Origin of the sequence: Levilactobacillus cerevisiae (assembly GCF_003946245.1) — a bacterium.
In the GTDB taxonomy this organism is placed as follows: Bacteria; Bacillota; Bacilli; order Lactobacillales; family Lactobacillaceae; genus Levilactobacillus; species Levilactobacillus cerevisiae.
This window is the reverse complement of the sequence record NZ_RHNN01000001.1, coordinates 1-57,671: the sequence shown is the minus strand read 5'-3', so window position 1 is coordinate 57,671 and position 57,671 is coordinate 1. Positions and strand designations below refer to the sequence as shown.

The following is a 57,671-nucleotide window of genomic DNA, read 5'->3' as shown; positions in this document are numbered from 1 at the left end:
TCTGTCTCCATCCCCGCTGGTACCAACAGTCGTTTAACCCGCAAATCTTTCAAAAAAGCGGGCAAATCGCCAATATGATCCGCATCGTGGTGGGTTAAATACAAATCATCCACGTGATCCAGGCCCCGACTCTTCAAATAATTAATGTTGGTCCGCTCGGCACTGTACGTTTGTGGCGTCTTGGGGACCCACGCGGGCTGTGGAAACCCCAACCGACCACCGGTATCAATCAACGACACCCGGCGATTGAAGGGTTCTCGAATCAGAATGCTGTCTCCCTGGCCCACGTCAAAGTAAGCGACTTCTCCCGTCAACGGCAAGTGAATAGCGCCGTACACGAGCGCATAACTCGCCAGCAATCCCACCACCCATTTTCGCCGTTGGGCTGGCGGCCTTGTAAACAACCACCACGTCCCGGCAAGCCAGATCCAGGCAATCCACCAGGCCGGCTTGCCAAACGGGACGTTCCCTGGCAACTTTGCCAGCCACGCCAGGCCGTCGTCCAAAACTTTCAGTAGCCACGCGCACCATTGACTCGCCCAGGGAAACCAGGGAAAAACAACGGTCCCCACCAATGTCACGGGCAAAATAGTCAGCGGAAATAATGGCGCTACCAGCCAATTTGCGACCAGCGTCAGGCTGTGCCATTGAAAAAGGCCGCTCAACAAGCTGGGTAATCCGAGTAAAGTAAGTCCCGCCTGGCGCCAAGCCTTAGATTCATCCGTTAATAAAATTAAGCCGAGTGACAATCCATAACTCAGCTGACTCCCTAATTCAAACAATAACCCGGGGTTAACCACTAGGCCGATGAGGAATGCCAAGGACCAAGCATCTAAGGTGCTCACAGCCCAATTAAGCCGTTTTCCCGTCAACTGGACGCCCCGCATCCAGCAGGCCCGCAGAACGCCACTACCACTGCCTGCGAGGATGAAATAAGCTGGCAGTCCCAGCAACATCCCCGTTTCCCAATGTTCCCGCTGAATTCGCAGGTGGACACACAGCCATTCAACGGCCGTCAGGAGCAGCGCCACGTGCAGACCAGAAATGGCAAATAGATGGAGCAAGCCTAACCGTTGCATCCCCTGCAATTCACCCAGTGCCTCGGCAGCCTTGGTACCTGGCAATAAGCCCAAAGCGTAAACTCGCAATGCGCCTGGCAACTGATCACAGTAATGGATTAGCATGGCCCGCCATCCGTGCCACCAGTCGCCAAACCAGGTGAACACCGAACGACTAGCCCGAGCACGGGCCGTTACCGCTGTAATTTTGACGGTCTTCACAATCCCACGGTGTCGCCAATAGGCCGCCCCATCAAATTGGTTAAAGTTCGTGGCCGGTAGAATTCCCTGTTGTTGGCCGGTAACCTGCCATTGCGTGACGTGCGTCAAGCGTTGTAGTTGCCGTAGTTCAGCCGCTGATTTGGCATAGCCTCGCACCGTTAAGCGTTCGCCGGTTTGGCTATTCTGACCCACAAAGTAATAGGCGGCGCCACGAATCACCACGGCATCTGGCTGAACACGTAGCGTGAGTTGGGTATTTTGACTCGTTGCAAATGGTAATTGTCGCCGCTGCAGGTCAGCGTGGCGCACCCAGAGATAGCCACCAAAGAGGCCCATTGCCAGGAGCGTCAACACCCAAGTCTGTTGTGACCGCAACGCCCGCACACGGGTCAGAGCGACCACTAATAACAGTGCTCCGGCCCACGGGTGACCACCAGCAAGCACGCTGATTGCGGCCACTGGTAAACTAATGAAAAACCAGTGGTTAACCGCCACTACTCTTGCTTAGGTTGTTCAATCGGCAGTGTCGCCAGCAGTGCCGGATCTACGGTAACTTGATTTAATTCGACGTGCTTCAGCGCAATTAGCTTCTGCGCATACGGATCGTTGTGGTAACTCCGCATGTACGTGATTTTACGAATACCCGCCTGTAGCAACATCTTGGTGCATTGCAGGCACGGAAAATCAGTGACGTAAATTTCAGCACCATCCGTTGCCTCGCCAAACTTCGCACACTGGAGGATGGCATTCATTTCCGCATGAATTGTCCGCACGCAGTGACCATCCACGATGTAACAGCCGGCATCTAGGCAATGATCATCCCCGGAAACGGAACCGTTATACCCCGCCGCAATGATCCGCTTGTCGCGCACGACAGTTGCTCCGACGGACAAGCGGTTGCAGGTGCTCCGCGTGGAAATAACTAATGCCTGTAGCATGAAGTATTGGTCCCAAGGAATTCGTTCTCGTTTCATATGATTACTTCCTTTTCGAATTTTTTGTTTTCCAGTATACCACCCACAGCTAGGTCGTGAGTTGGTCTTGCAGATTGGCCACCGTTTTTTCACCAAATCCTGGCACCTGAGCCAAATCAGCGACGGCCTGAAAACTGCCATGTTCATCCCGATAATCCACAATCTTCTGCGCTTTCTTTTCCCCAATCCCGGTTAGCTGTTGCAGGTCAGCCACCGTGGCCGTATTCAAATTGACGACGGTCGTTGGTTTCTCACCGGCGGAACTAGTCGCCGTTGCCCCGCTACCTGACGTCAAGCCAGCCGCACCGGCTGTTGTCCGACCACCACTGGGCGGCTTTTCGCCCTTTAACGGGATATACAACTGTTGCTGATCCGTCAGCCGAGTTGCCAGATTCATCTGCTGGCGATCGGCTTGCTTCACTAGACCGCCGGCAGCCTTGAGCGCATCGGCAACCCGCATCTCACTGGAAAATTGATACAGTCCGGGACGATTAACTGCTCCTTGAACGTCCACAAATACCCGGGTGTCATGGCTACTGGCCTGACTAGCCCCGCTCACTTGACTAGCGGGTCGACCACTGCCAATCGCCTTAGGTGTGCTCATCTGACCACTGCCCGTTGCCGCTGGGATGGTTGCCGGCAAGGCTGCCGGTGCTGGTCGCTGTAAAAATAACCACCCGGCAATCACGGTCACCACGACCACAGTGGCAAGCCCCAGTAACTGCTGCCGTCTTTCTAACGTAAACCACCATTCTTGAACTCTACGCATATCGCGCCCCCTTTACTTACTAACTCCGTAAAAAAGACGCGATTGTTTTTTATTTTCTAAAATAAATTTCGATGAGCGGGAAATCGAGACGATTGCCGCCTGAGAAATCACAAAAAGCCCGGGCACTTGTCCCAGGCATCTCACTGTTACTTATTTATGAGTCTCCAAGTAATGAACCGCATCACTAAAGGTCTTCACTGGCACAACCTTCATGTTAGGCGCATACTTTTTGGCCGTCGCTTTGGCCAGTTGATAATTGGTCTTATGCTGCTCCTCATATTTCAAAAGGAGTTTCGTTGGCTTGACGTAGGGCGCGAAGAAGACCGTAGCGCCCGCACGTTTGGCCGCGATAATCTTCTTGTCGATCCCCCCAATTTCACCAACGTTACCATTACCGTCAACGGTCCCCGTCCCGGCAATCTTTTGGCCGTGGCGCAGATTCTTACCCGTGACCTGCGTGTAGACCTGAAGGCTAAACATCAGCCCGCCAGAGGGGCCACCAATTTGGCCGGCGTTGATGGAAACCTTGGGCTTAGCTGTCACCTTAACGTTATCGGTCAGTGTAATCCCAATGCCTGCCTTCTTAGTTGGTAGCCGCATCAATTTCTTCGTCACCTGTTTGGTCTTACCATTGTGTTGATACGTAATCGTTGCCTTCTGACCAACCTTTTGTTGTTGAATGTAGTGTTGGTAGCCGACCATCGAATTGTAATGATGGCCATTGACTTTCGTCACCGTATCACCAACTTTGAGCGAACCGGCAAACGGCGACTTCGCATCCACGCTTAAGACGTAGATTCCCAAATAGTGCCGGGTAACCGACTTGTGGGCCGCTCGGTAGGCAGTATAAATCGATTCGTTAATCGCACTCTGCATATAAAAATCCTGGACCTTGTCATAGGTGGCATTGCTTTCGCCACCCGTCACGGCGTCCACACTCTCGATACTATAGTACGAGTTCAACTTCGCGTACAGATACGTTGCCGGCCGTGCTTGCGACAGGGCGACCGAGGTAATCATGTACTTGCCTTTGTATTTATCGGGATGGCCCGGCATGCTAACGAAGGATTTTAAATTATCCGCTTCGCCTGGGCCCTCAATGTACTTCGGCAACGGCAGGAAAAAGAACGCCAAAACTGCCGCTGTCAGAACCATTGTCACGATGATTTGCCGCCACTCACGCCGTGTTAATTTCCGCATCTACTGCTCACCTTCTAATCGGGTAACCAGCGCATCGGCCACGATAGGCGGTACCAAGTTCGTTAGATTGCCCCCAAAACGGGCCACTTCCTTGAGCAGACTGGAAGAAACGAATTGGTACTGCGGATTCGCCATCAGACACACGGTATCCACGTTCGGATCCAAGGTCCGATTCATCCCCGCAATCCCCTGTTCGTACTCGAAGTCCACACTATTACGAATCCCCCGTACTAAGACGGTTGCGTGAATGTCCTGCATAAAGCTCACGGTCAGTCCGGTTTCGACCCGGACAGAGACGTTTGCCAGGTGTTGCGTGGTCTTTTCAATAAAAGCCACCCGTTCATCCGTGGTAAAGACGCCCCGCTTAGACGTGTTCTGCCCCACGGCAACGATCAGCTGGTCGAAAATTTTACTGGCCCGGGTGATGAGATCCAGATGGCCATTGGTCAACGGGTCAAAACTCCCGGGAAAAACGGCAATCGTCATTCGGACTCACTTCCCATCCCGTAAATCGTCAGTTCAGTAATCCCGTAGTCTCGGCGCTCAATAAAATGAAAGCCATCGACATCATCCGGTAGCTGGGCCTTTTGATCGGTTTCACACACAATTCGTGCGGTTGGCGTCAATAGGCTCAGTTCAGCCAATTGCATCATTTGGGCAACGATTTTTTGCTGCGCGTATGGTGGGTCAAAAAAGACCAAATCAAACTGGTCGCCCCGGTCCGCCAGTTCTTGAACGGCCCGGCTGGCGTCCCGTTTTAAAATTTCAAACTGGTCGGGCGCTTTTGTCACGGCGACGTTATCTTTAATCGTTTGAATAGCCGCGTACTGCCGATCAATCAAGACAGCCTGATCAATCCCCCGCGAAACGGCTTCAATGCTTAAGCCACCAGAACCCGCAAACAGATCCAGGCTCCGACCACCATCAAAGTACGGGCCAATAATGTTAAATAGGGCTTCCTTGACCTTATCTGTCGTGGGGCGGGTTGCCATCCCCGGCACGGCTTTCAATCGCCGGCCGCCAAAATCACCTGCGACAATTCTCATTCGTCATCATCCTCTGCTTCAGGGTCAGGATTGCTGGTCATTTCTTCGGCAACCCCATTAAAGGTTTCACTAATATCAGGCCGTGCTGACGCCACGACACGTTTCACAAAACGCAGCTTACCCAGTTGGTCCGTTAAACTAGCAACGTCCTCCTGGTTCACGTAGAGCACCACGTAGCGCATCTTCTTTGAGACGTACATCACGGTACCATAGCGCTTGAGTTGCCGCGTTTGTTTCAAACTATACGTATACACGACCAGACTCTGTCGTGCTTGCATGTCAAATGCCATGAGTTAACCTCCTATTTATTGTTCTTTTTTTATTTAATGGGTCATTCGGTAACGCTTTTGCCGGGCACTAATGTTCATGACAACTCCCATGACCAGCGCCAGCGTCCAGGTACTGGAACCCCCGTAACTGATAAATGGGAACGTCACCCCGGTAATTGGTAAGAAACCCAGCACGCCCCCTAAGTTAAAGGAGGTCTGTACGGCCAGGTAAGTCGCTGCCCCGTAACAGATCAATGTCTGATAGGTCGAACTACTTCGAACCCCCACCAGCACCGTCCGTAAAATAATCACAAAGAGCAACGCCACGACAGCCAATGCCGTAATCAGGCCAAGTTCCTCGGTCAAAATCGCCATGATAAAGTCGGTGTTGGGTTCTGGCAGATAACCTGTCTTCTGAATACTATTCCCCCAACCGACACCAAAGATTCCCCCATTGCTAATCGCGTAATAGGAATTGACCAGTTGTTGGCCGACTCCCTGTGCGTGTTTAAAGGGGTTCATGAACGCCACGATCCGTTGCAATTGGTATGAACCCTTGCCCGCAGAAGAAGTCGCTAACCAGGCCAAGAACGGCATTAACACAAAGATTCCTCCAGCAACAATCCCCGTAAATATCGTCTTTGACAAACGAGGTTTAATGCCACTGCTCAGGAATAAAACGAACATGATGGCGCCATTAATGGCCGCGCCCCCTAAGTCGGGTTGTTTGATGATGAGTGCCAAAATAATTGCGCACACCAACAACGGCTTTTGCATGGTGGACCACCAACTGTATTCCTCAAGCTCATCCTGCCGTTTGGCAATCACGTTTGAGAGCCAAATAATCACATAAAATTTAACAAACTCGGCCGGTTGGAGACTAAATGCGCCCAAATGGATCCATCCAGCAGCCCCATTAATGGTCTGGCCCTTGACCAATAGGAAAAACAGAGCACCATAGGCGACATACCCAGCAATTTGGATCAACCGTTTTTCCCGTAATTTATTAATATTCATCATAATCATGAAGCCTAAGATCAGAAAGCCTAAGAACACGTACAGTGCCTGCTTAATTAAGTAGCTACCAGGACTCCCCCCATTTTGAGACCCAATGTCGGCACTGGCAGAGTACACCATCACAATCCCGAAAACGCTCAATATTAAATAAGGCACCAGTAACCAATAATCTAAATATTTTAACTTTCGCATACGATTAATTCGCTCCAAGTCTACCGCCGTCTAGCGGTAATCGAATGTTTACATTATAGCATAGCTCGCTGGTGATTTTGCCATAAAAAAAACGGTAAGACCCGTGAGTTACCTCACTTCGTCTTACCGTTAAAATTTATTTAAGTTTTAAATTACTTCCGCGCAGCGGTCTTCCGCTTCTTGGCAGCCTTTTCCCGTTCGCTGGTGTTCAAGATTTGCTTCCGCAGACGAACATGGTCTGGGGTGATTTCACAGTATTCATCTTCGTTAATGAATTCCAGTGATTCTTCCAGAGACATCTTCAATGGTGTCTTAACTTTGGCAATATCTTCAGAACCGGCGGCCCGGACGTTAGTTTGGTTCCGGCCACGGGTAATGTTAACGGAGATGTCGTTATCACGGCTGTTTTGGCCAATGATCATCCCTTCGTACACTTCAGTCCCGGCATCAGTAAACACGATCCCACGGTCTTGAACGGCCATGATAGCGTAAGTGGTTACCTTACCAGAGTTGATTGAAACCAGAGTCCCGTTATGACGACCAGGGTTCCAGTTCTTGATAACTGGCATGTACTTAGAGAAGGTATGGTTCATGATCCCGTATCCACGCGTTAAGGATAAGAATTCGGTTGAGTAACCGATCAATCCACGTGATGGGGCCAAGAAGGTCAAACGAGTTTGACCGTTACCAACGGCTTCCATGTTCTTCATTTCACCCTTACGTTGAGAAAGCGTGTCAATGATTGAACCGGTATATTCGTCAGGCGTATCGATCTGAACAGATTCGAAAGGTTCTGAACGAACGTTATCGATTGTTCTGTAGATAACTTCTGGACGGGAAGCTTGTAATTCGAAGCCTTCACGACGCATGGTTTCAATCAAGATGGACAAGTGAAGTTCACCACGACCAGAAACGACCCAAGCACCAGGGTTGTCAGTGTCGTCAACTCGTAAGGAAACGTCAGTATGCAATTCGCGCTTCAAACGTTCTTCGATTTGACGAGACGTCACAAACTTACCTTCACGACCAGCAAATGGTGAGTCGTTGGTCCGGAAAGTCATTTGCAGCGTTGGTTCGTCAATCCGCAGAACTGGAAGTGGTTCCAACGTGTCAGGAGCCACAACGGTTTCCCCAACGTTGATTTCATCCATCCCAGAAACGGCAATCAAGTCACCGGCTTGGGCTTCTTTGATTTCCAAACGCTTCAAACCGAAGAAACCAAATAACTTGGTAACCCGGAAGTTTTGCTTAGAACCATCAAGCTTCATAACGGTAACACTATCGCCGACCTTAACCTTCCCACGGAAGATCCGGCCAATCCCAATCCGACCAACGAAATCGTTGTAATCGAGCATGGCAACTTGGAACTGTAAGGGTTCCTCACTGTTGTCAATTGGGGCTGGGATGTGCTTAACGATGGTTTCAAACACAGGCTTCATGGTGTGTTCTTGTGAGGAGATTTCTGGCTCGTAGCTAGAAGTCCCGTTCATAGCTGAGGCGTAAACGACTGGGAAGTCCAATTGGTCTTCGTCAGCACCTAATTCGATGAAGAGGTCTAAGACTTCGTCAACGACTTCGGAAGGACGAGCACCTTCACGGTCAACCTTGTTGATAACCACGATTGGGGTTAAGTGTTGATCGAGGGCCTTCTTCAGAACGAAACGGGTTTGTGGCATCGTACCTTCATAGGCATCGACAACCAACAAAACGCCGTCAACCATGCGCATGATCCGTTCCACTTCACCACCAAAGTCGGCGTGTCCTGGGGTATCCAAGATGTTGATTTGCTTGTCACCGTAACGAACAGCGGTGTTCTTGGACAGGATCGTAATGCCCCGTTCCTTTTCAATCGCGTTAGTGTCGAGGGCACGGTCTTCAATAGAAGCGTGTTCGTCTAACGTATCGGATTGTTTCAGCATTTCGTTAACCAGGGTCGTCTTCCCGTGGTCAACGTGGGCAATGATGGCAATGTTGCGGATATCATCTCTGATTTTCAAGTGTATTTCTTCCTTTCGTGCTTGTTAAATTAGATGGATCACGGCATGCTTACGTCTGTAAGTACGCTCATTGTAGCGTCAATAGCTGGTAAAGTCCATCCGTAATCGGCCAGCCGCATAAAAAAACTGTGACAGGGTCACAGTGAGACGTCATCTTCCTCGATTCGAAGAATATCACGTTGCGCTTTTTTCGTCGCTACTAGTACAAGATTAGATGATAACATATCGAGTGGTTTTCCGTCAATAGTAGAGACCTGAACACCGAGCTGATTTAACAGCACTTGACCGGCCGCAATGTCCCAAGGCTTCAAGTGTGAAATGTACCCCAGTGACTTACCATTCATGATATTGACCATTTCAATACCGGCACTGCCGAGCACGCGCATGCCGGAACTCACGTGAATAATCTCCTGCATGTGCGCGATATCGTGAATAACTAACGGACCACTGGCACCAATCAGGCCGTCTGCCAAGGCAATGTCGGCCGGCGCAGATAACTGCCGTTCATTCGCCCAAACACCGTCTAATTGGGGTCCGCCGTGGTACATTACATCATTCATCACGTCAAAAATGTACCCCAGCTGACCTACACCATCCTGGTAGATGCCAATCATAATGGCGAAGTTGTCCTGCTGCTTCACAAAGTTCATCGTGCCATCAATGGGATCCACAATCCAGACGCGACCGTCGAGACTGGTGAGCTCATCACCAAAACCCTCTTCACCCAAAACCTTAGCCGTGGGATCAATTCGGCGAATGCCTTCAATTAAAAATTTTTCATTTGCCTTGTCCACATTGGTGACTAAGTCTTTCCGATTAGACTTTTCAGCGACGGTCAGCGGGCTCCGCATCTTTTGCAAGACGTTTTGCCGAGCCTCCTTCATTAAGCTGATAATTGCGGTATTGAGTTGCTGCCAATCTTGGCTCATGCTACGCCTGTCCTTTCATCTTGATCTGGCCATTTTCCTGCCGAGCACGCTTCATCGTCCGATAAATGCTGTACCCCGCCGCCTCTTCAAAGGCTTTATCGAGTTGCTTCTCTTCAAACTTTTTGGGAACAACTTCCTGAAATGCCCGGTAAGCCGTCAGTAAATCCGCACTGGCCACGCCCTGTGACAATTCATAAGCGTCTTCTACCCGTTGATACAGGGTCGTTACCGCCACAATATCGGCAGTAGACCAATCTTCCTGCAACGGATATGCATAATTATTCGGTTCCATTAAGCGCGTCCCTCCGTCTGTTGACCAGCAATGGTCGCAATATTTTCTCGTAACCGTTGGCCCTGTTCCGCAAATTCTTGTTGCTCATCTTCCGACAGAGCCAGGTTTGTCAGCCGTTTGACACCGCTGGCGTTCACCAAAACCGGTGTTGCCGCGGCATAAGCCGGCTCCTCGTCGTGAATGTTGGTCACTGAAGCAATCAGTGGTTGATTGGTCAGGTCGGCCTCTAACAGCCGAATAAGGGCCATAGAACGCAACATTTGTTGGTCTTCACCGGCCTCGCGTTCCAGCCAACTCGCCATCTTCCCCAGATCCTCGGCGTTAAACTTAGCATCCTCGTTTGCCAAATACATCAAAATGGGTGCTGGTCCAACATAGGTCCGACTCCACGCCACAATAGGCTTCGCCGCCGTACCAACGACAGCCGCTTGAACAGCCGTGACCCCGACTCCCAACCGTTCAGCCAGACGAAACGTCAACAAGCGTGCTAACGGGAACGTTCCCAGGCCCCAGATTTGACTCCGATTCAGCCCAGAAAACTTCCAAGCAAAGTATGTTAGGAGTTCATCGTGATCACCACAGAAGACGAGTTGTCCCTTGAACCCATTTTCCACAATACGGTTCATGAAGAGCCGCAACTCAGCGACTTCAGCTGCCGGCGTGGTCTCTTGCGCAGCCCGGTCCAGGACAATGAGCCAGTCTGCTTTACCGTAATCCACGGCGGTCCCAACCCGTAAAGTCATCTGTGGCGCTAATGCACTGGCCACCATCAACGCCTGATATCGCGGCGCATCATCGGTAACGTTCGACATCACGACGCATTCCAGTGGCAAATCTGCCACCAGCAATTGTCGGATCAACTGACTAGCCTGATCAAAATTGCCTTGAATAATCAACGTTGGTTTCATGGGTGACCCTCCTTTTTTCACAATTATCTTTTCTGCAGATGCAAGTCATAGCTCCATTATAAGTGAACCGTCCGGGATAGCAAGCTGTAACAATCAACTTTGGTTGAAAGCTGCCCGAGATTCTGGCGGCTGTGGGGACTGTCTGCGGTCTGAGCAGCAGTCCTCCGACCTAGGTACGGACATCTCTCCTCATCCGGTTACGACCGTTAGTCAACATGAAGTTGAGGTAGCCATCACTGGACTGGTAACGTTTAGCTAGGACTATTGGTTGAACTCTATTGAAGCGTAAGTGAATTAAATTCAGGTTCAGCCGTGAAATTTCCATGTGGTCTCTCGTAGGGAATGCCACGGCTACGCGGTTCAAAGTGCGTTGGCATACCCATAGATTGTCAGTTTCTTGCCAACAGCGTTCCAGCCTAACGTTGACGACCGGTAAGCTAGCAGATTTAGATTTAACCAATGTTGCTGATAGTCAAGCGTTAGCAATCGTCCTATGTAGTATCAGTGTTTGTGGTGTTATCAGCTACAGCTTTTTCTCGCAAGCTTACACCCGGTCACTCAACTTGGGCTTGGGCTTGGGCTTGGGCTTGGGCTTGGGCTTGGGCTTGGGCTTGGGCTTGGGCTTGGGCTTGGGCTTGGGCTTGGGCTTGGGCTTGGGCTTGGGCCAAATCAGCAGACAAATCGGTCCGCAATCGAAGAGCCGGAGGAAGCCAGGGCGGAGCCAGCTGTGTCGATGGCCTTGGCTGAGGTACCTCACTCAACCTAGTCCATGGGGCGACCTTTGAGACGCCTGAACTTTGCGGCTCAAAGTCGAGCTGGAAGCTCAGGCTGGAAGCGACCCCACAGCAGGCGGAACCCTGGAAGCCGCAGGCGGCCAATCCACCACAACCTGCGCTAACGCATTTGACCCAAAGCATTTGACCCAAGCCCAAACCCCGAGGACAGCAAAAAAGCCGCCAAAGATGGCAGCTTTTCTGTAACGCTATTTAACAATCGCGGAAACATTAGAGATGGGTTGGGAAGCCCAAAGCAATATCTGCAGCTTCTTGGATTGGTTCGTTTAACGTTGGGTGTGGGTGAATGGTCAGAGCAACGTCTTCAACGTTCAAGCCGTCGTTAACGATGATTGATAATTCACCAGCCATGGTGCTGACTTCAGGGCCAACCGCTTCGGCACCCACGATGTTCTTGTTGTCGTCATCCGTGTAGATGAACCGAACAAAACCTTCAGGAGCGTCCAATGAAACGGCACGTGCATTCCCAGCAAATGGGAACTTAGCAGTCTTGACCTTGATGCCCTTATCCTTAGCTTCGGCTTCGTTGTAACCAACCGTAGCAATTTCAGGATCGGAGAAGCAAACAGCGGGAACACTAACGTAATCGTTAGCAGTCTTCTTACCAGAGATAGCTCCGGCAGCCGTCTTACCTTCAAAGAAGGCCTTGTGAGCCAAAGCGGCACCAGGAACACAGTCCCCAACGGCCCAGATGTGTTCTGAGTCGGTCCGGCCTTGGACATCAACCTTGATTTGACCATGATCGTTCAACTTAACCTTGGTGTATTCCAAGCCCAAGTCGTCCGTGCTTGGCTTACGACCAACGGTGACCATGCAGTAGTCAGCCTTAATCGTAGATTCCTTGCCGTCGACAGCGTAGGTCACACTGACACTGTTGTCGTCTTGCTTGGAACTCTTAGCCATAGCGCTGGTAATCACGTCAACGCCCTTCTTCTTCAGGTTCTTAAGAACAACAGAAACCATGTCCTTCGTGAAGTTAGGCAGAATTGACTTCGTACCTTCAAGGATTGTTACGTGAGCGCCTAAGCTAGCGTATGCACCAGCCAATTCTGTCCCGACGTAACCACCACCGATAACGATGAATTCTTTAGGGATTTGTGGCAAAGCCAAGCCACCAGTTGAATCGATTACCCGGCCTTCAAATTTGAAGCCAGGGATTTCGATTGGGTGAGAACCGGATGCAATAATCAAGTTATTGAATTCGAAAGTAGAACCCGTGTCGGTGGACATGAATTGCTTTTCACCAGTAGGCATAACCCGTAATTGGGTATCGCTTAAGAAGACAGCGTCTCCCTTAACGATATCAACATGGTGCTTCTTCAGCAACATGTTAACACCACCGGTCATCCGGTCGACAACCTTCTTTTGCTTCCATTCTTGGGTCTTGGCGAAATCGATTTTAGCATCGTTCGTTGAAATCCCATAGGTAGCACCATCTTTAGCTTGTTCCAAACGGTGACCCGCTTGAATCAAAGCTTTAGAAGGAACACAGCCAACGTTTAAGCAAACACCACCGACTGTGTCAGCATGTTCAACTAAAGTGACCTTTTGGCCTAATTCGGAAGCCCGAATGGCAGCAACGTAGCCGCCGGGGCCAGCACCGATGATGACGGTGTCCTTTTTTTCAACATCTGCCATATTATTCCTACCCTTCCATTAACAACATTGCAGGATCATGTAACAATGCCTTCATGTCGTTCAAAATATTTTGAGCTAAAGCACCATCAATCAGACGGTGGTCGTAACTCAGAGAAAGCTTCAACATACGGCCAACAACGATGTCGCCATCTTCGTTAACGATTGGGGCTTTTTCAATCCGGCCAACACCTAAAATAGCTACTTCAGGTTGGTTGATAACTGGGGTAAACCAGCCACCACCGATTGAGCCGACGTTAGAAATTGTGACAGAACCACCGGCCATGGAAGCTGGGCTTAACTTGTTGTCATAAGCGGCTTGCGTGTTTTCAGTGATTTCCTTAGCAATTTCAAACATACCCTTGGAATCAGCAGCCTTGATGTTTGGTACGTAAAGACCATCATCAGTGTTGGTTGCGATACCAATGTTGTAGTAGTGCTTGTAGACGATTTCCTGAGTCGTGTCATCAATAGATGCATTCAATTCAGGGTACTTCTTCATAACAGCAACCAAAGCCTTAACAATGTAAGGCAAGAAGGTCAAGTGGATGTCCTTGTCGGCAGCAGCCTGCTTGTACTTCTTACGGTTAGCCATCAAAGCAGATACTTCAACTTCATCGAATGAAGTAACATGTGGCGCAATGTCCTTGGAAGTACGCATGCTCTTGGCAATAATCTTCCGCATTGGTGACATTGGTTCACGTGTTTCAAGATCTGGGTTGTCAGCGTTCCAAGGCTTGATAGCTTGACCAGCAACGGCCTTGCCACCAGCTGCGGCAACTGGAGCAGCAGCGGCTGCAGGTGCAGCAGCGCCGTTAAAGTTGTCGATGTCAGCCTTCAAGATTTGGCCATGGTTCCCGGTTGGGGCAACCTGGGTAATGTCAACGCCTTTGTCCCGTGCGTATTGACGAACGGATGGCATTGCCATAACTAACTTATTAGGATCTGAAGCGGCTGGAACACCAGTAGGTGCAGCGGCTGGGGCAGCAGGTGCTGCTGGAGCTGCGGCTGGTTCTGGTGCAGGAGCGGGTGCAGCTTCTTCAGCTGGCGCGTCGTCTGCGGAGTCGCTAGCTTTACTCAAGTCAGCGGGGGTATCTGAACCATCGTCAATAACGATCAGTGGATCGCCAATTTCAACAGTGTCCCCTTCTTGTGCAACAATTTTTGAAATAGTACCAGCAACGGGTGATGGTAATTCCGAGACAGACTTATCGTTTTGGATTTCGACTAACGTGTCGTCTTCCTTAACAGCGTCTCCTTCTTTAACAAGCCATGAAGAAATTTCGCCTTCGGCCATTCCTTCACCAAGCTCTGGGAGTTTGAACGTATAAGCCATGGGAAAACTTCCTTTCTTTCATCTAATGCAGGATGTCTCCCACATCGTTAATTTTATCGTTTCAATGTTAGATATAAATATTAGTAGTTGAAGATTTCGCGAGCCTTAGCTTCGATGTCATCGGAGTTAGGGATCCAGTCATTTTCAGCTTGGGCAAACGGGTAAACGCTATCTGGCGCAGCCACACGGCCAATTGGTGCATCCAATGACATAATCTTGTCTTCAGCAATGTCTGATGCGACAACGGCGCCGACACCGGCCATCCGTTGTGCTTCTTGAATGACAACAACCTTGTGGGTCTTGTCAATGGAAGCATAGATCGTATCAGTGTCAATTGGTGACAAGGAACGCAGGTCAATAACTTCAGCAGAGATGTTGTCTTTAGCTAAAGCATCAGCAGCGGTCAAGGCTTCGTTGACTTCAGCACTGTAGGCCACGAGAGTAATATCAGTACCTTCGCGAACAACCTTAGCGGAGTCTAACGGAACAGTGTACTTGTCATCTGGAACTTCATCCTTCATTGAACGGTAAAGTTTCAAGTTTTCCATGAACAGAACTGGATCGTCGCTTTCAACAGCGGAGATAACTAAGCCCTTAGCATCGTATGGGTTTGATGCGGTAACAACCCGCAGACCTGGGGTGCTAACGAAGTAGTTTTCCAAGTTATCAGCGTGCATTTCGGCGGTATGAGTCCCACCACCAAATGGTGTACGGATAGTAACAGGGAAGTTCTTTTGGCCACCAAACCGGTAGTGGTCACGAGCCAATTGGCCAACAATCCCATCCATTGCTTCGAACGTGAAGCCCATGAATTGGATTTCAGGAATTGGACGCCAGCCGGTTAAGGATAAACCAATAGCTAAACCAAGGATCCCGGATTCAGCAAGTGGGGTATCGAAGACACGGTCTTCACCAAACTTGTCTTGTAAGTCAACAGTAGTACGGAACACACCACCGTTTTTACCAACATCTTCACCGAAGATCAACGTCTTAGGGTCATCGCTTAAGACTTGGTCCAGACCAGAAGTGATCGCTTTAATATACGTCATTTTAGCCATGATTACTTCGACTCCTTTGCTTCGAATTCTGCAATTTGTTTCTTAACTGCTGGAGTAGGAACATTGTAAGTCCACTTCAAGAAGTCAGAAACCTTTTGTGCAGGTGCTGCTTCAGCTTCCTTCATTGCATCTTTAAATTCGTCTTTGTATTGATCAACTAACTTGTCTTCTTGATCTTGTGACCAAACGCCCTTGTCAGTTAAGACCTTCCGCATACGAATTAATGGATCAGCATCGAACCAAGGCTTAGTTTCTTCATCGGTCCGGTAACGAGAAGGATCATCACCAGCAGAGGAGTGAGCACCATAACGGTAAGTTAAGGTTTCAATAACAACAGGACCATTGCCAGCAACGGCAAAGTCACGAGCAGCCTTAGCAACTTCGTGAACGGCCACGATATCCATCCCATCAACTTGGACGGAAGGAACACCCATGGCAACGGCCTTTTGAGCTAAGGTTTCAGCAGCGGTTTGCTTCTTCCGTGGAACGGAAATTGCCCAACCGTTGTTTTGTACGAAGAATACAGCTGGTGCTTGGTAGGCACTAGTAAAGTTAATTCCTTCATACCAGTCACCCTGTGAAGTCCCACCATCACCGGTGTAGACGAATGCTACGCGATCTTTGTCGCCGTTCTTTTGGATACCCAAAGCAACACCGGCAGTTTCAGCGTATTGTGCACCAATGATAATTTGTGGGAATAACATGTTAGGGTTTTCGTATTGATTCCCTGAAACATGACCCTTTGACCATAAGAAACCTTTTGCAACGGTAGTACCGTGTTGAATCATTTGTGGTAAATCACGGTATGCAGGTAACAGGAAGTCTTGATCCTTAAATGCGGTAACACTTCCCATTTCACTGGCTTCCTCACCGGCAGTTGGAGCATAGAAACCGAGACGACCCTGACGGGAGAAGTTCATTGTTTGTTCGTGTAACGTACGCTCCCAAACCATTTTCTTCATGAAGTCAACAAGTTGGTCATCTGAATATTTTGCCAACGTGTCTGGATCAACAACCTTGCCATCTCCATTGATGACTTGAACCGGGTGCTTGTACGGATCAGCCATCGTAGCTTTGATTTTGGCAAAGTCTACAATCTGTTTGCTTCCATTAGCCATAAGTAACACTTTCCTTTCACTTGATATGAAATTGTTAACTAAAAGTGAGTTAACGTTGCGTTTCCTGACTACGTTTAAAATGTACCATTTTTTCACAACTCATGCAAGCCCTTTCATTGTGACAAATAAAGGGATTCGGCCAAACACCTACTGCGAGTTGTGATTTTACATTTTTCACTTTTTTTGAAAATAGAAACCGTTTTCTTTTCATTTCATTTCTTTTCGGTGGTATGTTACAATAGTACATAATTATATATAAATTTTGCGGAGGTAATTGCTCTTGTTTCTCATGAAAGATATTGTCCGTGATGGCGACCCCGTCTTACGCCAAGAAGCTGCGGACGTTAAGTTCCCCCTCTCTGATGAAGACCAACAACTCGCTAAGGACTTAATGGAATACTTGGTTGTTTCCCAAGACCCCGACCAATGTAAGAAATATGGTTTGCGGGCCGGCGTTGGGTTAGCCGCACCTCAAGTGGGTGTTTCTAAGAAGATGGCTTCTGTGTTGGTCCCCGCACCCGATGAAGACAGCAAGTCGCCCTTCACGGATGTGATCATCAATCCCGTCATCGTCTCTGAATCCGTCCAACCGGGCGCCCTGACCGAGGGTGAAGGTTGCCTGTCCGTTGACAAGGACGTTCCCGGATTCGTGCCCCGTCACGACCGGATCACGTTACGCTACTATGACGTTAATGGAGAAAAACATCAGATTCGTCTGAAAAATTACCCAGCCATCGTCTGCCAACACGAAATTGATCACTTGCATGGTACGTTGTTCTACGACCATATCGACAAGGACGAGCCATTCGCCCGTAATGACGATATGATTATGATTGAGTAGTTCAATTAACTTTATGCTTTACATCTAATCAGTTATGAAAGGTCCTGTCCTTGCGATGGGGCCTTTTTGATTGGCAGACGCTCGCTTGCTTAGTTGACGAGTCAGCTGAGTTGATAGTCACGTCCAAAGCTGTACAAAAAACGAATCAGGGATTCAGTCAGACCGGTCTTAAGACTGGCTTTCCGAATCCCTGATTCGTTTTTCTTTCTTCTATAGAGGAGAACCCCAACCTGATTAGCCCATTCACCAATTTTTCTAAAAGCCCAGCTTCTAAGTCGCCCATCCAGTCGCCACAGCGGGTCATCGGCAACAATGTTCAAAGGATTTGAACCAAAACAAATGTGTTTCTTCCATTATATTGTGATTGTTTTAACAATATCGACTCACACAGACACTCGGGACTGTTTCAAGCACCCTGCTGGTAAGCTGACAGGCCGTTCCCGCTTTCACGCAGATTGGTAAATGATTAACCGGACCGGCATGCACATACTTGGTTACCGACCCAGCCAAACAATCATTGACCACCCCGGTCCCATTTACAAGTCTTTCACGGCCGGATCATTAAGTTTCTTTAAATCTTTCAAGTACTCCACCGTTGACTCGTTCATCAAGTAGGCCACATCCACGTGTAGTTGGCCCTCGTATAACCAGATGTCGCTTACGACAAAGGCCGGCCCAGCAACGACTGCCTTCACTTGATGATCGGCGCTAAAACTAGCTAAGGCTTCATTAAAGGCAGTTTCCAGCTGTGGTAAACGCCGGTCCGTGTCCATCCCGGTTGGCATGGCATACTCAAAGGCCATCACACCTCTGCCCCAGACGTCAGCAACGGTCACTGCGGATGTGATGTGACATTCTTCTTCCGTCAAGACGTCGTCGTTCACTAGTCGCTGAAGTGCCGCCTTGACGGCCACATCCGTTTCATCTTGCGCATTACGCCGGACCATGCGCGTTGCCCGTTGTACGATCATGCGGTGAATCATCACGTAAATCACGAACGCAATGACGATTCCAATAATTATCTCCACTATTAGCGCCATGGCTTTTCCTCCGTTCACTTCGTACTACCTTAATCATAGCATGTTTTGCCGTCTAGGGGTAATTCTATACAATCAGCTGAAACTATGCTAAAATTGTGCTAATTGTTGTGTAAGCAACCCGCAGTTCGGCAGGACATAAATAATTCATCATTCACTCACGAGTTGACGAATTAAATCGTTTAAATTGAAGGAGTTTTGTCTGTGATTTACAAAGTATATTACCAAGAAGATAAGAAGCGGAATCCTAAGCGCGAGGAAACCCATTCACTTTACCTGGACGCCCCAACGGAAGTTGAAGCCCGGGCCCAAGTGGAAGCCCACACGGACCACAATATCGAATTCATTGAAGCTATCGAAGGAAAGACCTTAGCTTACGAACAACAGAATCCGAATTACAAATTAACGGAGTTCACTGAATGAACAAGTTAAACGTCAAGAATAACGAGACCGCTATCTTTGGCGTGGGTGGACTTGGTGAAATCGGGAAAAACACTTACGGTATTCAGTTCCAGGATGAAATCATCCTAATTGATGCCGGAATTAAATTTCCAGAGGATGAACTGTTAGGAATCGATTACGTGATTCCTGATTACCAATACCTCGTTGAAAACCAAGCCAAAATCAAGGCGCTAGTGATTACCCACGGCCATGAAGATCATATTGGCGGGATTCCTTATTTATTGAAGGCACTCAACGTTCCCGTCTACGCGGGGCCGTTAGCCTTAGCATTAATCAAGAACAAGCTTGAAGAACACGGATTACTTAAATCAACTGAACTACACACAATTGACGATGACACTGTGCTCAAATTCCGGAAAATGAGTGTCACTTTCTTCCGGACCACCCACTCCATCCCCGATACCTTAGGGGTTGCCGTGCATACCCCGGTTGGGACAATCGTGGAAACGGGAGACTATAAGTTCGACTTAACCCCCGTTACCCGCCAGCCGCCTGATTTACAAAAGATGGCTAAGCTGGGGTCTGATGGTGTTCTGTGCTTGATGTCTGATAGCACAAACGCTGAACGCCCGATCTGGACGAAGTCAGAAAAATGGGTGGGTAAATCCATCCGCAAGATTTTTGACCAAGTCGAAGGCCGGGTCATCTTCGCTACTTTTGCTTCTAACATTTCCCGGATTGAGACCGCCTGTGAAACGGCGTTGGCTCACGGCCGGAAGATTGCCGTCTTCGGCCGGTCAATGGAAGCGGCCATCGTTAACGGGCGCGAACTCGGGTACTTAAACATTCCCGACGAAGCGTTAGTTGATGCGAACGCCATTCGGTCCATGCCGGCAAATAAAGTTTTGATTTTGTGTACCGGTTCGCAAGGTGAACCTATGGCTGCCCTTTCACGGATTGCCAACGGAACCCACCGGCAAATTTCCATTCAGCCGGGCGATACGGTTGTCTTCTCCAGTAACCCAATCCCTGGGAACACCATTTCGGTCAACCGGGTCATTAACGAACTGGAAGAAGCCGGCGCCAAAGTCATTCATGGTAAGGTCAACAACATTCATACATCTGGCCATGGTGGGCAAGAAGAACAGAAGCTGATGCTCCGGCTGATGCAACCGAAATTCTTCATGCCAATTCATGGTGAATACCGGATGTTGAAAATTCATACCGAACTCGCCGAACAATGTGGTGTGCCCCTCGATCACAGCTTCATCCTGCAAAATGGGGACGTTCTCGCCCTCACCCAGGATTCAGCTCGGGTCGCTGGTCACTTCACTGCTGGAGACGTCTACATTGACGGTTCTGGTATCGGCGATATTGGCAACGTCGTCTTACGCGACCGTCAATTGCTTTCCGAAGAAGGTTTGGTCGTTGTTGTGGCAACCATTGACCTCAAGAATCAAGAGATCAAGGCTGGCCCTGACCTGCTTTCCCGCGGATTTGTCTACATGCGTGAATCCGGTGAACTTTTGAACGAAGGGCGTCGGCGGGTCTTCCAGACCATTCGGCGGGCAATGCGCAATCCGAAGGCTACCGAGGCTTCCATCCGCAATGCTGTCATTGACGATCTGCAAAACTTCTTGTTTGAGAAGACTGAGCGGCACCCAATGATTTTACCAATGTTCATTATGACCAAGTAATCTATGTAGTTGAGGTCCCAGTTTAACGACTGGGGCCTTTTTTGTCGGCATTGTTCAGGTTGAATATGAAATTCCACCTGCGGCTGCCAGAGATTCCGGCTGCTGTGGGGAGCGCCTGCGGCCTGAGGGGCGGTCCTCCGGCTCGGTTTGAAGTCTGACAAAAACCAGCAGTCTCCAAACGCGTCCACGCTGTAAGCTGGTTCCCAGCTGGCAACGTTGTCACAGCTGCCTCCCTCTCCGTCCTCCTCCGGTTATGCTAAAAATCTAACCATTTTATGACTTCCGCTAAAGTAACCGCTATCATTTAGCATCCAAACGATTAAGCTGCTCCCCAATTATTACAACTATGGAAAGACCACGATAATTACTAGGCACCTCGCATGTTTTCGTTTATAATGAAATGGACTAAAAATTGAGAGGAGCAGTATGGTGAGTGTCCAGTTCTATATCATTCTAAACGAACATGCGGGAAGCGGCCAGGCTGGGGCGCTTTGGCCTCAGATCAAAGAGCGACTCGATGCCGCTCAAGTCTCCTACCAGGTAGCTGTTTCAGAGTACCCCCACCACGCAGTTCTATTAAGTGAACAATTTGCCAAGCAACTCCCCGATACCCCCCATCAAGATTGGGTGGTTCTGGCCGTCGGGGGTGATGGCACCCTGCACGAAGCAATTAATGGTCTCACCCAACAACCCCGCGAATACCCGATTCCAGTTAGCTACATTCCCATTGGATCGGGCAATGATTTTGCCCGCGGCGCTGGGATGGCATTGAAGTGGGAAGATGCCTTTGACCAAGTGATTCAATGTACGCACGCAACGAACTATGACATCGGCACCTACGATGAAACGATTAAGCACGAGCGTGGCGTCTTCACCAATAACCTGGGAATCGGCTTTGACGCCGCTATCATTTCTCAGGCCAATCAGTCTCGCGCCAAAGTGTGGTTAAATAAGCACCACATGGGCTCGCTTTCTTACCTCGCTTCCGCCCTAAATGTGTACTACAACCAGTCAGGGTTCACGCTGACAGTCCACGTGGGCAACCAACGGGATATCTATCCCAACGCCTTCTTGGTAACCACAACTAATCATCCTTACTTTGGTGGCGGCGTTGGGATTGCCCCTGGCGCAACCGTAACGGATCATCAGCTCCATTTGGTGGTTATTGAGAAACCCAACTTCTTCAAACTGATGTGGTTAGCCCTACGGCTCGTATTTAAGCGTCATTTGACGTCTAAGGCCGTTCACTACTATCAGGTATCAAAGGTCCACCTCACCGTTCCAGCCATCGAATACGGCCAATTAGACGGTGAAGAGATGGGTGGTCGCTTCTTCGATGTCTACGCTGGCATCCAACAGTATCCATTCTGGTTTGATGTGACGATTTAAATAGAGTGGGACAAAGGGCGGTTAGCTGACGAACATTGCGGGTGATAGCCGAATAATCTCGGATTTGGATTGTTTGGCTATCAGTTTTAAGCTGAGTCAGCTACCCTTTGTCCCACGTTTCAGCAATATAGATTTGGTGATCAGAAGATAAGCCTGGACGGTTTTGTTCCAGGCTTTTTGTATACAACAAAAAGCGACAAAAAGCGACAAAAAAGGACCATGACAATCGTCATGGTCCCCGTTAATCGTTATCGTTAGTCTTCCGAAGCATCCATTGCTTCCAGAATCATGTCCAGCTGAGCGCACTTATTGGATAGGTCATTCATTTCCTGCCCATAGCGGGGTTCAATCCGCACCGTCTCTGAACCGGAACAAACATTGTCAGACTCTTTCCGTTTAAGCGTGGCTAATTGTGAATTAGCTTGCCGGTATTCTTCCAAAATCTCAATTCGATTACTCATCAATACACAACTCCTTCAACCAGGTTTATTTATGATTAGCTTTCAGTCTCTAAATGACAAAAAGAATCATAACACTTAGTTGCGGATTTGTTAACGATAATCTTAACTTTTTTCAGCGATTTGTTAAAAGTGGCTAAAACAACTGTTTCGTTTGAAAACGCTCTACTTCAGCGTTCCCGCGAATGAAGGCATAAAGTACTTGCTGATAGATTGGACTTTAACGTTTTGACCAGGTTCCGGTGCGGCAACGAATTGGTTGTTGCCTAAGTAGATGGCATCATGATAAGTTGCGCCCTTTGATCCCCAGAACAGAATGTCCCCTGGCTTAGCTGAACCTACGGAATGCGTGGTAACGTAGCCTTCTTGAGACACAGTGTTGTGTGGCAAGCTAACGCCTAACGCATGTTGGTAAACATAAGCAACTAATCCGGAACAATCCATCCCACTGAGTGAGGATCCACCCCAAACGTAAGGGATGTTGGCTGAAGCCAATTTGAGTGCCAGACCAGTGACGGATCCCGAAGTCAAACCGGCAGTGCTGGTTTTCTTGGCGGTACTACTACTGGTGGCTGCCACTGCAGAACTGGCAGAACTGGCAGAACTCGTTGACCCCTGGGCACTGGAAACTGAGGACGCTGCCTGGTTCACAGCAGAACGGGTGGTCGTCTTGAGCCGCTTCGTCTTCTTAGCGGTGGTTGTGGCTGTCGCGTTTTGACTCCCCGTCTTGGCGGTCGTAGCGCTACTACTGGTAGAACTTGCAACCGGCGTCGTGCTACTTTGTACAGTAGTGCTTTGCGTCGTTGAACTCTGTGTTGACGCGCTCTGACTAGGCGTACTGCTTTGCGTGGTGGCACTTTGACTCGTGCTTGCCGAACGTACCAGGGCTGCCCGACTTTGACGCGTCACGGGGGTACTGCTGCTTGTAGACTGACTAACTTGTGATTGCTTAGAAACTGCTTGTGTGCTTGATGACTGACTTGGTGTCGTCACTGAACTTGCCGCCGTTGAAGCAGATTGACTGGTAACTTGATCAGCTTCCTGATGCTTCATGGTTGAAGCTGACTGACTCGTTACGGCAGAAGAACTCTTCTGAGTGGCCTTAGACGATGAAGTAGTACTGCTTTGACTCTTAGTAGCTGGTGCTGGTGTCGTCGAACTCGCAACGGTCTTTGCACTGCTGGACTGGGTACTTTGACTGGCAGAAGCCGTTTGCTGCTTTTGCTTGCTAGCAGCCGCCTGTTGTGCGGCAACGATTTGTGCCTGAACGGCGTTAGCCTTCTGTGTAGATTGACTGGTAGCACTAGTTGAAGAACTGGTTGAAGAACTGGTTGAACTGGAACTAGTTGCTGTGCTGGTCTTGCTGGAACTAGCTTGTGGAATCGTTAATTGTTGGCCGACGCTTAACATGTCACCCGACAAATCATTGGCTTTTTGTAACTGTGCGACCGTTAAGTGATACGTTTGTGCCAAATCCCATAACGTGTCACCAGACTTCACCGAATATGTTTGCGTAGTCTTAGCTGACTTCACTTGTAACCGCTGACCGACAAAGATCAAGTCGGTCTTGGCGTCAATCGAATTCTGTTGTTCTAAATCATGGATAGACACACCGAGCTTTTGTGAAAGGTCCCACACGGTGTCTCCTGGCTTAACTTGAATGCTATCAGCGTTTGCGGTAATCGTAGCGCCCGCTGCAAATGCACCAATGGCACCGACGACCCCAACAACTGCTTTCGTTTTTCGTCCTGTACTCATTTTCACCAACACGTCCTTTTATGACTTTAGATTTTTCAAACAAAGGTGAACGTGGTCACACGCTCCGCAAGCGTCATCCCGTTCGTTCATAGTCAATACGAATCACAAGCTAATAGTACCACACGTTTTCCCAGTTTCTTGTGAAATATTAAGAAATTATTAACGGATTTTCAGGGTTGAACCGACGTTCCCTTTAGTTCAAATTGAAAAGATACGTGCCCATGAAAGCACTGTTATTATTGGTTTTTAAGCAAACCATATAGGAAACAAATGTTCCTTTTCATTCATCAACTGGTTATTGGGTGCTGTCACATTATTGGAAAAGCGTCACATTTTATAGATAATTGCAGGATACAAACGAATTCTGATAACGCTTTCTGTATTCTACAACTGTTTTCTTGTGAACAGACTTTGTGAAATTTAATTTTGGCCACAAAAAAACAGGAGAAAACCTCCCGTTAATTTGTTAACTCGCTATTCTTACTGGCAATAACTGCCTGCTAGCCAATCAAACTCTTGAACCAGCTCACAACTTTTTGCCAAATCTGAACCACAAAGTTCTCTGCCTTTTTCGCGTCCGCACTGTTGGCAAAGTCCTTCACGCTAGCCATTTTGTCCCCAATACTATTTGCCAGGTTATTGGCAACGTTGGTTACGTTGGTGACATAGCTCTTAGATGTTGAAACTGGCGCTTGTTGGACCTTGCTCAGAGCAATTGAGATGTTGGTGATTTGCGTCGAGGTCGTTTGATTCTGAATGCCTTGCTTAGCTAAAGCCTTTTGCAGCATGGCTTCAATGTCAGCCTTCGTAGCTAAATCATTCCCATTCTGGCGATCCTTGGCTAAGTCCGAGGAAACGGACCCGACAGCGGCCATCAATTTCCCAGGATATTTCTTATTGCTACTGTTCGAATCAATCGCTGGTTGGGTGGCGTCTAGCACACCATTGGCAGCCTGCGTGTTTTCTGAGTTTAAGGTTAACCCATCCGCAGCCAAAGCCTTGTAAACTCCGGTCAGCGCTGATTCACCGGAAACTGACTTATCAGCCGTTACTGTGATGATAACGTCCTTCACGCCGGCCATCGTGGCAACCATGGCATATTGTTGGGATGTGACCTCAGTGATATTATTACTACCATTATATTCAGCGATATTCACTTTGACACCCGTTCCAGGATCGGCCGGTGCCAGTGCAACGGAACTAATCATACTAGCATCTGTGGTCCCCGCTGAGTTTAAATATTGTGCATAGTCACTACCAGTCGCTGTTAACGAGGTGTAATTTGACTTGACCCCTAAGGCAGTCGCCACTGCATCTTTATCTTCACTAGCCAACCCAGCACCGTATACCACGTAAGCCTTGGAGAGCGCCTTCGTTTGAACGGTGCTACCGCTGGTCGCGGAACTGCTGGTACTGGTCGTATCGGTCGAATTGGTCGTGGTCCCCGTCGTGTCCGCGTGAACGGCTAACGCTTGACCGCCGATGCCGACTGCCAATGCTACAGCTGCTAAACCCAAAATAACTTTTTTAATTTTCATGTGTGTCCCTCGCTTTTCGTTTTCTGTCTTCTCCTAAAAACAAGTATAGCAGGAATCCACTTGGTTAGCGGATTCCTGCTAGTAATTTAGAAAATTCTTCAGACTTGAGTTTATTGCCAGAAACGCCGTGCGCCCGCATATTCAGGGGCTAATTCACTGGTCGTTAACGGAGCCAATTGAACGGCTTCCCCCGGCTTCGGCGCGTGGAGCATTTGACCGCTACCGGCATACATGCCAACGTGGTGGACCTGCCCCGTCCCATGTTCCCGGGCAAAGAAGACCAGGTCACCGGCTGCTAATTCTTCTGGCGCGATGGGGTAACCATTAGCAAATTGATCTTGGGCATCCCGCGGAACCGCATAGCCTAAGGCCCGGTGGAGCGCATAGATCAATCCAGAACAGTCAAACCCTTGTGGCGTGATGCCGCCCCACAGGTATGGGGTGTCCACGAACTGCTTGCCGAGGGCCAATAACCGCCGACCGTCATCAACACCGCTAAGGCCTAATTTGGCAGCATCCGCCGCAATCCAGCCTTGGCCTAAGGGCGTCAAGACCTGAATCCATTCGCTATCCTGGCCAGTCGTGGTCAAAATCGTGCCCAGTGGCAAATCAAAGACCGGTTGCTTCTCCACATCAAGTAGTGGTGTCACCGGATGAACCAAGCGCACCGTGGTGGTTGGATATTCAAGTTCTTCGTCACTGGCAGTCAGTTGATTCACTGGTAGCCAACCCGGATACCCGCGCCGTTCCTGCCGACTATTTTGGCGGGTAACGAAAACGTGGGCCCAGTTACCATCGACCCGATCCAGAATCACCCGATCGTTGAACAAGGCTTCTGTCACCACCCGATTTTTGTCGGCTAACTGTTCGCGTTCAGCTGGTTTTAAGCCCGCTAACCAAGCCGTTAAGTCGCCATCTTTCAGGTAAGGCTGATCCGTTTTCGTTACGGCAGTTGGTGTTGACCACACCAGCGCTGTCGGTACCTTGATCCGTCGAATTTCCATTAAAAACCGCCTCCAGTGTCTTTACCCCCAATATACCAATAATCACGCAAACTTACTAGATTGTTCCGCGACTTTTTGTAAAAACTCGTGAAAAACTTGGCATTTCATCTGATCACAACACAAGGGAGCCTGACCGTCTCGCAGTCACGCTCCCCTGAATAAGTCGTTACTGGCAGCCAGTCATTCCCTCCCCGGGACAACTGCACCAGCTATTTTTCACCTAGACCAGTGATAAGTACGCTTGAACGACCCGTTCCGGCGTAAAACCGGCCATTGCCATAACTTCTGCCCCTGGGCCACTCGCGCCAAATTGTTCTTGGGTGAGCATGACACCATCGAGCCCTGTGTATTGGCACCACCCTAATCCGCTGGCCATTTCTACCGCCACCCGTCGGCGCAGGTTCCCCGGTAAAATACGTTCTTGATACTCTGCCGATTGGGCATTGAATTGTTCAAAACTTGGTACTGAAACGACCCGCACGTCATGACCCAGTTCACCCAGCCGTTCCTGAGCGGCCAGGGCCAAAGCAACTTCTGACCCGGAGGCCATTAAGATGCCTTCTGCTTGATCATGGGCGTCCGCGACCACGTAAGCACCGCGCTTGGTCCCCGCCTTAACGGACGTTGGCCGTGGTAGCGTTGCCAATCCTTGCCGCGAGAGCACGATGGCCGTTGGATGGTCCGTCGACTGCATCGCAGCCAACCAAGCCGCTGCGGTTTCATTGCCGTCAGCTGGCCGGTACACGGTCAGACCCGGAATCGCCCGCAAGGCGGCCAACTGTTCAACGGGTTCATGGGTTGGCCCATCTTCACCCACGGCTAAGGAATCATGGGTGAAGATGTAGGTCACTGGCAGATGTTGTAACGCGGCCAACCGCACCGCTGGCTTCATGTAATCTGAGAATACGAAGAAGGTTGACCCGTAAATGCGGGTACCGCCGTGGAGCGCGATTCCATTCATCGCAGCGGCTTCCGCAAATTCACGCACGCCGAACCAGAGGTTTTTACCTTGGGGATTCTCAGCACTGAACCGCTCGCTGTCGGTCACGGCCGTCTTGTTGGAGCTGAAGAGATCGGCTGATCCGCCCCAAAGATTCGGCACTGCCGCACTCAGGTCTTGTAAGACTTCATGGCCACTGGCCCGAGAAGCCAACTTGTCCTTTTTGTAATAGGTTGGCAAGTTTTCAGCCAAATCAGTTGGTAAGGTCTGGCTAATGCCTTGGGCAAACTGAGTTGCTAGCGCCGATTCAACGTCCGAATAACGGGCAACTAAATTCGACCACTCCTGATGGTTGGCCCAGCCACGAGCCTTGATGGTCGTCATAAAGCGTTCATGCACGTTAGCGGGTACGGTAAAGGGATCACAGTCCCACTGGTAGTTTGCACGGGTCGTTGCCAGGTCCGCCTCACTGAGCGGTGCACCGTGAACTTTGTTGGTTCCTGCGGCGGGGCTCCCGGCCCCAATTATCGTTTTAACTTCAATCAGTGTTGGCCCACTCTGGTTATGTTTAGCGGTGGCAATCGCCTGGTCAATGGCGTCGAGATCTTCACCGTCTGCAACGCGCAGATAGTTCCAGCCATAGCTCTCAAAGCGTTGGCCCACGTCATCCTGACAAGCGTTGCTCAGCGGACCATCCAATGAAATATCATTTGAATCATACAAGACGATTAATTTATTCAGTTGTAACTGCCCCGCTAGACTCGCCGCTTCAGCCGCAACGCCTTCCATCAGATCACCGTCACCACACAGTGCGTAGGTATAGTGATCCACAACATTTAAGTTTGGGCGATTGTAGGTGGCACGTAAATGACTTTCGGCCATGGCCATCCCCACAGCCATTCCAATACCTTGGCCTAAAGGCCCTGTCGTCGCGTCAACCCCTGGCGTCACCCCAACTTCTGGATGACCTGGCGTCTTACTACCCAATTGTCGGAAATTCATCAAGTCGTTGCGGTCAACCGCAAAACCACTCAAGTGTAGCAGGCTGTACAGCATGGATGAGCCGTGACCCGCTGAAAGAACAAACCGATCGCGATTGAACCACTGTGGAAATGAGGGATCTACCCGCAAGTGGCGAGAGAATAAAACGTAGGCCATTGGTGACGCCCCCAAAGGTAACCCCGGATGACCCGAACGTGCCCGTGAAATCATGTCCATGCTTAACATCCGGACAGCCGTAACTGCTTGCGTATCTGTTTCGTCAAACGCCATTTGTTTCGTAGCAACTTCTTCATTCAACATTTTAAATAACCTCACTTAAATCGGCCGGACCAATCACGGCCATTTTTTTGGATGATGTTCCCAATTTGTTGACTCTACCGGTAAAATCGTCAATCGTTCATCGACTTTCATCACTATACCAATTTAAACTAATTAATGCAACCCCTCTCATAAAAGTTGTTGTAGTAAGGATTGTCACCGTATAAATCGTCAGATTCTAAATAGACCGATTTCAGTGTCTTGCAACCGGTTGTCCCCAAGCGCAAAAAAATAGCCAACTTTTTCCGAAAATTTCGGTAAAGTTGACTATTTTAGGTTTCATTTTCTGAAAGCTTACTTTTTGCTAGCGGCTTCGATTTGCGCAACGGTTGGAATCGAAGGCATGGCGCCTAAACCTTGAACCGTCAAGGAGCTGGCACGTTGGGCAAAGACTAAGGCCGTTGCCACATTGCTCAGATCAGGCTTTAATTGTGAGCTCAGGGCACCAATGAAGGTGTCGCCGGCAGCCGTCGTGTCCACTGCCTTAACCTTGAAGGCGGGCACAAAGCCGGATTCCTTTTCAGTCGCGTAGTAGGCACCTTTGCTGCCGACCGTGATGATCAGGTTCTTCACGCCCATTTCACGGAACTTCTTAGCGTTGGCGTCCATGGAGGCCTCATCGGTCACTTCAATGCCCGTCAATTCAGCACTTTCCGTTTCATTCGGCACAACTAAGTCACTGACTTTTAAGATTTCAGGATCAATCTTAGCAGCTGGTGCCGGGTTCAAGATTGTGGTCACACCGTGGGCCTTGGCTACTTTAAAGGCTGCTAAGGTAGCGGCCTGTGGCGTTTCAAATTGGGTAATCAAGAAGTCTGCCTTGGCAATTTCATTTTCCCGTGCTTCGACTTCAGCCGCCTTGATCTGCTGGTTTGACCCACCGTAGACCAAAATACTGTTCTGTCCTGCCTCATCCAGTAAAATAAACGCAGAACCAGTTCCGACAGTCTTATCCGTGATAATGGCACTGGTGTCAATGCCGTCGTTGTTCAGGGATTCTACCATGAACCGACCGGCATCGTCGTTCCCAACTTTACCGATAAAACTGGTTTCTGCACCAGCCCGGGCTGCGGCGACTGCCTGGTTTGCACCCTTACCACCAGCGGCGCTACTCTTGTTTTCCGTTGAGAGCGTTTCGCCTGGTTGTGGCATCCGCGCAATGCGCAGCGTTGTATCGACGTTTAGACTTCCCAGAACTGTAACTTTGTTTGACATAATTTACCTTCACTCCTTAGGCAGTGTTTAGAATTGTAAAACGTTTTACTCAATGCTGACACACTGAGGTCTTCGTTTAGATTACCCTTAGCGTATCATGTTTCGAAAAGGCTTACAAGAACTAACTGAATTTTATTTCAATGGTGCGGTACTTTCGCGTTCACGGAGATCAACTGGCAGGTCTACCAGCTGGGCCGCTTGCCGTTGATCCTGAATCCGATTGATCAACAAGCCCGTCGCCTGTTGGCCCATGGTGACTACCGGTTGGTGAATGGTGGTCAGCTTGGGCACCACGTACTCATCGAGATCAATGTCATCGTAGCCCAAGACTGAAATGTCCTGGGGCACGGAGACACCTTGCTCGTGCAGTCCACGCATCAGACCGAGGGCCGTTTCATCGTTGATGGCAAAGACGGCGGTTGGGTGTTGCGCCAGCACGGCCTTGGTTGCCTGATAACCGCCCAGCTTGGTCATCTCAGAGTGAGTGACGGCACTATCAGCTAAGTCGATGTGATGCTCTGCTAGCCGCTGTTTAAAACCAGCTAACCGAATCTGTAAGTTTTGCGTGGGCTCATCGGGCATGACCACAGCAATCTTCTGATGACCGAGTGCCACTAAATGGTCCGCAGCCAGCTGGCCACCTTGCTCGTCGTTGATTCGAACCCGGTCGACGCTGGGTCCCCCGTTTTGATCGATCAACAGGTAGGGAATCCCATTTTTCTTTAAAATATTATCGATGGCTTCAGCCGTAATGGAGGCACTGGCGATGATTAACCCGTCGACCGCCCGCTTGATCAGCTCTTCCAGGTAGTAACTTTCGAGTTGTTCGTCATGGTTGGCACCAAAAATCAGCGGAATAAAATGGCGTTCGCGACTGGTCTCTTGGACCCCACGAATGAACATGCTGAAGAAGGGGTTCCCCAGGTTCGGGACTAAGACCCCAATCGTCTGCGCGGACTTCATAATCAGATTTCGGGCGTTGAAGTCCGGCACGTAGCCCATTTCTTCTTGCAACTGATGCACGCGCCGCCGAGTATCCAGACTAAAGCGCTCGCCTTTACCATTTAAAATTTGCGAAACCGTTGTGACCGAAACACCTGCTGCTTCAGCCAGATCTCGAATCGTTACTTTACGTGTCATAGCAACCTCCACCGTCTAGATTTATCCTATGATTTATTATACCGCACGGGCCACCGAATTTTGCGACTAAATTTAAAAATTTCATCGATTGACCTTTTCCACCCGCAACGTATTTACATGGTTACACGCCGAGCCGGCCTTCTGTTGGCACCCGTTGTGGCCATTTTCTGGAAAAACTAGCGCCGAATTAAGGGACACCGTTACACACACCGTCACCTTGTTGGTAAATTTTCAACGCCGCTAGTGGGTTAACCAATTTGACCAAATGCCAATTGAAACTTTACTAAGCGCCACCAAGTTTGACCACAAAAAGGTACCTAATACTGCGCGTGCACGCCGTACCAGGTACCTTCATTTTACCTTACGCTTTTAAAATTTTGTCAATTGCAACTAACTGTTCTGGATCGAAGGCCAAGTTTTGCACGGCCTTGACGTTTTCTTTCAAATGCTCAGGCTTGGAAGCTCCGGTGATGACACTAGTGATCACTGGGTTATGCAACAACCAAGCAAGTGCCATGTGGGAGAGCTTTTGGCCCCGACTTTGGGCAATCTTATTCAGTGCCTGCAGCTTCTGCAACATCTTGTCCCGGCCGTCGTCCAGAATAAACTCGTTAGACCAGTGAATGTCCACGTCGGCGGGAATACCATCGAGGTACTTGTCCGTCAGTAACCCTTCGGACAGAGGACCATAGGCAATCGCCCCAGCGTGGTTCGCAGCCAGCATGTCGAACAAGCCGTCATCGTTGGCAGTTTGGTTCAACATGTTATAAGAAACCTGATCCACCACGAATGGCGTATGCAGCTCTTTGAAGATCTTAATCATGGCTTCCGCTTGGGGCTTCGTGTAGTTAGAAATCCCCACGTACAGCGTCTTCCCCTGACGGACCAAATCATCCAAAGCAACGGCGGTCTCTTCAGGTGCCGTTTCAGGATCAAACCGGTGACTGTAATAAACGTCAACATAGTCCAAGCCCATTGCCTTTAAGGAACGGTCCAATGAAGCAGTTAACGCCTTACGTGAACTCATTTCGCCGTAAGGCCCTGGCCACATGTGGAACCCAGCCTTACTACTGATGACCAATTCATCACGGTATGGCTTCAATTCACGCTGGAAGACCTCACCGAAGAGGCTTTCAGCTGCATAGGAGCCTGGACCGTAGTTGGCCGCCAAGTCAAAACTAAAAATGCCGGCGTCAAAGGCCTTTAGAATGACGTCGCGGGTGTCGCCATAATTAGCGTTCTCCCCGAAACTGTGCCACATCCCAAAAGAAATCGCGGGTAATTGAAACCCCGTATTTCCAGCCCGGCGAACCGGCATATTGTCATAACGGTGTTCATCTGCAAGATACATTCTGCCACTTTCCTTTCCACTTATACCTAGACTAAAGTATAGAGAATTGGTGTGGACCAGTCAAGTTTCTTGCGATGTTTTAGCGTTGTGAATCATTTAACTTAACAGCTTGCGAAACGTGGCCCCCAGTAGCGGCCAGTAATGCCTTGGCCTCCGCAATTGTCCCCTTGGTTTCAATCAGGACAATCGCCAGAGGGACGTTGTTGCCAGAACGTTCCAGCGCCCGTTCAGCGGCCAAGGTCGAGGTCTGGGTAGCCTCCGCAATAATCTTCTTGGCCCGTTCAAACGTCTTGTCATTGGTTGGGACCACGTTGATCATCAGATTCTGGTAGACCTTCCCCGTCTTAATCATAATGCCCGTCGACAACATGTTGAGCACCATCTTCTCAGCGGTCCCCGCCTTCAACAACGTCGCACCGGTAATGATTTCCGGTCCGACCACTGGTGTAATGGGAAAATCGGCCAGTTCGGCTAAGGGACTGCCTTCAATACAGGAAAACCCAATTCCCAAGGCGCCATGTTCCTGTGCAAATTGTAACGCAGCCAGGGTGTACGGCGTTTGACCAGACGCAGCACTGGCAATCACCACGTCCTTGTCAGTCAAATTCACACCAGCCATGTCAGCCTGAGCCATCTCGGCAGAATCTTCCGCCGCCGTCACGGTCTGGGTCAATGCAGAGGTCCCCCCAGCAATCAAGCCAAAGGTCTGTTCCCCGCTCAGCCCATAGGTTGGCTGTAGTTCGGTCGCGTCAATCACGCCTAAACGGCCAGAAGTCCCCGCACCCACGTAAATCAGGCGTCCGCCTTGGTCAAATAGCGGATAAGCAGCATCAACCGCCGCTGCGATTTGCGGTAATTGCTTTTGCACGGCGCGCGCTACGCGGTGATCCTCTCGGTTGATCGTCGCAACCATTTCTAACGTAGACTCCCGATCAATATGGGTTGACCGGTGATTCCGTTGTTCTGTAAGTAAATCATCAAATTGCATCGTGTCGGCCTCCAACTCCGTAAGATTCACGGTTATGTATTCGCTTTCATAGTTACTAACTTAGGTATAACATGTTTCATATTTAATTTCAATTCGGAATTGAATTTCCCGTGAATTTCTTGAAGGTTACGCGACACAAAAAAAGCGAGCAGCCGGAGCCACTCACTTTCATGAAAAATATTTTCAATGGTGAAATTCAGTTAAAATTTACTAAACATCGGTCAACAATTGGTCATGGCCTCTGTGAAAGCAGTGTCGTCTAACGATATTTAATCTTCTTGACTGCCAACTGAACCACAACCTAACCCCCAGGGGAAAGTCGAAATCATTTAACCTTGTTGCCAGCCGAAGTCAGCCAGACACGGAGCCAGCTGTGTCGACGGCGTTGGCTGAGGTCCTGTCTCAGCCTACACCGTGGGACGCGTTTGGAGACTCGCGATTCTCAGCGAGGCTTCAAACCGAGCCGGAGGACCGCTTCTCAGGCCGCAGGCGGTCCCCACAGCAGGCGGCACTACACATATACATACACAACATTGTGATACACGAAACGCAATCCTATCTATTAAGCCAGTGTCAGCCGTGAGGGCGGTCAAAATACACTCAGCCGGGGGATTTTCTAAGTGCTCTCCCTTAGAAAATGGCGTCTTTAAGACACGTTTCTCAGTGGCTTAAAGGCGAGGTTGAAGACCGCTCTTCGGCTTCAGCCGTCCTGCCCCCAGCGTTCCAGAGTATTTTGACCGCCCGGTAAGGCGCTGTCAGACCGCCGTTTAAAGGATAAGGATTACTTTTCGAGTTTCATCCATTGGTAACCGCGACTCATCCCCGCCGGATTCCAAACATATCCCGAAACCTTGGAATTCCACATCTCAACGGTAGCGGGTTGATACAAAGGCACAACCCCTTGTTGACTCATCAAGCGCTTCTCAGCCTTGACGAGGTCTTGGTACCGGGCAGTTGGCTTGTTGGCATCCTTATTTTCAGACGCCGTGACGTAGCTATCGTATTTCGCATCCGAGAAGTCACCGTTATTGTTGGTATTGCCCGTGCTCATCAATGAAAGAAAGTTAATCGGATCAGCGAAGTCGGCACCCCAACTGGAAAGCACCAGCTGGAAGTTTCCGGCATTGGACCGACTCAAGCGCGTCTTATAAGGCAACGTGTTCAAGCTGACCTTCACATTTGGCAACTTCTGCAACTCAGCTTGAATGTACTGGGCCACGGTCTTGGTCACACTGGTATCATCCGCCAACAACGTCAGCTTGAGACTTTTCTGGCCAGAAGCCTTCAGACCAGCCTTCATCAGTTGTTTAGCTGCCGTCAAATTGTAGGTTACCCCACTCTTCACGTAAGCATCCTTGGCAAAGTCAGCCTTGGTCTTCGGATTTTGCGTTAAGTTTTGCGAAACGAACCCGAGTGGTGCCTTGGAGCCGTCACGCAAAACGCTCTTGGCTAACTGTTCCTTATCAATCGCCATGGACAAGGCCTGCCGTACTTTCAAGTTACGCAGTGCCTTGACCTTTTTTTGGTTCATTTGCATGTAATAGGTGGTCCCGCCAACGAAGGTCTTCATGCTCTTATCATTCTTCATGTTGGCAACCTGCGTCCCATCCAAAGTTGTGGCGTCCAGCTCATTCTTTTGATAGAGACTCAGACCGGTAGAAGGATCCGCAACGACTTGAAAATCGATGTTATCCAACGTAATGGCCTTCTTATCCCAGAACTGCGGGTTCTTCTTCAACACCCAGGTCTGGTTGGTCCCTTGCCACTTAGTCATGGTAAATGGCCCATCGTAGGCCGTTTGACTACTGGAATGACCGTTGTTACTGCCATACTTCTCTACGACGCTCTGTTCCTGCGGGAAGAAGGTTGGAAATGCCAACAGCAGTTTAAAGTAAGCGACCGGCTTGCTCAACGTCACCTTTAACGTGTGCTTGTTAACGGCTTGCACCCCTAATTGGTTCGGTGCCAAATTACCCTTTTGGATGGCCGAGTAGTTCTTCAAACCCGCCATCAGATAGGCGTACTCCGAAGCAGTCTTGGGATTAACCGTCCGCCGCCACGAGTAAACGAAGTCGTTGGCCGTCACCGCTTTGCCGTCGTTCCAATGGTTATTGCTCCGCAGCTTGAAAACGTAGGTCTTTCCATCATTAGACTTGGTCATCTTGGTGGCCAGCGCGTTGATCAATTTTTCATTCTTACCTAACCGGTACAATCCCTCTTGCGTGTGGTACAGCATGGTCAGACTCGTGGAATCCGCCGCCTTGGACACGTCCAACGTGGTGACCTCAGACTTGGCCGACAACTTCACGGTTTGGTTCGCCGCTAACTGACCGGACTGCTTGGTGCTCGTCGTTGACTTGCCACAAGCGGCTAATCCGCCTGCAACCAGCAACGCAACCCCGAGTAAAATACTAACTTGTTTTCCCTTCAAAACGTTCGCTCCTCAATCTAAAAATGTTTGATGTAATAATTTTAACTTACCAGCGCGCTCGAATAAAGCCCCTAGCTTTAATAAAACTGCTTCCTGACCCTTACCCGCGTTAAATTGAATACCCAAAGGCAAGCCCTCATCCGTCACGGCAGTTGGCAAACTGATGGCGGGTTCCCCCGTCAGATTGGCCTGCTGGGTAAATGGTGACCGCGTCAAGGCTGGCAACCACTGGTCATAAATCAATTGTTTCTGGGCAGCCGGTTTCAAACTGGTGATGGTCGCCATCTTGGCGGCATTCTCAGCGGAGACCAAGGTGTCACCCACCTTAGGCGCTGGCCAAGCCGTTGTTGGCGTTAAGATGACCGGATACTTCGCGTGTAACTGGGCCATTTGCCAGGCAGCTTGGTCCCACTTGCCGAGGGAAAGACTGTACTCGGCGGCGGTGGTGTTGAGCCCCGTCTGATACAGCGCCCAGGTCAACAGTTCCATGTCGTCAGCCGTTAATTGCCGGCCCATTCCCGCTTGCATTTCGCCCATGAAGGCAGCCGTTTCACCCGCATTCATGGTGTAGTAGCTTTCCATTAAGGCCACACCATCAATCGGGTTGTGAACTTCTTCGACGTCAAATCCTTGATCCGTTAAAAAGGTCACCGCATCTTCGACCGCCTGCACCGCGGCCGGACTGACCGGCGTGCCCACGGGTGACTCGGTGGTATACCCAATCACACCGGGTTGAACCGGTTGATCAATTTGTGCCAAGAATCCGGGCTGCTCCAAGGGTTGCTGGAAGACGGCCGCTGGTTGAATCGTTTGGAGACTGTCGAGCAAAGCCGCAGTATCCTTAATCGAACGGGTCAATCCGAAATCAATTGCTGCTCCCTGCCAAGAGCGCCAGTCGCCGGGGCCCACGGGAACCCGTCCCCTTGTTGGCTTCAGGCCAATGGTGCCCGACCAAGAAGATGGAATCCGAATGGACCCACCACCATCACTGCCGGCAGCTAATGGTACCAGACCAGCCGCAACCGCAGCTCCAGCACCACCAGAGGACCCACCAGGTTGATAGTCCAAGTTCCAGGGATTGTGCGCATCCCCATAAATCTTAGCGTCCGTGATGTTTTTAAACCCAAACTCTGGGAAGTTGGTCTGGCCAATGACGATGAAGCCAGCACGTTGCAGGGCCTCGACGAAGAAGTTCGTCTGAGTGGCCACGTTCTGTTGCAAAAGCCGTGACCCACTGGTGCTCGATTCCCCCTTCAACTGTTGACCCAACCCCTTCAGCAACAGGGGGACGCCAAAAAATGGCTGACCAGTATCTACTTGGGCTGCCGCTTCCTTTAAAGCCTTTTCCCGTCTAGTTGTGATGACCGCGTTCAGTTGGGGATTCTGCTTATCGATCTCCGCCAACGCGCGTTCAACCAGCTCCTGACTGGTCACTTCACCGTTCCGCACGCGTTGTGCCCACGTCAATGCGGGAGTTCCAATCCAATCTGTCACTACCAAATCAAACGCCTCCTACTGATTTTTATGTACCACTCATGAAATTCAGATTGTGCTTGGCATCGCCTCCGGGAGGGTGAAAATGGGACCGGTCCGCTTTGGGCGCACGTCCGGAGCCAAAGTACGGTCTCCAGACTTACTTTGAGCCTCACGAAACGAGTCTCAAAGATAGCAATTGCCTAAGTGGACCAGCCACTAAGGCAATTCCCACGGCTAAGCCCATTTTCACCCTCCCTGCGGCTAACACAGGCCTAATGAGAAAATCAGAACCACTTGTAACTATAACGCTTTTGCTTACCATTAGGTTGTTTCGTGAACTGTCATTCTCTTCTTAACTAACCTTCCCATAGGTGTCGACTTGCACTGCTTCAACTTAAACCACCCGCCACTAGGCAATCGGCTAGTATAAGTTATCTGACCGGTCGGCAGCCACCGCCACAGAAGCGGCATTTACTAATTATTGGTAAGTTAATATCTCCATTCTACCACGTAGCGGTTGTAAAAGCGTTTCCAAGTAGTTATACTTAAAAAGTCTTAGGTCACAAATTGAAAGGAATGAAAAATTGATGAATAAGACGAAGAAATGGTTGGTTTTAGGTTTAGGGTTAAGTTTAGTGATGGGTGTCGGTCTCGTTGGTTGCGGGAAGAGCTCATCGTCATCAGAGTCAACGAACACCAAGGTTGCGAACAAGAAGACGCTGATTGTGGCAACGTCCGGGACACTATATCCGACGTCGTTTCACACCACTAAGAACAGCAAGTTGACCGGGTTCGACGTTGAAGTCGTCCGTGCAGTTGCCAAGGGCTTACATAAGAAGGTCCAGTTCAAAGAACTCAGCGTTGACGGGCAATTGACGGCAGTTAATTCTGGTAAGGCAGATATGGCGGCCAATGACTTTGGTCTGTCCCCTGCCCGGAAGAAGCAATACGCACTGTCCACGGTGTACAAGCACTCCTTTAACAGTGTCATGGTGCGGGACAAGAACGATTCTGGGATTCACTCCTGGGCCGACGTTAAAGGGAAGCGCGCCGCTGGGGAAGCCGGAACTGGTTACCAACGGTTAGCCCAACAGTTAGGGGCAAAATTGGTCAACTACGACAACGTTTCTAACGATGTTTATTTAAAGGACGTTAAGAACGGTAAGACTGATTTAATCATGAACGACTACTACCTGCAAAAGCTAGCTTTAAAGGCCACGCCAAACAGCGGGTTGCACTTGATCAAGAACATGTACTTCACCACCAGCGATGATGGTCAAGGTGTCGGTATCTTGATGAAGAAGAGCAACACCAAGCTCAAGGCTGAGGTCGACAAAGAAGTTAAAAAGTTATTGAAAAACGGGACAATCAAGAAGATTTCCGAGAAGTACTACGGGGCCGATGTAACCAAGAAGCCTAACGTGAAGATTTCTAAGAACTTTACGATTAAGTCCAAGTACACGGGCCAATAGAAAGACAGGTGGCGCCACTGTGCTAAAATATTTCTCGATTCCGGGATTTTTTAACGCGAAGTTGGCTTGGTCATCCATCCCCCAGATTTTGGCGGGTTTGCCGATGACCATCTACCTAACTTTAATGGCCTTCATCCTGGCGACCATTCTGGGAATGTTCCTAACGTTGGCGCAACTCAGCCACATTCGGCTCCTTCACTGGATCGCCCGCGCCTACATTTCCTTTATGCGGGGCGTGCCCATGCTGGTCGTTTTGTTCATCGTCTACTTTGGTTTTGGCCTGACCGCGATTCCCGCCGCCATCATTTCGTTTACGATTGGTGCGGCGGCCTTCGTCTCCGAAGTCTTTCGTTCCTCATTCTTGGGAATTGATCACGGTCAGTACGAAGCGGCCTACTCGATTGGCCTGCCTTACAGCAAGGTCATGCGGCTGATTATCATCCCACAGGCCTTTCGAATCAGCATTCCGGCACTTGGCAACATTCTGCTGGACATGTTCAAGGGCACGTCGCTGGCTGCCATGATTACCGTGACTGAAATGTTCATGGATGCCAAGATTGTTGCCGGTGCGAACCAAGACTACATGACGATTTACATCACGATTGCCATTCTCTACTGGCTCTGCTGTGTCGTGTTAACGGCGGGTCAGAACTGGTTAGAGCGGTACTTGGATTATGACCGGAAATCGATTCACATAAAGATGATTTAGGTGTTCAACAAAAGAAGCTCTGAAACCGTTAATTGGTTTCGGAACTTCTTTTTATGCTGTATTTAATTGGTCGCCTGCCGCAAGTCTTCTCGCCGCTTACTGCTTAACGCCGCGTACCAAATAACTATTCATCCAGGGACCGGTCCACCAGCCATTAATGCCCAGGGAGCGGGCTTCGCGGATATCCAAATGAGCTGCGCCGAGAACCTGGCGATACTCAGCGGCATGGTGGCCAGTATCGATAATCACCAATTGACCGCCTGGTTTTAACACCCGCATCGCCTCTTGTAGGGCTCGCTGCCGTTGCTGAACGTCATGAATATTATGTAACGCAAAACTAGTGGTAATCACGTCAAACTGCTCATCCTGAAAGGGCAAAGCTACCATATCTCCAGTGACCAATTTGACCCGATAAGTGAGTTGTAAGGCCGCGACATTTCTCTCGGTAACCGCCGCAGCATTGTGCGATTGGTCCCGTGAATGCCACAAATCTAACCCAACTGCCTGGCCTACCGGATTTAACCGACCAGCCAAACGCGTCAATAGAGCACCACGTCCACACCCCAAATCTAGCCCCTGATCCGTGGCCTGCACCCCGAGTCGCTCGATAACCTGATCAAACAAGCGATACTTCCCCCGAATCGTGGTATGTAAAAAGAGTCCCCCTTCGACGAACACGATGCCCGCGGCAATCACCTCCGGCAGAATCGGTGACGACGGCCGTTACACGTACCCCTGAACAAACAAGAAAACCGCTGACAAGAGAAACAAGACTGGGACGAATGGTGCATCAATCCCAAAATACTTCCAGTTTTGCAAATTCCCTACCCCTTACACTTTTCACAATTCTCTCGAAAATTGATTCGTTCAGTATAGCATGCACGTTGAAAGACTGTAAATACCCTTTACCAAGTCTGTACAATTTTCTCCCACTAAAAAAGTGGCTGAGCTTTTATGCTCAACCACTTTGCTAATTTCTAATATTGACTGGCCTATTGTTTCTGACGGTTAGGTGCCTTATGGAACAAGGAATCGACTGGTTCTTCATGGTAAATTAAGTCGATGGCTTTCCCAAACATCTCGCCAACTGACATCACAACGAACTTGTCGCTTTGCTTGTCTTCTGGCAATTGAATCGAGTCCGTGATGACCACCTTTTTCAACACAGAATCGTTGATCCGTTGCGTCGCGTCACCAGACAGAACCGCGTGGGTCGCTGCCGCGTAGACATCGGCTGCCCCAGCCTTCTTCAAAGCCTCTGCGGAAACGGTAATCCGAATGGCGGTATCAATGATATCGTCCACGAGAATGGCGTGCTTGCCCTTCACATCCCCAATGACAGCTTCAGGATGCGCAGCGTTCTCCGTGTCGGAACGGTTATCGATAATGGCAATCGGTGCGCCTAGGAGTTCGGCTAACCGCCGGGCCCGGCTGACACCGGCGTGATCGGGTGCCACGACAACGATATCTTCATCAGCCAGCGTTGTGCTCTTTTCAAAGTAGCTGGTTAATAACCGGTCGCTTTGCAGGTGATCCACGGGAATGTCAAAGAATCCCTGCAGTTGTGCTGCATGCAGATCCAAGGTGATGACCCGGTTAACGCCGTCCATTTGCATGAGCGACGCAATTAATTTGGCCGTAATGGGTTCGCGTGAACGGGCTTTTCGGTCCGCCCGTGAGTAGCCGTAGTACGGAATGACCACGTTGATTTTCTCAGCGCTAGCCCGGCGTGCAGCATCCACCATGATCAAGAGTTCCATCAGGTTCGTGTTAACGGGATCCGAAACGGACTGAATCAGAAATAATTCATCCCCCCGAATACTTTCGTCAATACTGATCTGAATCTCACCGTCACTAAAGTGCTTAATTGTTGCCTGACCTAATTCGACACCCGCCGCCTTCGCAATCTTTTCAGCAAGTGGTCGGTTCGAGTTCAAAGCAAAGACTTTCATTCTGCCAGCTTCGACGTGTTCTGCCATAACAGCCTCCCTGTGGGATTACCACAAATTCGTAATTTGCGTGTCGGTAGCCCCCTGATTCACACAACCAGTTAGCTACCGCACGGATTTTCTGTCTTTATTATCGCAATCTTTGGGTCGAAACGCAACGCTTGCAACCGCTATTTTAGACCGATGGCATAAATTGTTTTGGTGAAACACCCTGCATGCCAATCATCGGATCGATTTTGCGGCTGAGCACCAGCTCTGGCGTCAACCGGTAATCGGTAGGACCAGTCGTTTCCGCTGGCCGTTCCGTCGGGGTCTCGACCCGTTCTGGCGTCGCTTCCGGTGTAATAGTTGCCGTTGTTGGCGTCTCTTCAGCTGCCGGCGGCGTTGTTGCAACTGCTGGCGTATCTTCAGTCGGCACCACTGGCGTCCCATCAGGATCCAAGACCGTCTGGATCCGGGTCGTCAGCGTCGTATGCCGGTTGACCGAGAGATTGGTCACGCAGGTTTCAAACGCCCGCGGCTCCCCCAGTAAAATCAGCATATCTGCGGCCCGGGTAACAGCTGTATATAACAAATTGCGTTGGAGCATCCGATTGTATTGGCCAACCATGGGTAGGATCACCATTTTGAACTCGGAGCCCTGTGACTTGTGAATCGACATACAGTAGGCCAACGTCAGTCGAATCCAGTCATTACGCGCATAGGTGACCTCGGTCTGCTCAAAGGCAATCGTCAGTTGATCACTCTTGACCTCGCTGTGCTTGTAGCTGGCTAGGTCAATCCCGGTAATCACACCGATGTCGCCATTAAAAACGTTATTCTCGGGACTGTTGACCAGGTGAAGCACCTTATCGCCAATTCGGAATTTTTGGTTACGGAACTCAACTTCCTTAGTTCGCTCCGATTTCCGTGGATTTAAAATATCTTGCAGGACCACATTCAAACGGTCAATCCCGGCCGATCCCCGGTACATAGGGGCCAGCACCTGAATATCACTCGCCGAAAAGCCCTTGTCATGGGCCTTCCCCACAATCTGGTCAATGACACTTTCGACCTGGTTGGCGTGGCAGGCAATGAAGGAACGGTCCTTTTGATTCTGGGTAAAGTCCGCTGGCAGCTTTCCCGCCTTGATGGCGTGAGCCAACGGGATGATGGACGAGCCATCCCCCTGCCGGTAAATCGTGTCGAGCTGAATCTTCTGCAACTGATCACTGGCCAACAGGTCATGAAAGACTTGGCCGGGGCCGACGGATGGCAGTTGGTCCTTATCGCCCACCAGAATGACCTGCATGCCAATGGGGACGGCGCGCAAGAGCGTCTTCATCAAGTAAACGTCCACCATCGATGTTTCATCAATAATCAGGAGGCCACCCTCCAAATCGTTGGTCGCCGCCTCATCCAGGTTATCCTCGCGGCCGGTCAACCCCAATAAACGGTGAATCGTGCTGGCTGGTAAGCCGGTCGACTCGCTCATCCGTTTCGCTGCCCGCCCGGTTGGTGCAGCCAGTAAAATAGGGAATGGTTTTTCTTTGTATTCGTTGATGTCGAGGGAGACCTCGTGCAGCCGGGCATACAGGTTGACGAGCCCGCGAATGATCGTGGTTTTCCCAGTCCCGGGTCCCCCAGTCAGTAGCATGATTTTGGCCTGAATGGCCGCGGTCAATGCCGCCGTTTGGGAATCGTCATAAACGATGTCGCCCTGCTTTTCCACGATTCGTAGTTGCTTACGAATGGCGTCTTCATTGAATTTAGCGGGGGAATCGTCCCCCTTAAGCAAACGCTGCAGATGTTCGGACACCTGCCATTCAGCGTCGTAGAGGGCTTTTAAATAGATGCGTTGCTCGTCGCCCACGATTTTTTGCTGCCGGGCCAACTCTAAGAGTTCGTCCGCGAGCTTCTGGGGATCTAACCGCACGTTGCGGGAGTTCTCCAACAAGCTTAGGGCGTTCGCCAATAAGGGTTTCGCCGTGGTATAGGTGTCTCCGTTAGCCACGGACAGGTCGTTCAACGTCTGCAACAAGCCGGCCCGCAACCGTTCGGGTTTGTCCGCCTCGTACCCCAGCTGGGTCGCAATTTGGTCTGCCCGCCGGAAGCTGACGCCGTTGATGTCTTCGGCCAATTGGTACGGATTCTCATGGATGACATCCAGCGTCTTTTCCTGGTACCGGTTGTAAATCGCCGCCGCCAACGTACTTCCGAACCCGTAGCCGTTCAGGCCAATGATGATCTGTTCCATCCCGTTGTTGGCCTGGAGTTGACTCAGTAAAGTGGCCGAGACTTTTGGTGAAAGGCTCAACGGTTTCAGCACTGCTGGATCATTTAAAATTTCTTCGATGGCGTTGGTTCCTAAGGCGTCGACAATTTTCTCCGCCGTCTTCTTCCCCAATCCCGGGAAATCCTCGCCGCTCAAATACGCCACGACACCGCTACGGGTTGTGGGCGTTTCATTTTGATAGTTATCCGCCTGAAACTGCACGCCGTACTTGGGGTGTTCAACGCGTTTCCCGGTGAATCGGTAGGTGACCTCGTCTTTGATATCGGCGAAATTACCCGTGACCACAATCTCGTCCTCGTGCCAATCCAGACTGGTCTCAGACACCTTGACCAGCATGACCTTGTAAAAGCTATCGTTGCTGGCAAAAAAGACTGCACTGACGGTGCCGACCACGTAATCGGCCTGTTGCGCGCCATCTGCCGCAAATAAATCGAGTGATTCGGTTGCCATCTGCTAGTCCCCCTTACTGTTGATCGTCGTTTTTACCTTGTTGTGTCTGAACGAAGCGTTCGATGTCGGCTAGTCGTTGTTGACCCTTGGCAAAGTAGGCTGGGTCCAACTGCTTAGCCTGGGCAAAGTGTTCTTGGTACGGCTGACCCTGCACCATGGCGACCAGGCCACGGTCAAATTGCGCCCGGCCGTTCTTAGGATTCAACGCCAACACCTGGTCGAAGTAATCCGCCGCCTGATCCATGTTGCCCACGGCTAGCAAGTTCTCCGCCGTCACTTGCAAGGTGGCCTCATCGTGGGGTTGGCTGGTCAGCGCTGTTAACGCAAAGGCCAGGGCCCGTTTGTGATCACCGTTAGCCATGTAACTTTGTGCCATCATTAAATAGCCAGCGCCCTTCCACTGCGCGCTGAGTTGGTCAAATTGTTGGATTGCCTTGGTGTAATCCTGGGCCGCGTAATAAACGTTGCCTAACCCGTAGCGCAGCTTTTCAACGACGGCCGGTTGCGCCGTAAACAGGCCTAACGCCTTCATCAAGAGCTCTTCTGCCTGGGCAAACGCGTTCAAATCCACCAGCACGGTAGCCAATTCGTAGTACGCTTCCGCATCCCCCGGATGAGTATCAATCCGTTGAACCAGTTGATGGACCATTTGTTCTGATTTTTGTTTATCTGCGTCACGATTCATTTTTTCTTCAGTCATTTAATCACCTAAATTGTGTCTGTGGGTGTGGCAGTTGCCGTCAAGAAACGCGTATCGTTCCAATCGATCAGGTCAAAGTGGTGGCCATCACTGGTCTCTAACACCGTCACACTAGTATTTCGTAAACCGCCCCGCTTGCGTAAGTCAGCTAAGGGCGTCCCCAGCAAGGCGTTGATTTCGGCATTCAGAGCCGCTCCGTGACTCACGATTAAAACGTTGTCTTCAGATTGGTTGTTCGCCGCCACGATCTTTTGAATCGCTGGCGTCATCCGGTTAATCACTTGGGTAAACGTCTCCCCGCCAATCTTACTGGCGTCATATTGGTCCGGATGGTTGCGAAAGGCATCTAGTTCGGCTGGAAATTGCGTCCGAACGTCCTCAAAGGCCATGCCCTCCATTTTGCCCAAATGAAACTCCTCCAACCGACTAACTAAGGTTAACGGAACGCGTTGATGCAATTCTTTGACCACGTGAACCGCGGTAACTCGTGCCCGCTTGATGGGGCTGGCGTAAGCGTGGGTGAACGGCGTGCCCTTCAAAAACCGGCCAACCTGTACCATCTGTTCGTAACTCTCCGTCAACAGCGGAGAATCGCCACCAGCGCCTTGAAACCGACCTTCTTGATTCCATTGCGTCTTGCCGTGGCGGATAAAGTATAATCTCATTTTTTTGCCGTCCTTTCAGTAAAGTCACATACACTACATTATGCCAGTTTTTCCTGAATTTTCAAAGAAACATCCGTTAGAAAATTCAAATACCTATCCGGTTCTTGGCCTGCCTCCGCTGCGGTAAATTAGGGACTCTCACCCTGTGGGGCCCGTCTGCGGCCTGAGAAGCGGTCCTCCGACTCGCCTTTAAGCCACGAAGACCACGTGTCTTAAAGCCGGCCCGTGCTGTAAGATTGGGAAAAATCACCCAATCAACACCACCGACACAGGGTTCTGTCCCTATTCACCTCCGCTCCGGCAGACCAAGAACCTACACTGATTTTGACTTCCACGGCTGTCGCTTGCTCCTGACAATCATGACAACGAAATTGATCAGCGTCAACTGTGTCTGGCTGAAGAATTGGTTATGAACTCATATCCGCACCCACAACAGTACCGCTATAATCCGTACTAGCCGCAGGGATGGTGAAAATAGGCTAAGCCGTGGGATTTATAAGTCGGTGCGCTATCGCCGTCTTATAAATGGTGCCTTTGAGACGCGCTCTTGGCGGCTCAAAGCAAGGCCGAAGACCGCCCCTCAGGCTTCGGTCGTCCTGCCCACAGCGTTCCAGTCCCATTTTTCACCATCTCGGAGGCGACCTTAGACACAAAATTTAAAAAAGAACCCTTCAATCCGGCGCAAGGCCGTTTCGAAGGGTTCAGGAAAATTAGATTAATTGCAGCTCGCGGTCCTTGTTGTAGGCTGCGTCAATAATGGCGCTACCCAAGCACTCGTCGCCGTTGTAGAACACAACCGCCTGGCCAGGGGTAATTGCCCGGGCTGGGTCGTCGAACTCTACCGTGACCTGCTGGCCATCTTCGCTCAAGCGAACGGTAACGCCCGTGTCCTTTTGGCGGTACCGGAACTTAGCCGTGCAGTGGAACTCACTGCCGCGGTCAATCGTGTTGACCCAGTGAATGTCCGAAGCAGACAGGTGGGTCGCATACAAATGGGGATTGTGGTAGCCCTTGCCCACGTACAGAATATTCTTGGTCAAGTCCTTGCCAATCACGAACCAAGGCTCGTTATCCTCACCGTCACCACCGATGCCTAAGCCGCGGCGCTGACCAATCGTGTAGTACATCAAGCCGGCGTGGTCACCCTTGACCTCACCATCGACCGTCATCATCTTGCCCGGCTTGGCTGGCAAGTAAGTGTTCAAGAAGTCCTTGAACTGACCCTTTTCACCGATAAAGCAGATCCCCATGGAATCCTTCTTCTCAGCAGTGGCCAGTCCAGCTTCCTTAGCAATCTCACGGACCTGTGGCTTTACCAGGTCACCGATTGGGAACATCACGCGGTCCAGCTGCTCCGTTGAGAGCTGGCTCAAGAAGTAGGTCTGGTCCTTGTTCTGATCCACGGCACGCATTAAGTGCGCGTCACCGTTCTCGTCACGGGTCAACTGGGCGTAATGGCCCGTAGCGATGTAGTCGGCACCTAACTCTAACGCGTAATCCAAGAAAGCCTTAAACTTGATTTCCTTGTTACAGATCACGTCAGGGTTGGGTGTCCGGCCCTTTTTGTACTCGTCCAAGAAATACGTGAACACGCGGTCCCAGTATTCCTTTTCAAAGTTGACGGAGTAGTAAGGAATACCAATTTGTGAGGCAACCTTTGCTACGTCCTTATAGTCTTCTGTGGCGGTACAGACACCGTTCTCATCCGTATCGTCCCAATTCTTCATGAAGACGCCGATTACATCGTAGCCCTGCTGCTTTAAGCGCAACGCGACAACGGAGGAATCGACCCCGCCACTCATACCAACGACAACCCGTGTTTGGCTGTTGTCCTGCATGATATCACCATCATTTCTCTCAGATTCTGGAGAATCTACGATTTGAAGGTCGCATAAATCCAGTATTGCCTAGTTTACCCATTTTGTAGCGTTTTTGCAAGCCTGGCGTTTCCTTTCACCTCACCGCCACTTTTTTACGGGTAAAGGGTGGTCACCCTGCACAAAAAGCGTATAATTAAAATTGCATTAGAAAATTAGTAATTCTTAACAAATTGGAAGTGAGTCCCTTGGCAACCCCCACCATCACCATCGATCACGTGAGCTTTAATTACGTGACCTATACCAAACAAAGCGGCCTGCGTGGTAGCTGGCATGACCTGTTTCACCGTCAGAAAAGCACCGTAGCCGCCGTTCAAGACGTTTCCCTCACAGTTGCCCCGGGTGAGGTTCTCGGCCTGCTAGGCGCGAATGGCGCGGGTAAAACGACGCTAATCAAATTGATGACGGGAATTTTGCCCGCCAGTGCCGGTCAGGTTCGGTTGTTAGATGACCAACACCCATTTCAAAAGAAGCCGGCCTTTCTGCAACGAATCGGCGTCATGCTGAGTCAAAAGAGTCAGTTAGCCTGGGATTTGCCGCCACTAGACACCTTAGTCCTGCTCCGAGAAATCTATCACATCCCCCACGACCGCTTCGATCACTGGTTAGCCTTCTTAACCGAGCAACTGGCGGTTACCGAACAATTACACGAGCCGGTGCGGAAGCTTTCTTTGGGGCAACGCATCAAGTTTGAACTCATCTGCGCCTTGATCCACACACCAGAAATTTTGTTCCTGGATGAGCCTACGATTGGGATCGACGTTAGCAGTCAGGCCAACATTTACCGGTTTCTCCAGCAACTGAATCACGACACCCAGATGACCATCATTTTGACGAGCCACAACACCAAGGATATCGAGGCGTTGGCCCAACGCGTGGCGGTCATCAATCATGGTCAGAAAATTTTTGATGGTACCCCGAATGGTCTGATCAGTCGTTATGCCTCCGCAGCGACCCTGGAAGTTGTCACGGACGAACCGCTGGAAACACTGCCAGCCCACGTCACCCGCGTGGACGAGACCCACTATCGTGTCGACGCAACCGCGCTGGCAACGGTACCGCTGGACCCGGCACACATTTTACAGGTTCACCGCCACAATGGGAGCCTCGATGATATTTTGACGCAACTGTTCTCTGAGGAGGCGCCGAAATGAAGTACTGGCAAACGTACCAAAATGCCGTCACCACGACGTTCGCTTACCGGGGCAACCTGGTGTTACACCTGTTAACGGTCGGCCTGAATATCTTGATGGCGTGCTTCATGTGGCTCGCCGTCTACCGCTTCAGTGGCAGTGACAACATCGCTGGCATCGGGGCTAATCAAATGATTGTTTACCTGATTGTCGTCAACGTGCTGGCACTGATTTTCTCTGCCAATCCCATCTTTACCTTGAGTAGTCTGATTCGTAGCGGGAACCTCTCCGTGATGTTACTGCGACCCATCAACTACTTTCGCCAAAGTTTCTGGACCTACTTAGGTCAGGCCACCCCCTATCTGGTCGTCTACGGCCTCGCGATTGGGCTGGTCAGTCCCATTTTTCATCAGGGATGGGTGTACGTCCTTGGCAGTCTCCTATTGCTCGGCGTGACCTACGGCATGTATTTTCTCTTAATCTCGTTGATTAGTTTGACCAGTTTCTGGTTGATTCAGGTCTGGCCACTCCGCCCCGTCTTGAGCGCTCTATTTCTCCTACTCGGCGGGCAAGCCTTCCCGCTACAAATCTTACCCCACGCATGGCAGTGGCTGACGCTGAATCCATTTGCCTTAGCCGGCAATCAATTGACGCTGTTGCTGCTCGGAAAATTGAGCCAATCACAACTCTGGTTGGCCACCGGCACGGCTGTGGGCTGGCTACTGTTAGCCGCCGTTCTGCTCAAAATCGTCTGGCGCCGCGGCATTCGGTCCTTCGAGGGGGTGGGTGGCTAATGGGTAAAATTTATCGTGTCCTAGTCAGTCAAAGTCTGGCAGAAACGCTGTCGTATCGGCTAACGGCGAGCTTGACCGCCATCTTCGGGGTCATGTTCTATCTGATTGAGCTGGTCACCGGGGGCGTCTACTTTTCCTTCACTACCAGTATTTACGGCTGGACGTTCCTGGATTATTTGAACCTGATTACGACCGCCAGCCTGGTCAGTTACGCCTACCAATTCTTGTTTGTGGCGGCGCACGAGGACCTGACGGATCAAATTCTCAGCGGCAACTTGGACTATTCCCTGTTACGACCGGTCAACTCGTATTGGTTTCACGCCTGTTACCGGGTTGATTTTCCCTCACTGGTCACGTTGCTCTTGACCGCAGGGATTGAGATTGGCATTCTGCTGAAACTCCAGCCAACACCGCTCAACCTCTTGGGCTACTTACTGGCCGTGATTATTGGGGTGGCCTTCATCTTTGCCTTGAACCAAATTGTCGTCACCCTCGCCTTCTGGGTTGATGGCTTAACCGCACTAAATGGCGTTCCAGAGGACCTCATGAGTGCCTCGGCGCGACCAGCCAAGATTTATCCCCGGTTGATTCAGCAGGTCTTCCTCTGGCTCATCCCCTCACTGGCCATCACCAACGTCCCCGCTCAGTTTGGTCACAACCATCCGACCTGGCTGTTGCTGTGGATGGGAATTGTGACCGTCGCCCTGTTGGCAGTGTCCTACGTGGAGTGGCAACGGGGATTGTTGAAGTACGTGTCGGCAAACTAGGCAAAAAAGACATTTCTCCTCCCATTTATTATTGACAAAGAGTCAAAAAGGTCACAACCTTCTGTGTGTTCATCAGACGGTTGTGACCGCTTTACTTATATTCTTCTTTGACAAGCTTATGAACGTCACTCACCCAAATCCACCGGTGTACTTACTTCCATAGCCTTCTGCACCATAGCTGTTGTTAGTGGTTGCGGCGAGAATAAAGGCAACTGATCTTCGGCAACTAATGCGCCAACCTTGGCGATAAAAGCTGTGATTTTTTCATCCGCTGCTATTTGAGTGAACAGACCAAAATCGTATTGCCACCAGCGCAAATCAAGTAGTCGGTCGATAGTTGGGAAATCAAACCGGTATTTCACAACCCTTGCTGGCCACCCCGCAACCACCGCGTATGGTGGGACATCGTGGGTAACCAAACTACCAGCCGCAACTACAGCGCCATCACTGATCACCAGACCATTGTTGCCAAAGACGACGTCATCACAAATCAAAACGTCGTTGCCAATCACAATGGGCTGCACGGCGTCCTGTGGGTTTGCTGTCGGTCTGAAATGGCGCTGCTCTGTGTTTAAGTAATCGCGATACGCACTAATTCTGCCATCAAAACTGACACTAGACGTGGTAAACCGATTCAGAGGATGATTATGTCCCATCTGACTGACGCGACTACCGATAGAAGTATACCTCCCGACAACCGTATTTACAGGCAATTGGCTCCACGAATAGCTAAAGGCTCCCATTGAGAAAAAATTCTGACCGCGGCCAAATGTCGTATAGGGTTCGATACTGATATCTGAGCCCCAAATAGCCTGATCCGTTCCAATCTTCAATCGCGAAGCACGTGAATTAAAGCGGGTATAGATGTGTTGTTTACGCAATAACTGATCAATTCCTGGTTGATAGACCATTTTCACGGATCGTTGCTGTGCCGTTAACCTAAGTCCAATCTGAAAAAAAGTGTTGTGTCGAATCACCGTGACCATTTGGCTCACCTCCTAGTGTGTGACTGCCTGAATATCCTGTAAAGTTAATGGGGCAGGATTATAGGGTGTCAGACAATCAGAAGAGCGGAGAGTCCGAACTTTTTTAATAAAGTCGTCAATATCTTCCTGAACCTCAACCGTGCTGAACTGGCCAAAATCGTATTGCCACCACTTCAAATTCATCAGGGTGTGGATCGTCGCAAAATCAAAGCGAAATTTAATCACCTTAGCTGGCCAACCACCAACTACCGCATACGGGGGAACGTCGTGCGTCACTAGAGAGCCGGCCGCCACGACGGCACCATCATTCACCACAATTCCCTTGTTGCCAAAAACACAGCCCCTGCCAATCCAAACATCGTTGCCAATCACCACTGGCTGGATTTGATACATGCCATCCTGTCCGACCGTATTAAACTGAAGTTCAGGATGATCAGCTAAATAATCGTTGAAAGGCTGATGGTCATGGTCAAAAGTCAAGCTTGAAGTGGTGAAGTGGTGCAACGCATGATTCACGTTCATCACGCGACACTCGGCCGCAATTGAAGAATAACGGCCGACTACCGTGTTAACAGGCAATATGCTCCAGGAATAACTAAACGCTCCCATCGTATGAAAGGCTGTACCACGGCCAAACGCCGTATATGGTTCGATCACAGCCTGGTTGCCAAAATAAATTTGATCTTGATCGATTTTAAACCGTGACTGCTGTGAGTGAATATTCGTGTAGACCCGCCGTTCACGGAATAATGTATTCACCGGTTTAGTGTACAAAATTCGTTGACGATTACGATTATGACGTTGGACTACGCCTTTTTGAAAAAAAGCTACACCGGAAATTTCTGTCACTTTGTTCTCCCCCAATCCTGTCTGGTGGCATTTTTAAACCATTCGCCTGACACAGCAATGGTAACGCTTACTCATGAATTCATTTAATCATAAAGCTTTTGTTATTAACGGTCAACAGTTAATAGTCAATCCGTACAATCTGATAATTTATTGCAAATGATTGACTCATATTGACTGAAATATTCTCAATAATTATAAAAAAAGAACCATGACAAGCGTCATAGTTCCTTAATGTTTCTGAATTAACACATCTAACATGTATCGCCCTTTACTTCTTTTGTAAAATTTCGCGGTCAATCAAGTTTTGCAGGATAAAGTGGTATTGTTCCACGTTACCCTCAGCGTGTGTGCCCTTAAAAATATTGACTCGGGCGTTACCAGACGCGTTGGTCGTGGACATCTTGAACCCACTCAGGTCCTTGGCCACAATCACTTTTAGCATCTGATTACGGTTATATGGCGACGTTGGATCAACCGAGCGTTCCAACGTGTAGTTGCCAGCGTTAGAGACCTGGAAACCCACGTCCTTTAACGCGTAAGTCTTGATATTCGGGTGCAAAATGTAAGTATCAGTGTCACCCGTCACTTTCATTTCCTTCTCAAATAACACGTTACTTCACCTCATTCTTTGAAAGTCGCTTCACGATGGCACTGACGTTCTTGATGAAGGCGTCAATGTCGTCGCTCGTCGTTTGTGCCCCAAAGGATAACCGAATGGATTCAGCGATCCGTGGGCTAGCCTCTCCAAACATGGCGGTCAACACGTGCGAGGGCTCGATGGATCCCGCCGTGCAGGCAGACCCACCGGAGACGGCGATGCCAGCCAAATCCAAGTTCGTTTGCATCACGTAGGTGGAAATGCCCTTGATCCAGATGTTGAGGACGTGCTCCAGATTTTCGCCTTCCAGCGACCCGTTAATCGCGAAGTCCACGCCATTTTGGGTTAACCCATCCACGACCTGTTGTTTGAAGCCGTGGAATCGGGCACGCTTTTCCGCCTTAACTTCGGGTGTTAATAGCTTAGCAGCGACGGCCATGCCAGCGATGGCGGGTACATTTTCCGTCCCGGCCCGGCGTTTTTCTTCCTGGTCGCCCCCCTTGATCAAGCTGGGAAAGTTGACACCCTCGCGCTTGTACAGGAAGCCAATCATCTTGGGTCCGTTGATCTTGTGAGCGGACGTTGAGAGCAGGTCAATGTGGTCGCGTTGAACGTCGATGTCGAGCGAACCATAGGCCTGAACGGCATCAGTGTGGAACCACGCTTGATGGTCCTTTAAAATCTCACCAATTTCATGAATTGGCATCCGACTGCCGACCTCGTTATTGCCCATCATGATGGTCACCAAGATGGTGTCATCCCGCAGTGCAGCCTTGAAATCGTCCAGACTGATGCGACCCTGCTCATCAACGGGCAAATAGGTCACGTCAAAGCCTTGCTCTTCCAACGCATGCAGTGGCCGGAGCACGGCCTCGTGTTCAATCTCAGTCGTAATGATGTGCTTGCCCAGTGCTTGACGCGCCAGTGCCGTTTGCGTAATGGCGGTGTTGTCACTTTCGCTCCCACCACTGGTGAAAATAATCTCTTCGTCGTGCGCAGCGTTGATGCTCTTGGCAATAACCTGCCGACTATTTTCCATAATAGTGTGCGCTTGGCGACCCAGCCCATACAGGGTTGACGCATTGCCGTACACGTTGGCCATCTTATCGACCATCTCGTTTAAAACTTCTGGCGCCATCGGTGTGGTGGCGGCGTTGTCCAGGTAGATTTCCCGGACGGCATTACTGTTATCAATGTGAATCTCTTGCACCCTAAAAACCTCCTGAAGAGCCGAGTTAGTTCTGTGCTGCTAACAAGGCCAATAACATTTGTGCAGAGCGATGCCCCGCGTCAATAATAAAATCATCAAAGTTTACGCCGGAATCATTGTCGGCATTGTCGGACATGGCCCGAACAACGACGTAAGGCACCTCAAATTGGTGCGCAACTTGGCCGACAGCGGCCCCTTCCATTTCACCAGATAAGGCGTCTGGGAAGTGACCCATGATGTCCTTGATAGTTGCCGGACTGTTTAAGAATTGGTCGCCAGAAACAATCAGTCCCAGCTTCGTCTTCAAACCGGTGTTGGCCGCAGCCGCCACAATCTTTTCGCCCCATTCTTTGGAAGCTTCAAAACGGGCAGGTTGTTGGGGCAGTTGGCCGTATTCGTAGCCAAAGGCCCGGGCGTCAGCGTCGTGGTAAGCCGTCTCAGTGGAAACGACCACGTCACCGATGTTCAGGTCAGGCGCTAAGGCACCGGCTGAACCGGAGTTAATCACGATATCCACGTCAAATTGCGTAATCAGTAAAGCCGTCGTTAAACCGGCTTCAACTTTACCGATGCCGGAACGAACCAGCACAACGGATTGGTTGTGAATGGTGCCTTGATAAAATTCCAGGCCGTGAATGCTGGTCGTTTGCACGTTGTCGAGGGCGTCGTGTAGTTCTTTAATTTCTTCTTCCATGGCGCAGAGAATGCCAAATGTCATAATTACGTTTCCACTCCTATTCGTTGTTTGGGTCTAAGACTGGTTGGTCCAGCGCCTACCGGGCAGTGAAAATGGGATAGGACGCTTGAAGCCAAAGAGCGGTCTTCAAGCTCGCTTTGAACCGCAAAAATCGCGTTTCAAAGTCGCCATTTTCTGAGTAAGACACTCAGAAAATCCACCGGCTTGGCCCATTTTCACTGCCCTCCCGGCTGACATTCAGTTAGCCCCAAACACGTCGTCTTTAATTTTTTTGCTTACTATTTCTACGATCCCTGGTACTAGCCGCGACTATTGTCCTTAGTCACACCTATCCACTACCACCATTGTCCTTAATCATTCTGGCACACTGTTACGGCTCTTTTCAGTTCACCCGAAATAAAGCAATAACCTTAATCGAGGAAGAACAGAATCAAGTACACCGCGATAATCAGTAACACCAGCCAGACGATGACCCAGTTGAGTCGGTGGCTGAGCCGTTGCTGCTTACTATCAACGGGATTGACGCGTTGCTCGTTGTTGGGTGCATCCCCGTTAGGCGCTTCACCACCATGACTACGGGCGTATTCCTTTTCGACTTGAACCCGTTTACGGTCGCGTTCTTGAAAATCTTTTTCGGCCCGTTCCTGTTCCCGCCGATAGTCAGCGCGGGTTTTGGGATCGTCTTGCCCATCATTTGCATGCATTGCTGTCACCTACTTCTGTAATAACCAGTAATAGATGGCCGTAATCGTCTTGGCGTCGTTGATTTCGCCGCTGTCAATCATGGCCTGGGCTTCTTCCTTGGTCACCGTCAACAGTTCTAAATTTTCCCCTTGGTCGCGGGGGAGTTCAGTCGTGACGGGTTTCAAATCAGTCGCCAAAAAGAGTGTCATGTATTCGTCAGAAAAACCGACGCTAGAATAAAATCCGGTAATCCGTTTTAATTGGCCCGGTTGGTAACGAATTTCTTCGTTAAGCTCCCGGATCACCGCGTGTTCCACGTTGTCTGCGTCCCGACTGTCTAACTTACCAGCTGGAATTTCCAACGTTGCGGCAGCGATGGGTGCCCGCCATTGCCGTTCCAGAATCATTTTATGATCATCGGTCAACGCCAAGATGCCAACAGCACCCGCGTGACGCACGATCTCACGTGAAGCCGCGTCCCCATTTGGTAGGCGAACCCGCTGACGTTCCAGCTTAACGATCACGCCATCATAGAGATCCTCAGTCGATTCAACATGTTCTTCTAAGTCCACTGTTAAGCCTCCTCGGTATTGCCCTCAGCACTATCCGTGACGACGGGCGTTACCTTTGCCGCTTGGAGCCCATGCATGCCTTGCACGATGACAAATTGCACCGTTTGGCCGGCTTCCAATTTTTTAAACCCCTCGCCAACGATGGCCGTGTAATACACAAAAATGTCGCCGTCCGCGGGTGTGGTAATGAAGCCAAAGCCACGTTGTTCACTGTAACTCTTTACTTTTCCGGTTAACATGGTATCCCTCCCATACATAGCACAAATTATACTCGCTTGAACGGTTGACCGCAAACAATGGTTCTTCCACCCGCACACACTTTATGAAAATCTGAACGTGTGAAGCAGTCACATATCCATTCGTCGTTGAAATCTCCAAAACATCTGGAAAAATCCAGCTAATAATAGTCCATGCCAGAAAGGTAGTCGAAGACAGCCACCTGCGGCTGCCAGAGATTCCGGTTAGGGTTGGTACTTAACAAGGCGTTGATGCGACCATCGCTGGACCGGCAACGTTTGTACAGAGAATTGACCACTGCCTTTGTAGGTGTGAGTGATTCTAATTTGGCCTCATCCATAGAATTGGGTCCCCAAAACTTACATTGTCGAAACGTGTGTCAGAGGCAAACGACTCCGCTTAGTACTGATAATGCTCGCCAGTTAGCCGTCATCTGCCACACTCTTGTCCTTCCTACAACGTAATCTAAGCTTGGCGAACGGTAAGGCAGCAGACTTTGACAGCGTCGCCAAGATTCCGTGATTTATTCGGGCTTCGGACTTTAGAACTTTAGTACTTTTGGTTCCTGGGCTGAACGAATAAATTTGTCGATGCACAATCAAAGAGCCGGAGGAAGCCAGGGTGGAGCCAGCTGTGTCGATGGTCTTGGCCGAGGTTCCCCACTCGGCCTAGTCCATGGGGCGACCTTTGAGACGCCTGAACTCTGCGGCTCAAAGTCGAGCTGGAAGACCGCCCCTCAGGCTGGAAGCGACCCCACAGCAGGCGGAACCCTGGAAGCCGCAGGCGGCTAATTTACCACAAACTGCACTAACGCTTTTGAACTAGATTCCCAAGGTCCTGAGGTTCCTCACTCAGCCTAGAGCATGGGGCGACCTTTGAGACGCCTGAACTTTGCGGCTCAAAGTCGAGCTGGAAGACCGCTTCTCAGGCTGGAAGCGACCCCGCAGCAGGCGGAACCCTGGAAGCCGCAGGCGGCTAATTTACCACAACCCGCACTAACGCTTTTGAACTAGATCCCCAAAGTCCCGAGGTGTCTCACTCGGCCTAGTCCATGGGGCGACCTTTGAGACGCCTGAACTTTGCGACTCAAAGTCGAGCTGGAAGACCGCCCCTCAGGCTGGAAGCGACCCCACAGCAGGCGGAACCCTGGAAGCCGCAGGCGGCTAATTTAGGTTCTATGTCAACTGTTGTTGGTAATTCCATTTATAAAATTGTCTAATCCTTTGAGATTAGGCAATTTTTTTTGAG

General features: G+C 50.1%; 53 protein-coding genes (1 of these 53 running past the window's edge). 9 read left to right on the top strand and 44 right to left on the bottom strand.

The features are described from left to right. From EKM99_RS00265 to pdhA, 17 genes are all read right to left on the bottom strand, one after another. A protein-coding gene (locus EKM99_RS00265; RefSeq protein WP_225419735.1) for a DNA internalization-related competence protein ComEC/Rec2 crosses the window boundary here: on the bottom strand, nt 1-1,739 show its 5' portion. The gene continues 493 nt to the left of window position 1, outside the view; only the first 1,739 of its 2,232 coding nucleotides appear in the window; it begins with the start codon at nt 1,737-1,739; its stop codon lies off the left edge, out of view. A 35-nt stretch (nt 1,740-1,774) separates the two neighbouring features. Further along, nucleotides 1,775-2,254 carry a ComE operon protein 2 gene (locus tag EKM99_RS00260; protein ID WP_125579734.1) on the bottom strand — a complete coding sequence of 160 codons (480 nt, stop codon included), beginning with the start codon at nt 2,252-2,254 and terminating at the stop codon, nt 1,775-1,777. 49 nt (nt 2,255-2,303) lie between these two features. Then, a complete protein-coding gene (locus EKM99_RS00255; RefSeq protein ID WP_125579732.1) occupies nt 2,304-3,023 on the bottom strand; it encodes a helix-hairpin-helix domain-containing protein in 720 nt (239 codons plus the stop codon). A gap of 150 nt (nt 3,024-3,173) precedes the next feature. Next, a complete protein-coding gene (locus EKM99_RS00250) occupies nt 3,174-4,223 on the bottom strand; it encodes a SepM family pheromone-processing serine protease (protein WP_125579730.1) in 1,050 nt (349 codons plus the stop codon). Continuing rightward, the gene (gene coaD / locus EKM99_RS00245) at nt 4,224-4,709 is read right to left on the bottom strand and encodes a pantetheine-phosphate adenylyltransferase (protein ID WP_125579728.1); all 486 of its coding nucleotides are present in this window, start codon (nt 4,707-4,709) and stop codon (nt 4,224-4,226) included. It lies immediately after the preceding gene. After that, a complete protein-coding gene (rsmD, locus tag EKM99_RS00240) occupies nt 4,706-5,269 on the bottom strand; it encodes a 16S rRNA (guanine(966)-N(2))-methyltransferase RsmD (protein ID WP_125579726.1) in 564 nt (187 codons plus the stop codon). Before rsmD ends, coaD begins: the two co-directional genes overlap by 4 nt. Further along, a complete protein-coding gene (locus EKM99_RS00235; protein WP_125579724.1) occupies nt 5,266-5,559 on the bottom strand; it encodes a YlbG family protein in 294 nt (97 codons plus the stop codon). Before EKM99_RS00235 ends, rsmD begins: the two co-directional genes overlap by 4 nt. A 33-nt stretch (nt 5,560-5,592) precedes the next feature. Further along, complete coding sequence (locus EKM99_RS00230) at nt 5,593-6,747, bottom strand: FtsW/RodA/SpoVE family cell cycle protein (protein ID WP_125579722.1); 1,155 nt, start codon at nt 6,745-6,747, stop codon at nt 5,593-5,595. Between the two features lie 152 nt (nt 6,748-6,899). Continuing rightward, nucleotides 6,900-8,744, bottom strand: coding sequence for a translational GTPase TypA (gene typA, locus EKM99_RS00225; RefSeq protein ID WP_125579720.1), 1,845 nt, complete (start codon nt 8,742-8,744; stop codon nt 6,900-6,902). 137 nt (nt 8,745-8,881) lie between these two features. Next, nucleotides 8,882-9,673, bottom strand: coding sequence for an inositol monophosphatase family protein (locus tag EKM99_RS00220; RefSeq protein ID WP_125579718.1), 792 nt, complete (start codon nt 9,671-9,673; stop codon nt 8,882-8,884). A gap of 1 nt (nt 9,674) precedes the next feature. After that, the gene (locus EKM99_RS00215; RefSeq protein ID WP_125579716.1) at nt 9,675-9,965 is read right to left on the bottom strand and encodes a UPF0223 family protein; all 291 of its coding nucleotides are present in this window, start codon (nt 9,963-9,965) and stop codon (nt 9,675-9,677) included. After that, nucleotides 9,965-10,873 carry a Rossmann-fold NAD(P)-binding domain-containing protein gene (locus tag EKM99_RS00210; protein WP_125579714.1) on the bottom strand — a complete coding sequence of 303 codons (909 nt, stop codon included), beginning with the start codon at nt 10,871-10,873 and terminating at the stop codon, nt 9,965-9,967. Before EKM99_RS00210 ends, EKM99_RS00215 begins: the two co-directional genes overlap by 1 nt. A 554-nt stretch (nt 10,874-11,427) precedes the next feature. Further along, a complete protein-coding gene (locus EKM99_RS00205; protein WP_191983283.1) occupies nt 11,428-11,565 on the bottom strand; it encodes a hypothetical protein in 138 nt (45 codons plus the stop codon). A 312-nt stretch (nt 11,566-11,877) separates the two neighbouring features. Further along, on the bottom strand, nt 11,878-13,305 hold the full coding sequence (lpdA, locus tag EKM99_RS00200) for a dihydrolipoyl dehydrogenase (protein ID WP_125579711.1): 1,428 nt from the start codon (nt 13,303-13,305) through the stop codon (nt 11,878-11,880). Nucleotides 13,306-13,312: 7 nt separating this feature from the next. Then, nucleotides 13,313-14,638, bottom strand: coding sequence for a dihydrolipoamide acetyltransferase family protein (locus tag EKM99_RS00195; RefSeq protein WP_125579709.1), 1,326 nt, complete (start codon nt 14,636-14,638; stop codon nt 13,313-13,315). An 80-nt stretch (nt 14,639-14,718) separates the two neighbouring features. Further along, a complete protein-coding gene (locus EKM99_RS00190; RefSeq protein ID WP_125579707.1) occupies nt 14,719-15,696 on the bottom strand; it encodes an alpha-ketoacid dehydrogenase subunit beta in 978 nt (325 codons plus the stop codon). Between the two features lie 2 nt (nt 15,697-15,698). Further along, nucleotides 15,699-16,814 (bottom strand): pyruvate dehydrogenase (acetyl-transferring) E1 component subunit alpha, encoded by a 1,116-nt coding sequence (pdhA, locus tag EKM99_RS00185; protein ID WP_125579705.1) that lies wholly within the window; start codon nt 16,812-16,814, stop codon nt 15,699-15,701. 280 nt (nt 16,815-17,094) lie between these two features. On the opposite strand from pdhA, the gene def reads away from it, so the two are divergent. Next, nucleotides 17,095-17,655, top strand: coding sequence for a peptide deformylase (def, locus tag EKM99_RS00180; RefSeq protein ID WP_125579703.1), 561 nt, complete (start codon nt 17,095-17,097; stop codon nt 17,653-17,655). Nucleotides 17,656-18,191: 536 nt separating this feature from the next. On the opposite strand, the gene EKM99_RS00175 is transcribed toward def, so the two are convergent. Next, on the bottom strand, nt 18,192-18,695 hold the full coding sequence (locus tag EKM99_RS00175; protein ID WP_125579701.1) for a hypothetical protein: 504 nt from the start codon (nt 18,693-18,695) through the stop codon (nt 18,192-18,194). A gap of 201 nt (nt 18,696-18,896) precedes the next feature. Between EKM99_RS00175 and EKM99_RS00170 the strand changes: the two genes are divergently transcribed. The 3 genes from EKM99_RS00170 (at nt 18,897) to EKM99_RS00160 (ending at nt 22,180) form a co-directional block, all read left to right on the top strand. After that, entirely contained in the window at nt 18,897-19,115 is a 219-nt protein-coding gene (locus EKM99_RS00170) for a DNA-directed RNA polymerase subunit epsilon (RefSeq protein ID WP_125579699.1), read from the top strand. Then, nucleotides 19,112-20,791, top strand: a complete 1,680-nt coding sequence (gene rnjA / locus EKM99_RS00165) for a ribonuclease J1 (RefSeq protein WP_125579697.1) — start codon at nt 19,112-19,114, stop codon at nt 20,789-20,791. The genes EKM99_RS00170 and rnjA overlap by 4 nt, the downstream gene beginning before the upstream one ends. A 426-nt stretch (nt 20,792-21,217) precedes the next feature. Further along, entirely contained in the window at nt 21,218-22,180 is a 963-nt protein-coding gene (locus EKM99_RS00160) for a diacylglycerol/lipid kinase family protein (RefSeq protein ID WP_225419734.1), read from the top strand. A gap of 254 nt (nt 22,181-22,434) precedes the next feature. On the opposite strand, the gene EKM99_RS00155 is transcribed toward EKM99_RS00160, so the two are convergent. From EKM99_RS00155 to EKM99_RS00105, 11 genes are all read right to left on the bottom strand, one after another. After that, entirely contained in the window at nt 22,435-22,641 is a 207-nt protein-coding gene (locus tag EKM99_RS00155; RefSeq protein WP_125579695.1) for a hypothetical protein, read from the bottom strand. A gap of 162 nt (nt 22,642-22,803) precedes the next feature. Next, nucleotides 22,804-24,396 carry a LysM peptidoglycan-binding domain-containing C40 family peptidase gene (locus tag EKM99_RS00150; RefSeq protein WP_125579693.1) on the bottom strand — a complete coding sequence of 531 codons (1,593 nt, stop codon included), beginning with the start codon at nt 24,394-24,396 and terminating at the stop codon, nt 22,804-22,806. A gap of 500 nt (nt 24,397-24,896) precedes the next feature. Continuing rightward, nucleotides 24,897-25,934 carry a DUF1002 domain-containing protein gene (locus tag EKM99_RS00145; RefSeq protein WP_125579691.1) on the bottom strand — a complete coding sequence of 346 codons (1,038 nt, stop codon included), beginning with the start codon at nt 25,932-25,934 and terminating at the stop codon, nt 24,897-24,899. 110 nt (nt 25,935-26,044) lie between these two features. Then, the gene (locus EKM99_RS00140; protein WP_125579689.1) at nt 26,045-26,938 is read right to left on the bottom strand and encodes a C40 family peptidase; all 894 of its coding nucleotides are present in this window, start codon (nt 26,936-26,938) and stop codon (nt 26,045-26,047) included. Nucleotides 26,939-27,158: 220 nt separating this feature from the next. Then, complete coding sequence (tkt, locus tag EKM99_RS00135; RefSeq protein WP_125579687.1) at nt 27,159-29,180, bottom strand: transketolase; 2,022 nt, start codon at nt 29,178-29,180, stop codon at nt 27,159-27,161. 312 nt (nt 29,181-29,492) lie between these two features. Then, nucleotides 29,493-30,413, bottom strand: coding sequence for a ribokinase (rbsK, locus tag EKM99_RS00130; RefSeq protein ID WP_125579686.1), 921 nt, complete (start codon nt 30,411-30,413; stop codon nt 29,493-29,495). Between the two features lie 132 nt (nt 30,414-30,545). Next, nucleotides 30,546-31,553, bottom strand: coding sequence for a ribose utilization transcriptional repressor RbsR (gene rbsR, locus EKM99_RS00125; RefSeq protein WP_125579684.1), 1,008 nt, complete (start codon nt 31,551-31,553; stop codon nt 30,546-30,548). A gap of 361 nt (nt 31,554-31,914) precedes the next feature. Further along, nucleotides 31,915-32,904, bottom strand: a complete 990-nt coding sequence (locus EKM99_RS00120) for an aldo/keto reductase (RefSeq protein WP_125579682.1) — start codon at nt 32,902-32,904, stop codon at nt 31,915-31,917. Between the two features lie 79 nt (nt 32,905-32,983). Next, the gene (murQ, locus tag EKM99_RS00115) at nt 32,984-33,892 is read right to left on the bottom strand and encodes an N-acetylmuramic acid 6-phosphate etherase (RefSeq protein WP_125579680.1); all 909 of its coding nucleotides are present in this window, start codon (nt 33,890-33,892) and stop codon (nt 32,984-32,986) included. 781 nt (nt 33,893-34,673) lie between these two features. Continuing rightward, nucleotides 34,674-36,323, bottom strand: coding sequence for a peptide ABC transporter substrate-binding protein (locus EKM99_RS00110; RefSeq protein ID WP_125579678.1), 1,650 nt, complete (start codon nt 36,321-36,323; stop codon nt 34,674-34,676). Nucleotides 36,324-36,335: 12 nt separating this feature from the next. Continuing rightward, the gene (locus EKM99_RS00105; protein ID WP_125579676.1) at nt 36,336-37,823 is read right to left on the bottom strand and encodes an amidase; all 1,488 of its coding nucleotides are present in this window, start codon (nt 37,821-37,823) and stop codon (nt 36,336-36,338) included. 563 nt (nt 37,824-38,386) lie between these two features. Here EKM99_RS00105 and EKM99_RS00100 point away from each other — a divergent pair. Both EKM99_RS00100 and EKM99_RS00095 read left to right on the top strand, forming a co-directional pair. Continuing rightward, the gene (locus EKM99_RS00100; protein WP_125579674.1) at nt 38,387-39,271 is read left to right on the top strand and encodes a transporter substrate-binding domain-containing protein; all 885 of its coding nucleotides are present in this window, start codon (nt 38,387-38,389) and stop codon (nt 39,269-39,271) included. A gap of 19 nt (nt 39,272-39,290) precedes the next feature. Further along, nucleotides 39,291-39,980 carry an amino acid ABC transporter permease gene (locus tag EKM99_RS00095; protein WP_125579673.1) on the top strand — a complete coding sequence of 230 codons (690 nt, stop codon included), beginning with the start codon at nt 39,291-39,293 and terminating at the stop codon, nt 39,978-39,980. 96 nt (nt 39,981-40,076) lie between these two features. On the opposite strand, the gene EKM99_RS00090 is transcribed toward EKM99_RS00095, so the two are convergent. The 6 genes from EKM99_RS00090 to mnmA form a co-directional block, all read right to left on the bottom strand. Then, nucleotides 40,077-40,676 (bottom strand): class I SAM-dependent methyltransferase, encoded by a 600-nt coding sequence (locus EKM99_RS00090; protein ID WP_164511462.1) that lies wholly within the window; start codon nt 40,674-40,676, stop codon nt 40,077-40,079. Nucleotides 40,677-40,972: 296 nt separating this feature from the next. Beyond that, nucleotides 40,973-41,959 (bottom strand): ribose-phosphate diphosphokinase, encoded by a 987-nt coding sequence (locus EKM99_RS00085; protein ID WP_125579669.1) that lies wholly within the window; start codon nt 41,957-41,959, stop codon nt 40,973-40,975. A 145-nt stretch (nt 41,960-42,104) separates the two neighbouring features. Continuing rightward, nucleotides 42,105-44,654, bottom strand: coding sequence for an SF1B family DNA helicase RecD2 (gene recD2 / locus EKM99_RS00080; RefSeq protein WP_125579667.1), 2,550 nt, complete (start codon nt 44,652-44,654; stop codon nt 42,105-42,107). A 13-nt stretch (nt 44,655-44,667) separates the two neighbouring features. Then, complete coding sequence (locus EKM99_RS00075; protein WP_125579665.1) at nt 44,668-45,354, bottom strand: tetratricopeptide repeat protein; 687 nt, start codon at nt 45,352-45,354, stop codon at nt 44,668-44,670. Nucleotides 45,355-45,362: 8 nt separating this feature from the next. Further along, a complete protein-coding gene (locus EKM99_RS00070) occupies nt 45,363-46,019 on the bottom strand; it encodes a histidine phosphatase family protein (protein ID WP_125579663.1) in 657 nt (218 codons plus the stop codon). A 710-nt stretch (nt 46,020-46,729) separates the two neighbouring features. After that, nucleotides 46,730-47,857, bottom strand: coding sequence for a tRNA 2-thiouridine(34) synthase MnmA (gene mnmA, locus EKM99_RS00065; protein ID WP_125579661.1), 1,128 nt, complete (start codon nt 47,855-47,857; stop codon nt 46,730-46,732). Between the two features lie 218 nt (nt 47,858-48,075). Here mnmA and EKM99_RS00060 point away from each other — a divergent pair, with 218 nt between their 5' ends. From EKM99_RS00060 to EKM99_RS00050, 3 genes are read left to right on the top strand one after another with little or no spacing between them, the layout of a single operon-like run. Next, nucleotides 48,076-49,050 (top strand): ABC transporter ATP-binding protein, encoded by a 975-nt coding sequence (locus tag EKM99_RS00060; RefSeq protein WP_164511461.1) that lies wholly within the window; start codon nt 48,076-48,078, stop codon nt 49,048-49,050. Continuing rightward, the gene (locus EKM99_RS00055; protein WP_125579657.1) at nt 49,047-49,823 is read left to right on the top strand and encodes an ABC-2 family transporter protein; all 777 of its coding nucleotides are present in this window, start codon (nt 49,047-49,049) and stop codon (nt 49,821-49,823) included. Before EKM99_RS00060 ends, EKM99_RS00055 begins: the two co-directional genes overlap by 4 nt. Further along, complete coding sequence (locus tag EKM99_RS00050) at nt 49,823-50,590, top strand: ABC transporter permease (RefSeq protein WP_125579655.1); 768 nt, start codon at nt 49,823-49,825, stop codon at nt 50,588-50,590. The genes EKM99_RS00055 and EKM99_RS00050 overlap by 1 nt, the downstream gene beginning before the upstream one ends. 125 nt (nt 50,591-50,715) lie before the next feature. Here EKM99_RS00050 and EKM99_RS16120 read toward each other — a convergent pair whose 3' ends face one another. The 9 genes from EKM99_RS16120 to EKM99_RS00005 form a co-directional block, all read right to left on the bottom strand. After that, entirely contained in the window at nt 50,716-51,576 is an 861-nt protein-coding gene (locus EKM99_RS16120) for a CatB-related O-acetyltransferase (RefSeq protein ID WP_125579653.1), read from the bottom strand. Nucleotides 51,577-51,588: 12 nt separating this feature from the next. After that, nucleotides 51,589-52,425, bottom strand: coding sequence for a CatB-related O-acetyltransferase (locus EKM99_RS16115; protein WP_164511460.1), 837 nt, complete (start codon nt 52,423-52,425; stop codon nt 51,589-51,591). A 268-nt stretch (nt 52,426-52,693) separates the two neighbouring features. Next, a complete protein-coding gene (locus tag EKM99_RS00035) occupies nt 52,694-53,035 on the bottom strand; it encodes a DUF1831 domain-containing protein (protein WP_125579651.1) in 342 nt (113 codons plus the stop codon). Between the two features lies 1 nt (nt 53,036). After that, nucleotides 53,037-54,233: a cysteine desulfurase family protein gene (locus EKM99_RS00030; RefSeq protein ID WP_125579649.1), complete on the bottom strand. Its 1,197-nt coding sequence runs from the start codon at nt 54,231-54,233 to the stop codon at nt 53,037-53,039. A gap of 25 nt (nt 54,234-54,258) precedes the next feature. Further along, nucleotides 54,259-54,951 carry a 5'-methylthioadenosine/adenosylhomocysteine nucleosidase gene (locus EKM99_RS00025; RefSeq protein ID WP_125579647.1) on the bottom strand — a complete coding sequence of 231 codons (693 nt, stop codon included), beginning with the start codon at nt 54,949-54,951 and terminating at the stop codon, nt 54,259-54,261. 389 nt (nt 54,952-55,340) lie between these two features. Further along, nucleotides 55,341-55,634, bottom strand: a complete 294-nt coding sequence (locus tag EKM99_RS00020; RefSeq protein WP_125579645.1) for a hypothetical protein — start codon at nt 55,632-55,634, stop codon at nt 55,341-55,343. Between the two features lie 9 nt (nt 55,635-55,643). Beyond that, nucleotides 55,644-56,186, bottom strand: coding sequence for an NUDIX hydrolase (locus tag EKM99_RS00015; protein ID WP_125579643.1), 543 nt, complete (start codon nt 56,184-56,186; stop codon nt 55,644-55,646). A 2-nt stretch (nt 56,187-56,188) separates the two neighbouring features. Continuing rightward, nucleotides 56,189-56,425 (bottom strand): cold-shock protein, encoded by a 237-nt coding sequence (locus EKM99_RS00010; protein WP_125579641.1) that lies wholly within the window; start codon nt 56,423-56,425, stop codon nt 56,189-56,191. 158 nt (nt 56,426-56,583) lie between these two features. Further along, nucleotides 56,584-56,763, bottom strand: a complete 180-nt coding sequence (locus EKM99_RS00005) for a hypothetical protein (protein ID WP_125579639.1) — start codon at nt 56,761-56,763, stop codon at nt 56,584-56,586. Nucleotides 56,764-57,671: the final 908 nt, after the last annotated feature.

Bases quoted from the DNA above. Each gene is read 5' to 3' on its own strand.
- EKM99_RS00085 (WP_125579669.1), bottom strand. From the start codon at position 41,959: ATGGCAGAACACGTCGAAGCTGGCAGAATGAAAGTCTTTGCTTTGAAC.
- EKM99_RS00075 (WP_125579665.1), bottom strand. From the start codon at position 45,354: ATGACTGAAGAAAAAATGAATCGTGACGCAGATAAACAAAAATCAGAA.
- rbsK (WP_125579686.1), bottom strand. From the start codon at position 30,413: ATGTCAAACAAAGTTACAGTTCTGGGAAGTCTAAACGTCGATACAACG.
- EKM99_RS00210 (WP_125579714.1), bottom strand. From the start codon at position 10,873: ATGAAACCAACGTTGATTATTCAAGGCAATTTTGATCAGGCTAGTCAG.
- EKM99_RS00150 (WP_125579693.1), bottom strand. From the start codon at position 24,396: ATGAGTACAGGACGAAAAACGAAAGCAGTTGTTGGGGTCGTCGGTGCC.
- EKM99_RS00235 (WP_125579724.1), bottom strand. From the start codon at position 5,559: ATGGCATTTGACATGCAAGCACGACAGAGTCTGGTCGTGTATACGTAT.
- lpdA (WP_125579711.1), bottom strand. From the start codon at position 13,305: ATGGCAGATGTTGAAAAAAAGGACACCGTCATCATCGGTGCTGGCCCC.
- EKM99_RS00215 (WP_125579716.1), bottom strand. From the start codon at position 9,965: ATGGAACCGAATAATTATGCATATCCGTTGCAGGAAGATTGGTCTACT.
- EKM99_RS00230 (WP_125579722.1), bottom strand. From the start codon at position 6,747: ATGCGAAAGTTAAAATATTTAGATTATTGGTTACTGGTGCCTTATTTA.
- EKM99_RS00050 (WP_125579655.1), top strand. From the start codon at position 49,823: ATGGGTAAAATTTATCGTGTCCTAGTCAGTCAAAGTCTGGCAGAAACG.
- EKM99_RS00120 (WP_125579682.1), bottom strand. From the start codon at position 32,904: ATGTATCTTGCAGATGAACACCGTTATGACAATATGCCGGTTCGCCGG.
- EKM99_RS00160 (WP_225419734.1), top strand. From the start codon at position 21,218: ATGGTGAGTGTCCAGTTCTATATCATTCTAAACGAACATGCGGGAAGC.
- EKM99_RS00020 (WP_125579645.1), bottom strand. From the start codon at position 55,634: ATGCATGCAAATGATGGGCAAGACGATCCCAAAACCCGCGCTGACTAT.
- EKM99_RS00255 (WP_125579732.1), bottom strand. From the start codon at position 3,023: ATGCGTAGAGTTCAAGAATGGTGGTTTACGTTAGAAAGACGGCAGCAG.
- EKM99_RS00070 (WP_125579663.1), bottom strand. From the start codon at position 46,019: ATGAGATTATACTTTATCCGCCACGGCAAGACGCAATGGAATCAAGAA.
- EKM99_RS00260 (WP_125579734.1), bottom strand. From the start codon at position 2,254: ATGAAACGAGAACGAATTCCTTGGGACCAATACTTCATGCTACAGGCA.
- EKM99_RS00055 (WP_125579657.1), top strand. From the start codon at position 49,047: ATGAAGTACTGGCAAACGTACCAAAATGCCGTCACCACGACGTTCGCT.
- tkt (WP_125579687.1), bottom strand. From the start codon at position 29,180: ATGTTGAATGAAGAAGTTGCTACGAAACAAATGGCGTTTGACGAAACA.
- rsmD (WP_125579726.1), bottom strand. From the start codon at position 5,269: ATGAGAATTGTCGCAGGTGATTTTGGCGGCCGGCGATTGAAAGCCGTG.
- EKM99_RS00220 (WP_125579718.1), bottom strand. From the start codon at position 9,673: ATGAGCCAAGATTGGCAGCAACTCAATACCGCAATTATCAGCTTAATG.
- EKM99_RS00025 (WP_125579647.1), bottom strand. From the start codon at position 54,951: ATGACATTTGGCATTCTCTGCGCCATGGAAGAAGAAATTAAAGAACTA.
- murQ (WP_125579680.1), bottom strand. From the start codon at position 33,892: ATGCAATTTGATGATTTACTTACAGAACAACGGAATCACCGGTCAACC.
- EKM99_RS00250 (WP_125579730.1), bottom strand. From the start codon at position 4,223: ATGCGGAAATTAACACGGCGTGAGTGGCGGCAAATCATCGTGACAATG.
- EKM99_RS00195 (WP_125579709.1), bottom strand. From the start codon at position 14,638: ATGGCTTATACGTTCAAACTCCCAGAGCTTGGTGAAGGAATGGCCGAA.
- coaD (WP_125579728.1), bottom strand. From the start codon at position 4,709: ATGACGATTGCCGTTTTTCCCGGGAGTTTTGACCCGTTGACCAATGGC.
- EKM99_RS00005 (WP_125579639.1), bottom strand. From the start codon at position 56,763: ATGGATGAGGCCAAATTAGAATCACTCACACCTACAAAGGCAGTGGTC.
- recD2 (WP_125579667.1), bottom strand. From the start codon at position 44,654: ATGGCAACCGAATCACTCGATTTATTTGCGGCAGATGGCGCGCAACAG.
- rbsR (WP_125579684.1), bottom strand. From the start codon at position 31,553: ATGACACGTAAAGTAACGATTCGAGATCTGGCTGAAGCAGCAGGTGTT.
- EKM99_RS00155 (WP_125579695.1), bottom strand. From the start codon at position 22,641: ATGAGTAATCGAATTGAGATTTTGGAAGAATACCGGCAAGCTAATTCA.
- EKM99_RS00100 (WP_125579674.1), top strand. From the start codon at position 38,387: ATGAATAAGACGAAGAAATGGTTGGTTTTAGGTTTAGGGTTAAGTTTA.
- EKM99_RS00010 (WP_125579641.1), bottom strand. From the start codon at position 56,425: ATGTTAACCGGAAAAGTAAAGAGTTACAGTGAACAACGTGGCTTTGGC.
- EKM99_RS16120 (WP_125579653.1), bottom strand. From the start codon at position 51,576: ATGGTCACGGTGATTCGACACAACACTTTTTTTCAGATTGGACTTAGG.
- mnmA (WP_125579661.1), bottom strand. From the start codon at position 47,857: ATGCAGGACAACAGCCAAACACGGGTTGTCGTTGGTATGAGTGGCGGG.
- EKM99_RS00145 (WP_125579691.1), bottom strand. From the start codon at position 25,934: ATGAAAATTAAAAAAGTTATTTTGGGTTTAGCAGCTGTAGCATTGGCA.
- EKM99_RS00190 (WP_125579707.1), bottom strand. From the start codon at position 15,696: ATGGCTAAAATGACGTATATTAAAGCGATCACTTCTGGTCTGGACCAA.
- EKM99_RS00175 (WP_125579701.1), bottom strand. From the start codon at position 18,695: ATGGCGCTAATAGTGGAGATAATTATTGGAATCGTCATTGCGTTCGTG.
- pdhA (WP_125579705.1), bottom strand. From the start codon at position 16,814: ATGGCTAATGGAAGCAAACAGATTGTAGACTTTGCCAAAATCAAAGCT.
- rnjA (WP_125579697.1), top strand. From the start codon at position 19,112: ATGAACAAGTTAAACGTCAAGAATAACGAGACCGCTATCTTTGGCGTG.
- EKM99_RS00140 (WP_125579689.1), bottom strand. From the start codon at position 26,938: ATGGAAATTCGACGGATCAAGGTACCGACAGCGCTGGTGTGGTCAACA.